Genomic DNA, 53796 nt, shown 5'->3' with positions numbered 1-53796 from the left:
CGACGCGCACCCGCGCTTCGGAGCGTGGGTGCCGTCTCGACACACTGCCGCGGCGCCGGCCCGCTCGCCGGGTGACCGCGAACCGCAAGGACCTCCCATGACCCGCCAGGACACCGCCGGAACCCCGGTGGTCACCGCCGTGACCGTGATCCCGGTCGCCGGCCGCGACTCGATGCTGCTCAATCTCAGCGGCGCGCACGGCCCGTTCTTCACCCGCAACCTGGTGCTCCTCACCGACTCGTCCGGCCACACCGGCATCGGCGAGGTGCCGGGCGGCGAGGCGATCCGCCGGACTCTGGAAGATGCGGCACCGCTCGTCACCGGCCAGCCGATCGGCGCCTACAATGCCATCCTGAACCGGGTGCGGAGCACCTTCGCGGCGCGCGACGCCGGCGGCCGCGGTGTCCAGACCTTCGACCTGCGCGTCACCATCCATGCCGTCACGGCGCTGGAGGCGGCGCTGCTCGATCTGCTCGGCCAGCATCTCGGCGTGCCGGTGGCGGCGCTCCTCGGCGAAGGCCAGCAGCGCGACGCCGTCGACGTGCTCGGCTATCTCTTCTACATCGGCGACCGCACCCGGACGCCGCTTCCCTACGAGGCGCCCCCCGAGAGAGGCGACGACTGGCAGCGGCTCCGCCACGCGGTGGCGCTGACACCCGCCGCTGTGGTGCGGCTCGCCGAGGCGGCGGAAGCCCGCTACGGCTTCCGCGACTTCAAGCTCAAGGGCGGCGTGCTGGCCGGCGACGAGGAGGTCGCCGCGGTGACGGCGCTCAAGCAGCGCTTCCCGGACGCCCGCATCACCCTCGATCCCAACGGGGCCTGGCCGCTCGACGAGGCGATCCGGCTGTGCCGCGGCCTGGGTGACGTGCTCGCCTATGCGGAGGACCCGTGCGGCGCCGAAGCCGGCTTCTCGGGCCGTGAGGTGATGGCCGAGTTCCGCCGAGCCACAGGGCTGCCGACCGCCACCAATATGATCGCCACCGACTGGCGCGAGATGGCGCATGCGCTGATGCTCCAGGCGGTCGACATCCCGCTCGCCGATCCCCATTTCTGGACGCTTCAGGGCTCGGTGCGTGTCGCCCAGACCTGCCGCGACTTCGGCCTCACCTGGGGCTCGCACTCCAACAATCACTTAGACGTGTCGCTCGCCATGTTCACCCATGCGGCGGCGGCGGCGCCCGGCCGGGTGACGGCGATCGACACCCATTGGATCTGGCAGGACGGCCAGTTCCTCACCCGCGAGCCGCTGCGCATCGTCGGCGGCCGCATTCGGGTCCCGGACGCGCCGGGCCTCGGCGTCTCGCTCGACATGGACGCGGTCGCGGCGGCCCATGAGCTGTACAAGACGCATGGCCTCGGCGCCCGCGACGATGCCGTCGCCATGCAGTTCCTCGTTCCCGGCTGGACCTTCGACCGCAAGAGGCCCTGCCTGGTCCGCTGATCCTCGCTCTCCCGCACGCCCCCACGGACACCTGTCATGACAACCGCTCCGTATCGTCCTTTCCCCAACCAGTTCCGCGCCGATGTCCGGGCCGAGAAGCGCCTGATCGGCTGCTGGGCGTCGCTCGCCAGCCCGATCACCACCGAGATCCTGGGGCTCGCCGGCTTCGACTGGATTCTGCTCGATGCCGAGCACTCGCCCAATGACGTGCTGAGCCTGGTGCCGCAGCTGATGGCGCTGAAGGACAGCGCCTCGGCCCCGGTGGTGCGGCCGCCGTGGAACGAGCCGGTGATCATCAAGCGGCTCCTCGACATCGGCTTCCACAATTTTCTCGTTCCGTATGTCGAGTCCGTCGAGGAGGCGGAGCGCGCCGTCGCCTCCACCCGCTATCCGCCGCGCGGCGTCCGCGGCGTCTCGATCGCCCAGCGCAGCAATCGCTACGGCACGCTCAATGCCGAGGGCTACTTCCCGGGCATCGACGACAACATCACGGTGCTGTTGCAGATCGAGACCCGCAAGGCGGTCGAGGCGGTGGACGCGATCGCGGCGGTCGATGGCGTCGACGGCCTGTTCGTCGGACCGAACGATCTCGCTGCCGCCTACGGGCATCTCGCCAACCCGGCGCATCCCGAGGTGCAGGAGGTGATCAGGTACATCTTCGATCGCACCCGGGCGGCCGGCAAGGCGGCCGGTATCCTCACCGGGGTGGAGGCGGAGGCGCGCCGCTATCTCGACTGGGGCGCCAGCTTCGTCGCGGTCGGCAGCGATCTCGGCCTGTTCCGCGGCGCCACCCAGGCGCTGCGCGACAAGTTCAAGGCCGGCTGAGCGCGACGCTCCGCTTGCATCTTCGGCGGTCGGAGCCGTGCCGGCGCCGGCCGCCGCGACCATCCGAAGGAGACACCACATGAGCAAGATCGGCTTCGTCGGCCTCGGCATCATGGGCACGCCGATGGCGGCCCACCTGATCGCCGGAGGCCATCAGCTCTTCCTCTACGACCTGCGGCCGCCGAAGCCCGAGCTGACCGACAAAGGCGGCATCGCCTGCGCGTCCGCCAAGGAGGTCGCGGAGAAGTCCGACATCGTCATCGTCATGGTGCCGGACACGCCGGACGTCGGCGCCGCCCTGTTTGCCGAGAGCGGCATCGCGGCCGGACTGTCCAAGGGCAAGATCGTCGTCGACATGAGCTCGATCTCGCCGATCGAGACCAAGGCGTATGCGGCGAAGATCGAGGCGCTCGGCTGCGATTATCTCGACGCGCCGGTGTCGGGCGGCGAGGTCGGCGCCAGGCAGGCGTCGCTCACCATCATGGTGGGCGGCAAGCCGGCCGTGTTCGAGACGGTGAAGCCGCTGTTCGAGCTGATGGGCAAGAACATCACGCTGGTCGGCGACATCGGGGCCGGGCAGACCTGCAAGGTGGCGAACCAGATCATCGTGGCGCTCACCATCGAGGCGGTGGGCGAGGCGCTGCTGTTCGCCTCCAAGGCGGGCGCCGATCCGGCCAAGGTGCGCCAGGCCCTGATGGGCGGCTTCGCCAACTCGCGCATCCTGGAGCTGCACGGCGACCGCATGGTCAAGCGCACCTTCGATCCGGGCTTCCGCATCGAGCTGCACCAGAAGGATCTCAACCTCGCGCTGTCGGCGGCGCGCGCCATGGGGATGAGCCTGCCCAACACGGCGACCGCGCAGGAGCTGTTCAACGCCTGCGCGGCGCGCGGCGGCTCCAAGTGGGATCACTCGGCGATGGTGCGGGCGCTGGAGCTGCTCGCCGACCACGAGATCGGCCAGACGCCGAAAGCCTGACGTCGCGTTGCATCGCCGTCGCGTCGATCATCCGTCGGCGCGGCGGAGCACCGCCGATCCGGCCCGATGCCGTCGAGGGTGATGATCACCACTCCAGGCTTTTGCCGTCGTGGTCGAAGAAGCCGCCGGTCTGGGCCATCGTCAGGCCGTCGATCACCGCGACGAGGCCGCGGGTGGACTGCTCGACCGTGAGGGCCGCGCCGGCGCCGCCCATGTCGGTCCTCACCCAGCCGGGATGCACGACCACGACGATGATGCCGGACGGGCGCAGCTCCGCCGCCAGCCCCTGCATCACCTTGTTGACCGCCGCCTTGGAGGCCCGGTAGGCGACGTCGCCGGGCGGCGCGGTGGAGAGCTGGCCCATGATGCTCGACACGGTGACGATGCGCGGCCGCTCGCCGGCCCGCAGGTTCGGCAGCAGCGCCTGGGCGACACGCAGCGGCGCCAGCGTGTTGACGGCGAGCGTCTGCGCGAAGCCGTCGAAATCCATGTCGAGGGCGCTCTGCCGGCGGGGGCCGCGCAGGCCCGCATTGTTGATCAGCACGTCGAGCGGCTGCCCGTCGAGAGCCGCCGCGAGAGCCGCCACCGAGGCGTCGTCGCCGACATCGAGACGATGCGCGCTGACGCGCCCGGCGTGACGCGCCGTGAGTTCGGCGAGCGCCGGTGTCGCCGGATCGCGGGCGCAGGCGAGCACACGGTCACCCCGGGCCGCGAGCCTGTCGACCAGGCCGAGGCCGATGCCGCGGCTGGCGCCGGTGACGAGGATCGTGGGCATCGGGCGGCTCCTGTGGTGTGAGACGTGGGCTCAGCCCGCCATCAGCGGCAGCGTCGCGCGCACCAGCCACTCGGCGGTGGAGGCTTCCACCAGCGGCGCGATCGTGTCGCGCACGCGGGCGTGGTAGGCGTCGAGCCAGGCGATCTCGTCGGCCGTCATCATGGCGGGCACGATCAGCCGGCGATCGATCGGCGCGAGCGTCAGCGTCTCGAAGGCGTTCAGCGCCTTCTCGGCTCCCTCCGGCGCCGCTGCCTCGACAACCAGCACCAGGTTCTCGATGCGGATGCCGAAGGCGCCGGCCTTGTAGTAGCCGGGCTCGTTGGAGAGGATCATGCCGCGGGCGAGCGGCGTGCCGCCATACTTGGAGATCCGCGCCGGGCCCTCGTGCACCGACAGGTAGCTGCCGACGCCATGCCCGGTGCCATGCTCGAAATCGAGCCCGGCTTGCCACAGGAAGGCGCGGGCGAAGCCGTCGAGCTGCGCCCCCGAGACGCCGTCCGGAAACACCGCGCGGGCGATGGCGATGTGGCCGCGCAGCACGCGGGTGAAGCGGTCGCACATCTCCGCCGTAGGGGTGCCGATCGCCACCGTGCGGGTCACGTCGGTGGTGCCGTCGAGATACTGGCCGCCGGAATCGACCAGGAACAGCTCGCCCGGCGCCAGCCTCCGGTTGGACCGCCGCGTCACCCGGTAGTGCACGATGGCGCCGTTCGGCCCGGCGCCCGCGATGGTCGGGAACGAGATGTCGCGCAGCTCGCCGGTGTCGGCGCGGAACTGCTCCAGCGCCTCCACCGCGTCGATCTCGCTCAGCGTGGCGGTCGCGGCCGCCTCGTCGAGCCAGGCGAGGAAGCGGACGAGCGCCGCTCCGTCGCGCTGGTGCGCCGCGCGGGTGCCGTCGATCTCCGTGGTGTTCTTGGTCGCCTTCATCAAGGCGATCGGATCGGCGCCGCGCACCGGCCGGCCGCCGGCCTCGCGCACCAGGCGAGAGACGGCGTCGGGGGCGGTCGCCTCGTCGAGCCGGATGGCGGCGCCGTCGGCGGCGAGCCGCGTGATGGTGGCCGCGAAGGTCTCGATCGGCGCCACCGTCGCGAGCCCCGCCAAAGCCTCGTGGACGGCGGGCTCGACCTTGCGCGGGTCGACGTGAAGGATCGCCTCGTCGTCGCGCGGCACCACGACGACCGCATGGGCGATCGGCGTGTGGGCGACGTCGTGGCCGCGGAGGTTGAGCAGCCAGGCGACGGCGTGCGGGTCGGAGACCACCAGGGCGTCGGCGCGCTCGGCGCGCAGCGTCTCGCGCAGGCGGGCGAGCTTCTCGGTCGCCGGCTCGCCGGCATAGCGCGGGTCGTGCACCACCACGGCCCCGAGCGGGGGCGCCGGGCGGTCGTGCCACACCGCATCGATCGGGTTGTCGTCGACCGGCACGAGGCGCGCCTCGGCCTTCTCGCAGGCGGCGGCGAGCGCCTTGGCATTGCCCTCGGTGTGCAGCCACGGATCGTAGCCGAGCCGCAATCCGGCCGGCAGGTTGGCTTCGATCCACGCGGTGGGGGCACCGTCGGCGAGATGCGCGACCTCGATCAGTGCGGGGTCGGTCTGCTCGGCCGCCTGGAGGGTGTAGCGGCCGTCGACGAACAGCACGGCGCGGTCGGCGAGCACGATCGCGGTGCCGGATGACCCGGTGAAGCCGGTGAGCCAGGCGAGGCGCTCGTCGGCGGGCGCCACATACTCGCCCTGGAAGCGATCGTGGCGCGGCACCACGAGGCCGTCGAGGCCGCGGCGGGCGAGCTCCTGGCGCAAGGCCGCGAAGCGAGGCGCGATCGCGGCCGGCGCGGCCGGATCGTCGAAGGTCTGGAATCGCGAGGGCATGACGCGAACCTAATGGCGCCCCGAGGGGGTCGCAATGCCGCCCGCGCTCGCATGGGGGCGCCGAGTGTCTCGGCCTGTCGGCATGGCCGCCATGTCGCCGTCGCGGAGCTGGACAGTAAACGCTGCCGCCGCTGGGCGCGGCGAAACGATGCTCCGCTGCAACGATGGCTTGCGAGCATTCGTGTCGTGCCGGCGCGCGCGCCGCCGGCCATCCGGGTTCGTCCGCATCGCGGGGGGCCGCCGCAGCCCTAATCTGAAAGAAAAAAGATGCCCCAGGGAGGTGTGTCGTTCGAAAGGAACGCGCGCCATGTCGATTCTGAGCCTCGACCATGTCGGCACCTTGGCCGATACCACGTCCGTTCCCCGCAAGGGTTTGCTCGACCGCTTCTTCACGGCGCTCTACCGGGCCCGGATGGCTCAGGCCGAGCGGGTGATCGCGCAGTACTGCCCGATCGCCGACGAGCGCGGCCGGCGTCTCGACCCGACCGACTACCGCTCCTTCACCATCGGCGATTGACGACGCGAGACCGCGCGGGTGATCCGGCCCGCCGTCGACGCTGCCGCGTCGATCGGCGCTCTGTTCGATCCGACCGGCTGGTGCCCCCAGAGCGGCGCCAGCGATCCGTGCCAGCAATCGGGTGCCTGCGATCCAGGGCCGCGGCCGCCTGCCGGCCTGCCGCCCTCCCGGCCGCCCGGGGGGGTGAGCCGCGAGCCGGGACGCCGCGCACCCTCACCTAAACGATCTGTTCTCATGCTGCATCGCAGCATCGCTGCCATGCAGCCGTGCGGTATCACGGCAAGGTCGTGAGCCGAGGGCCTCCCGGCGCGGTATTTCGCTTCGCTATTCACCAAATGCGCGAAACGGTGCGTTAGCTCTGCACGAAATGCGGGCGAGGCCTACGGTTTTCCCCGCTGGCGGCGCAACGCCGTCGTCGTTATCTTCGGCGGTGCAGCATAAAAACACTGCATCGCGACGAGCTGCGGTCGCTGTCGTCAGGAGGAGAGCCGAGGAGGCGCAACAACAAGGATAACTGCGCCATGTCCACTCTTGCCTACGACGACCTCCCCCAAAAGCCCGAGCCGACCGGGTCGGCCTTCGGGTCGCTCGCCCGCTTCTACGCCTCCTTCTACGAGGCGCAGATCGGCCAGGCGAAGCGCGTTCTGGACTACTATCGCAACCTGCTGAACGGTCTCGGCGGGCAGCGCGAGGCCGATTACCACTCGTTCGTGGTCGGCAGCGCCATCGAGGCTCCCGATGCCCAGGCGCGTGCCCGGGCGGTGCGCTACACGGCCGGCGGCTACGCTCCGACGGAATGAGAACGATATCCACGGGGGGCGGTGAGCCGGTCGAGGCTCGCCGCCCGTGTGGCGTCCGGCCGGCTCCGGCGGAGCTGGGCCGCGATGGCCGCGCGGGCCTTCAGCGTCTCGCGGGCCGCGCCAGGACGAGGCTGATCCAGCCGTCGAGGACGACCCGGCCGATCAGCCGGAAGCCGTGCGCCCGATAGGGCGCGAGCGCCGCATTGGCCTGGCTCGCCAGCAACCCCGACAGGATCACCCGGCCGCCCGGTGCCACCCGGCCGGCAATCGGACCGGCGAGCCGCTTGAGCGGCCCCAGCAGGATATTGGCGAACACCAGGCCGGCCCGGCCGCGCTCCCGAAACGCCGGCGCCGCGAGCCCGGCCGCCGTGATCACGCGGACGAGGCCGCCGGCCCGGTTGAGCCGGACGTTGTCGCGCGCCACCGCCACGGCGGCCGGATCGATGTCGCTCGCCAGCACGGGCCGGCGCAGCGCCCGGGCCGCCGCGATGGCGAGCACCCCGGTGCCGGTGCCGATGTCGAGAATGGCGCCGCCCGGCGGCGTGACGCGGTTCCGCGGCGTGGCGCGGCGCGGCCGGGGGGGCGACCGGAGCGGTCGCGGCGGAGCCGCCTTCAGAAGCCGGTCGAGCGCCAGCAGGCAGCCCCGGGTGGTGCCGTGGTGGCCGGTGCCGAAGGCCAGCGCCGCATCGATCTCCAGGGCGATCCGGTTGGCTGCGATCCGCTCGCGATCATGGGCGCCGTGCACCACGAAGCGGCCGGCCGGCACCGGCGCGAGCCCGGCCAGCGAGGCCGCCACCCAGTCCTTAGGATCGAGGCGGTCGAACGCGAGCGCATCGGCCGTCGTGTCGTCGGCGGCGAGCCGGACGAGGGCGCGCACCGCGTCCTGGTCCGGCTCATGCTCGAAATAGATCTCGACACCCCAGCTCCGCTCGTCCGGCATCTCGTAGGCGGCGACCGCGGTTTCTGCTGGATCGAAGCTCTCCCCGATCAGATCGGCGATGCGGCGCGCCAGCGGCTCGGTGGTGGTGAGCCGGGCCACGGTGGCGGGACGGGCGGGTTGCAGACCTTCGCGCATGCGGCGGTTAGAGCCCGGCGCGGGCGGGCGCGCAAGAGGCCCCGGAGGCTGATCGGGGGCCGCCCGGCATAGGCGCCGAGAAGGTTAACGAAACGTAGCACGTTGGCGGGGGCGGCTGAGTTCATTTGTTAACGGGAGGGCTGAGGGCCGGGCAATTCAACCGATCTTTCAGCAGTGGATTCTTAACAGCGATGGTTAACGCTTTGTGAAATATAGATTGATTGCGCTCGGGAGCAGGGGCTGCCGCGGCCGGCTCGGAGGCGACCCAACGGGGGCGCTTCACCGTGGGATCGGCTTCACCCGGTCCGCCGCAACGGAGAAGAAGCGCAAGAGCGACCGTGCCTTATGGCAAAGTCCCGAGATGCGCCGGGAGGCCGGCCGCAGCCTCTGGGACCTGCCGGCGGACGGCCGGAGCGGCGGCCCCGACCCGAGCGACGTCACGAGACCAAACCCGTCGCGGGCTCCAGGCCGGCCGCGGACTCCTATGCGGGTCGCGGGCTCTTATGCGGGTCGCGGGCTCCGGGCTGGTCGTGTTCCACACGCTTTCCCCAGGTCACACCTGGTCTGGTCCACAGCCTTGTCCACAGGATCGTCCACAGCCTGATCTATACGTTGCCCACAGGCTCGTCGGGATTTCTCCATAGGTAGTCCACAGGCTTGTCCCCCGGGCTTCCCACAGGGTTATCCATCGGGTTCTCACCGCGCCGGCGGCCGCGATCCACAGCCTTTCCAGAGGCGCGTCCACAGGCTCGTCCATAGGTCGGCCGCAGGCCTTGGGCCTCTTACGGCTGGGGCTCTTACGGCGGGGCCGCCGGGGCGCCGCGCTCGACCGGGGCTGCCGGAATGCCGCCGAAACGGGCGTGGACGCTCGCGCCGGCCCGCGGCAGCGGCCCGTTGGAGGTCTCCAGCATCTGCATGAGATGCGCCTCGGTCTCGGCCCAGCACAGCCGGTAGATGTCGCGGCACAGCGCCCGCGCCCGGTGGCCAGGCCAGTCGTCGGGCAGGAGCTGCCGCGGCAACGCCGGGTCGCGCAGCTGGACCCGGCGGAACTCGTGCATCAGCAGCGTGCGGACCAGGAAGCACTGCTCCGGATCGCGCTGCGCGGCGCTCTGCATGGCCCGCGCCACGCTGCGGAAGCGGGCGATGAAGCTCTGGTACTCGGCCGCGACGGCGCCCAGGTTCCAGCTCCGGTCGACCAGCTCCTTCAGGGGGCGGCCCGACAGCGTCCCGAGCGTTCGCGCCTGCATGATCACCACCTTGTCGCGCAGACCGGCGTTCTCGAGAATGTCGAGGAGCGCGTCGGATTGCTCGAACGGATGCGCCAGGATGCCGGGCGCGATGGCCGCGTAGCCCGCCCACAGCAGCTCCTTGCGCACCGCCGGCGTCAGCACGTCGCCGGGCGGCGCCACCACGATCTGCCAGTCGCCCGTCCAGGTGTCGCACGGCGCCTCGTAGATGCGGCGGAAGGCGACCTCGAAGCGCCGCCGCCCGGTGGCCGTGAGACCGTAATAGCTGCGCCGCCCGATCTGCTCGGATGCCAGCCACTTCTCGCGCGACAGGCGGAACACCGAGGTGCGCACCGCCCGAGCGTTGAGCCCGAGCGGCTCCACCAGCCGGATGAAGCCGCCCAGCCAGACCGTGCCGCCGAGCGGCGCGATCATGTCGCCGTAGATGGTGATGATCAGTGACTTGGCCCGCAACGGGCGATCGGCCAGCTGGGTCTTGATCCACTGGCTCAGCAGGCGACTCTTCATGGGGCCAGTGTAGAGCGAATTCCGATCCGGTCGAATCGGAATTCGCGCTCCCATCCGGTCCGGCCCTCGGTCGATCGGTCAGTCGATCAGCACCCAGTCGCCGTTACGCACCTCGAGCATCCGGAAGGCCGAGAGATCGAGCCCCATGTGGTCGGTCGGCGACATGGTGAAGCGGCCGCCGGCGCCGACATGATCCTTGGTCTGCTCGATGGCGTCGCGGACCTTGGCCTTGTCGGTGCTGCCGGCGCGCTCGATCGCCGACACCACGATGCTCAGCGCGTCGTGGGCATGGCCGCCGAAGGTCGAGACATCCTCCTTGAAGCGCTCCGTGTAGGCCTTGGTGTAGCCCAGCGCGACCGGCTTCTGCGGGTCCTCGTCCGGCAGCTTGGCGGCGACCAGCAGCGCCGCGGCCGGCAGGCGGACGCCCTCGGCGGCACCGTCGGACAGGCGGATGAACTCCTCCGACGCCACCCCGTGGGCATGATAGACCGGCAGGCCGAGGCCGAGCATCTTGGCGTTCTTATTGACGATCGCCGGCCCCTGGCCGAGCCCGAAGACGAACAGCGCCTGGACGTCGGCCTTGCCGCGAATGGTGGTGAGCTGCGGCGTCATGTCGGTGTCCTTGGGGCCGTAGGTCTCGTTCGCCACCAGCGTGATCCCGAGCCGGGTCGCCGCCGCCTCGCTCTCCTTGCGGCCGGACTGGCCGAAGCCGCTCGTCTCCGACAGGAGGGCGATGCGGGTGAGGCCACGCTTCTTCATGTCCTCGAACACGCGCTCGGCCGCCATGCGATCGGTGTGCGGTGTCTTGAACAGCCACTTCTTCACCGGCTCGACGATGACCACGCCACCCGCCAGCGAGACGAACGGAATGCCGGCACGCTCCACCGCCGGCACCATCGACATGGTCGAGCCCGTCGTCGTGCCGCCGATCAGCACGTCGATCTTGTCGTCCTCGATCAGTCGCTTGACGAAGCCGTTCGCCTTGCTGGCGTCGGACCCGTCGTCGTAATGCACGAGCTGGAGCGGCCGCCCGAGGACGCCGCCGCGCTGGTTGATCGTCTCGACATAGAGCTGGAGCGTCTTCAGCTCGGGGTCGCCGAGAAACGCCGCCGGCCCGGTGACCGAGAGGATCGACCCGATCCTGATCGGCTCGGCGGCGCCGCCCGGTGCCGACAGCCCGAAACACACCGCGGCCGCCGCGATGATCGTCTGCAATCGTCTCATGCGCAGTCCCTCCCTTGCCCCCACAGGGTCGTGCCCCGTGTTCTGATTCAGAGTCCGAGATAGGCTTCACGAACCCGCTCGTTGTAGAGCAGCTCCTTGCCGTTGCCCGACAGGACGATCTCGCCGGTCTCGATGACGTAGCCGCGGTCCGCGATGGCGAGCGCCGCGTGGGCGTTCTGCTCGACCAGCAGGATCGTCATCGCCTGCGCCCGCAGCGCCACGATAGCGGCGAACACCTCCTCGACGAGGCGCGGCGCCAGGCCCATGGAGGGCTCGTCGAGCAGCAGCAGGCGCGGGCGCCCCATCAGCGCCCTCGCGATCGCCAGCATCTGCTGCTGTCCGCCCGACAGGGTGCCGGCCGGCAGCCGCGCGCGCTGCCGCAGGATCGGGAACATCCGATACATGCGCTCGATGTCGTCGGCGACGACGTCGTGATCGCGGCGCCCATAGGCGCCGAGAACGAGGTTGTCGGCGACCGACAGCGGGCCGAACACCCGCCGGCCCTCCGGCACATGGCACAGCCCGAGACGCACGCGCCGGTCCGGCCGCAGCGTCGTGATGTCGTTGCCGTCGAACACGATGCTGCCGGATGTGGCCCGCTGCACGCCCGAGATGGTCCGCAGCAGGGTGGTCTTGCCGGCCCCGTTGGCGCCGACCAGGGCGACGAGCTGGCGCCGGCCGACCACCAGGTCGACGCCGCGCAGCGCCGCGATGCGGCCGTAGTGGCTGCCGAGCCCGCGGACCGACAGGAGCGGCGCCTCGACGGCCGCTGCGATGCCGTCGCCGGCCCCGTGCGGGCTCGCCGAGGACGTGGTGACCGCCATCGCGGCCGCCGTCGTGGTGCCTGTCGCGACCGTCGTGTCCCTGGCGGTGCTCATGCGGCGGTCCCGAGATAGGCGGCGATCACCTCCGGATCGGCGCGGATGTCGCGTGCCGTTCCTTCAGCCAGCCGCTTGCCGTAGTTGAGGACGAGAATGCGATCCGAGATGCTCATCACCATCTTCATGTCGTGCTCCACCAGCACCACGGTGATGCCGCTGTCGGCGATCTCGCGGACCAGAACGGCGATCTCCGCCGTCTCCTTGGGGTTGAACCCGGCGGCCGGCTCGTCGAGGAAGAGGATGCGCGGCGCCGCCGCCAGTGCCCGGGCGATCTCCAGCCGCTTCAGCCCGCCATACGACATGCTGGCGGCCGGCACATCGAGCTGATCGCCGAGACCGACCCGGGCCATCAGCGCCGCGGCCCGCTCGCGCAATGCCGCGTCGGCCCGGCGCACCGCGGGGAACCGCAGCATGCCCTTGATCAGGTTGCGATCGAGCGACAGATGGCCGCCCACCATGACGTTCTCGATCGCCGTCATGTTCATGCAGATCTGGAGGTTCTGGAACGTCCGCCCCATGCCCAGGCGGGCGAGCGCGTGGGGCGGCAGGCTGGTCACCGGCTGGCCGCCGAGCCGGATCTCGCCGACACAGGGCGTGTAGATGCCGGTGATCAGGTTGAACAGCGTCGTCTTGCCGGCGCCGTTCGGCCCGATCACCGCGTAGACGACGCCGGGCTCCACCGCGAAGCTGACATCCTGCACGGCGCGCACGCCGCCGAAGGTTTTCGACAGGCCGGACACTTCGAGAAGCGCCATCACCGCCCCCATCCGATCTTGGCCGCGAGGGTCGGCACCAAGCCCTTCGGCAGGAAGATCATCGACACGATGAGAATGACGCCGAACGCGACGGTCTCCCATCCCTCGATGGTCGCCAGGGCCTGAGGCAGGGCGGTGAGCAGCACGGCGCCGACCACCGACCCGAACACCGACGCCATGCCGCCGACGATCACCATGGTCAGCAGCTCGACCGAATGGAAGAACTCGGCACAGTTCGGCGTGACGAAGCCCACATAGTGGGCGCTGAGGCTGCCCACGATGCTGGCGAAGAACGCCGACAGTGCGAAGATGGTGACCTTGTAGCGGGTCACGTCGACGCCGACGACCTGAGACGCCACCTCGGAGCCGTGCAGCGCGCGCAGCGCACGGCCGAACGGCGAGTCGATCAGGTTCTGGCACGCCCACACGCTGAACAGCAGCAGGCCGGCCAACACCCAGTACCATTCCCGCTCGCCGTCGATCTCGAACCCGAAGGCGGCGAGCGGGGGCACCGGCATGCCGTCCGGACCGCCCGTGTAGGTCGCCTCGTTGCGGATCACGATGGAGATGACGATGCCGAGACCGAGGGTCGCCATCGCCAGGTAATGACCGCGCAGCCGGAAGATCGGCGGCGCGATGGCGAGCGCCAGCAGCGCCGCGGCGACTGCGCCGGCCACGAGCGCGGCCAGCGGCGACCAGCCGAAATGCGTGGTCAGCACCGCCGATGCGTAAGCCCCTATGCCGAAGAAGCCGGCATGGCCGAGGCTGATCTGGCCGGCGAAGCCGATCAGCAGGTTCAGCCCCAGCACGACGATCGCATTGATCGCCATGCGGTTGACCACGTCGAAGTAGAAGGCGTTCGGCAACACCAGCGGCAGGGCCAGCAGGATCGCCGCGAGGACGAGGAGACCGATGCGTGCGCGCCTCATACCCGCTCCGTCGTCTTGGGGCCGAGCAGACCGCGCGGCATGAAGAACAGGATGACGAAGATCAGCACGAACGGCACCGCATCCTTGTAGGCGGACGACACGTAGCCGGCGGTGAGCGCCTCGATCACGCCGACCAGAAGCCCGCCGATCACGGCACCCGGCCCGGACCCGAGGCCGCCCACCACGGCGGCGACGAAGCCCTTGAGGCCCAGCATGATGCCGACGTCGTAGGAGGTCATGGTGATGGGCGTGAGCAGGATGCCGCCGGCGGCCCCGATGGCGGCGGCCAGCGCGAAGCTGACCAGCAGCACGCGCTGCGTGTTGATGCCGACGAGCTGAGCCGCCAGCGGATCGACCGCGGTGGCGAGAATGCCCTTGCCGGCGACGGTGCGACTGAAGAACAGCCAGAGCGCCACCACGATCACCGCCATGGAGCCGAGCACCCACAGGCTCTGCGGGGCGAGTGCGGCGCCCGCGACCGCGATCGGGGTGGAGCCGGAGAACGCCGGGAAGGTGGCGGCCCCCTTGCCGAACCAGACCTGGACCAGCCCGCGCACCACCAGCGACGCCCCGATGGTGATGATGATCAGGCTCTCGACGCCGGCCCCCTTGGCCGGCTCGATGGTGAGCTTCTCGATCACGACGCCGGCGACGGCCGGGATCAGCAGGGCGAGCAGGATCGCCACCGGCAGCGGCAGGCCGCTGGCGAGAAACACCACCGTCAGGATGCCGCCCAGCATGATGAACTCGCCCTGGGCGAAGTTGATGACATGGCTGGCGTTGTAGATGAGGGTGAAGCCGAGCGCCGCCAGCGCGTAGGTGGCGCCGACGGTGAGGCCGGAGAAGATGAACTGGAGAAGCTGCGCGAGCATCGGAAATCCTCGGCACGAGTCGAGCCCGACGGCTCACTTCGGGCGCTTGTCGACGACGCGACGGGCCTTGCCGACCACCGTGCGCTCGATGGTGTCGGTCTCGACCACATGGACCGCGGCCGAGATACCGATCATCGACTTGATGTGGTGTGCCACGTCGCGGCCGATCGCCTCGCGGTCGTCGGCGGAGTAGCGCCGCGACAGCTCGGGCTGGAGCTCGACCAGCACGTCCAGCCTGTCGAGATGGCCGTCGCGCGAGATCTGGAGCTGATACTGGCCGCAGAGATTGGGGTTGCGCAGCAGGATCTCCTCGATCTGGGTCGGGAACAGGTTGACGCCGCGGATGATCAGCATGTCGTCGGAGCGGCCCGACACCTTGGCCATGCGGCGCATGCTGCGCACGCTGCCGGGCAGCAGCCGCGTCAGATCGCGCGTCCGATACCGGATGATCGGCAGCGCCTCCTTGGTCAGCGTGGTAAACACCAGCTCGCCTTCGGCGCCGTCGGGGCGCGGCTCTCCGGTCAGCGGGTCGATGATCTCGGGATAGAAATGATCCTCCCAGATATGCGGGCCGTCCTTGGTCTCGATGCATTCGCAGGCGACGCCGGGACCCATCACCTCGGACAGGCCGTAGACGTCGACCGCATCGATGCCGAGCCGCGTCTCGATCTCGCGGCGCATCTCGTTGGTCCACGGCTCGGCACCGAAGAGGCCGAGGCGCAGGCTGGTGTCGTCCGGCCGGAGATTGTTGCGGGCCAGCTCGTCGGCGAGCGTCAGCGCGTAGGAGGGCGTGCACAGGAGCACGGTCGGCCGCAGGTCGCGGATGAGCTGGACCTGCTTCTCGGTCTGGCCGCCGGACATCGGGATCACGGTGGCGCCCAGGCGCTCGGCCCCGTAGTGGGCGCCGAGCCCGCCGGTGAACAGCCCGTAGCCGTAGGAGTTGAGGATGATGTCGTCGGCAGTGGCGCCGGCCGCGCGCAGCGACCGCGCCATCAGGTTCGCCCACACCGCGATGTCGCGCTCGGTGTAGCCGACCACGGTCGGCTTGCCGGTGGTGCCCGACGAGGCGTGCAGGCGGACCACATCGCGCATCGGCACCGCGAACATGCCGTACGGATAGGTCTGGCGCAGATCGTCCTTGGTGGTGAACGGGAAGCGGGAGAGGTCGGCGAGAGACCTCAGGTCCTCGGGCGTGATCCCGATGCGGTCACACTTGGCTCGATAATGCGCGACATTGTCGTAGGCGTGCCGCAGCGTCCAACGCAGCCGGTCGAGCTGCAACGCCTGCAATTCGTCGCGGCTCGCCGTCTCGATCGGCTCGAGCCCGCTCGTTGTCACTGCCATGTCCATCGTATCCCCCCCTGTAGGCGAGCGCCTGCGGCCCGCGTCGCCGACGCGGCCGGCCTCGCCGGTCTTTGCCTGTTCTCGTCGTGTCGTCCGGCCGGGGCGCGCCTCAGCGCGCCGCGGCTCCTGCTGCAATCTGCGTGATGACGGCGCGGTTCTCCTCGACCTTCGCCTGAATGTGCCCGATCTGATCGTCCGTCAGATGCCTGAACCGGCCCATGGCCTTCAGATAATCGGCAACGGGACGCGGCGATTCGATCGGGTGGGTGAAATGCAATCCGTCGTGCGGCGTAAACTCCCAGAGCATCACGAAATTGGTCTCCACCGCCGTGCGGGCCACCGCGATGTTGCGCTCGGTCGGAAACCGCCAGCCGGTGGTGCAGGGCGAGTAGACGTGCAGATAGGCGAAGCCGTGCTTCGAAGCCGCGATCGCCTTGTCGAGCTTGTCGTAGAAGTCCTGCATGAAGGCGGTGGAGGCGGTCGCCACATAGGCGCAGCGGTGCCCCACCATCAGCAGCGGCAGGTTCTTGGCGTCCTGGCTCTTGCCCTTGGTTTCCCGCCCCACCGGGGTGGTCGAGGTCCAGGCGCCGTAGGGCGTGCAGCTCGATCGCTGCATGCCGGTGTTCATGTAACCCTCGTTGTCGATCACCAGGAACAGGATCTCCTCGCCGCGCTCGGCCGCGCCGGAGAGCGATTGGAAGCCGACATCGGAGGCGCCGCCGTCGCCGGCGATCGCCATGGCGGTGATGTCGCGCCCGACGCGCTTATACTGACGCTTGACGCCCGCCAGCATGGCGGCCGTGTTGGTCAGCAGCGGATGGAACACCGGCACCTTGGTGCCGGTGAGCCCGTTGTAGCCGACCGAGCCCATGCCGGGCACGCAGCCGGGCGGCGTCGCCAGCACGGTGTCGGGGCCGACGCGGCGCAGCGCGTGGCGCATCACCAGCTCGCTGTTGCAGCCCTGACAGCCGGCGAGGCCGGGCGCGAACAGATCCTCCCAGTCGCCGACCTCGTTATAGATGCGTGCGGTGGTGACATAACGTAGCGCGCCGGTCGGGCAGGCGGCCACGCAGGCCGGCGCGCCGTCGCACATGTCGCACTTGGCGACGCGGCCGTCGATCGGATCGGGCGCGATCCCCGCATAGGCGCAGCCGACCGTGCAGAGCAGGCAGTCGACGCAGGTGTCGGCGTTGCGCGTGATCACGCCGGTCTCGATGTCCTTGGCGAGCGCGCCGGCCGGGCACACGGCGACGCAGCGCGGATCGCCGCACTGACGGCACATCGCCAGCTCGAACGAGGCGGAGGCGCCGCCGTCGGCCGGCAGCCCGGCCGGAAGCACGGCCGGAAGCACTTGAAGCCGGGCGCGAGAAATGTCGTCGCTGCCGCACTTGGCGGTGGCGCAGGCGCGCATGCAGTCCTGGCAGCCGTCGCAGCGGGCGGCCTCGAAGGCGATCGTGGCGTAGGCGTGTCCCATGGTCATTTCCACAATCGCGACATGAGTTCACGTCCGGTCCGCAGCGGATCGGCGAGGAGCCGGTCGAGCACCGCCGACACGTCGGTCCGCCGCAGGATGAGCTGGCGCATCACGCCGCCGTCGAAGAACACGTCGACGCCGAACATGCCGTGCAGGCGGCCGTCGGCGACGGCGATCCGCAGGTAGCGGCCGTGCGCCGCGTCGTGATGCACATGCTCGGCGGCGCCGGCCGGCACCGCGCCGACCGCGATGGCGTGGTGGCCGAAGAACCGATAGGTGTTCAGCGGCACGCCGCCCGCGTAGCTGCGCCCGCCCGGATCGCCCGCCATCGCCATCCCGGCGAGGCGTCCTTGCTCGGCCGCTTCCGGCAGGATGGCATTCAGCATCAGCCGTCCGGTGAGGAAGTCGCGCGCCTGGGCGCAGTCACCGGCCGCCCACACATTGGCGACGCTGGTCCGCATGCCGTCGTCGACCAGGATGCCAGCCTCGTGCGCCACGCCGCTGTCGGCCAGGTAGGCGAGATCGGGCTTCACCCCGGTCGCCACCAGCAGCAGGTCGGTGTCGAGCGTGTCGCCATCGTCGAGATGCACACGGGTCGCCGCATCCTCGCGCGACACCGCGACCACGCGCCGGCCGGTGACGATGCGGGCGCCGTGCGCCACGAAGGCGCGTTCGATCAGGCCGGCGGCGATCGGATCGAAATAGGCGCCGAGCACCCGCGGCTGCATCTCGACGACGGTGACGGCGGCGCCCGCCTCGACGAGATTCTCGGCCGCGTGCATGCCGACGAGTCCGCCGCCCAGCACCACGGGCCGGCGCGCCGTGGCGATGGCGGAGCGCAGCGCCAATGCGTCGTCGAGGGTGCGCAGCACATGATAGGTGGCCCGGTCGAGGCCCGGGATCGGCGGGATCGCCGGCGTCGCCCCGGTCGCCAGCAGCAGCTTGTCGTAACCGATGGTGGCGCCGTCCGACAGCGTCGCGGTGCCGTGCTCGGGCCGCAGGCGGACGAGCGCGCGCCCCGGCAGATAGGTGACACGGTTGGCGGTGAAATACCGATCATCGCGCAGCCGCACCGCCTCCGGCACCGAGCGGCCCGACACCACATAGGGCAGGACGGTCGGCGAGTAGGGCGGATGGCGGTCGCGCGTCACCAGCGCGAGGCTGCCGTCGGGATCGTGCATGCGGATCGCCGCGACGGCTTCGAGCGCCGCATGGCTGCTGCCGACGACGAGATAGCGGGTGTCCATCACGACGCCTCAATCGTTCTCGTTGACCCAGATCGGCCCGTCGGGCACGTCGCCGCCGAGCAGCGCCGCGGTGCGCGCGATGACCGCGTGGAAGTGCTCCACCGTCAGGTCGGCGCCGGCGAGCCCGCCGATGAAGCTCGCCGCCGGCACCGGCCGGCCGAGCCGGTAGAGGACGCCGAGCAACTCCTGGAACACCGGCCCGCAGTTCCAGCGGAAGCCGACCGAGCGGTCGACGACGCCGATGGCGCCGACGCCGGCGAGCGCCTGCGCCAGCGCCTCCACCGGGAACGGGCTGAACGTCTTGATCTTGACGATGCCGACGCGCCGCCCGGCGGCGCGCGCCTCGTCGACGGCGTCCTTGGCGGCCCCCGTCATACTGCCGAGCGTCACCAGCGCGATCTCGGCGTCGTCCATGCGGTAGCGCTCGACCAGCGGCGCGAAGGCGCGGCCGAAGCGCGCCGCATACTCGTCGTGCACCTCGGTGATGACGCGGAGAGCGTTCTGCATGCCGCGGCACTGGCCCTTGCGGTAGCGCAGGAACGCCGCCGGTCCCTTGCCGCCCGAGCCGCCGGTGAGCGGATCGACCGCCATCGGGCGCAGCGGATCGAGCGCCGCATGCCAGTTGATGTTCCTCTCGCCCATGAAGGCGTCGACGCCGGCCTGATCCGGTAGGGTGACGCGGGCCGCCCCGTAGGACAGATAGTTGCCGTCGAGGCAGACATTGACCGGCAGCATCACGTCGCGATGCTCGGCGATGCGGAACGCCATGATGGTGGTGTCGAGCACCTCCTGGACGGTCTCGCAGTACATCTGGATCCAGCCCGCCTCGCGCACCGTCATGGCGTCCTGGTGGCCGCCCCACACGGATTGCGGCGTGATGCCGTCGCGGGTGACGAGCGCCATCACGATGGGCAGCCGCAGGCCGGGCGTGCGCCAATAGGGCTCGAACATGAAGGCGAGGCCGGGTCCGCAGGTGGCCGTGAAGGTGCGCCCGCCGGCGAGCGCGGCGCCCTGGAGCACCGACAGCACCGAGTGCTCGCCCTCGGCATCGACGATCTCGGCGTCCATGCGGCCGTCGGCGCAGAGCTTGGCCAGATGCTCGACCAGGCTCGACTGCGGCGTGATGGGATAGACCGACAGCATGTCGGGCCGCACCATGGCGACCGCGAGAGCGGCCGCCTCGTTGCCTTCGCAGACGATGTGGCGGGGCCGTGTGGCCGCCGCCGTGCCGGCTTCGCGGACCGCCATGGTCATCCCGCGACCTCCTCGATCATGGTGATGGCGCGGTGCGGGCACTCGGTGGCGCAGATGCCGCAGCCCTTGCAGGTGGCGAGATCGATGTCGAACCACGCCGGCCGCTCCACCACGCACTGCACCGGGCAGTAGAGCCAGCACACCGCGCACTTGACGCATTTGTCGCGGTCGACCACCGGCCGCAGGCTGCGCCAGTCGCCCGGCTGCATGGGGTTCAGCGCGGTGGCGATCGGGCACAGATCGGCCGGCACGCCGTCGGCGGCCGGATCGCGCATCGGGTAGGCGCGGCGTGCGCTCATGCGGCGACCTCGCGATCGAGGTGGTGGATCTGCGTCTCGCGATAGCCGCGGCCGAGCGCCGCGATGTTCTGATCGAGGCCGGCGTCGCGGAACTCGGACTGGGCCAGCGCCTGCTCCAGCGCCGCCAGCGACACGATGCCGGTGGTCCGGGCGAGCGCGCCGAGCATCAGCGTGTTGGTGATCGGCCGGCGGAAGATCTCCATGGCGATGCGCACCGCATCGATCAGCCCGACGGTGCGCAGACCCGCCGGCAGCGTCAGCTCGGCGAGCGCGCGCCCGCTGGTTTGCACCAGCGTGCCGCCCGGCCGCATGCCGGCGAAGATGTCGACCGAGCGGCCGACCGTCGGGTCGATGCACAGCACGCAGTCCGGGTGGGTGATGTTGGTCATGCGTCGGATCTCGCGCTCGTCGGCGCGCACGAAGGCCACCACCGGGGCGCCGCGCCGCTCGAAGCCGAACGACGGGATCGCCACGGCGTACTTGCCCTCGGCGACGAGCCCGGCGGCGAGCAGGCCGGCCGCCATCACGGCGCCCTGTCCTCCGCGTCCATGGAGACGAACCTCGTACATTCTTCCTCCACCCGCTTCCGGGTTTGCGCGTCGGGCGGCGTCGGCCGTCACGGTTCGGTCACTGCGCCTTGGCGCGGGACCAGCCGGGCTTGGCGCCGACGCCGGGGCGGCCGCTGCCGCGCGCCGGCGCCTGCGGCAGCGCGAAGCCTTGTGTCAGCGCGGCGCGGCAGATCAGCACGAACTTGAACCAGGCTCCGGCCACGACGGCGGCGGCACCGGCGAGCGTGACCGCGATCGGCCAGCCGAGCAGCGCGCCGGCGATGCCGAGGCCGATCGGCACCGCATGCCCGGCCCAGACGAACGGACCATCGATGGCATCGAACGCCTTGAGGGTGCCGACCGGCACGCCGACGCCGCGCAGGCTCTCGCGATAGCGCCGCCAGACGACCAGACGCGCCGCCGCCAGGATGGCGAGCAGCACCCCGAACGGCGTGAGCGCCGGCCAGATCAGCGCCGCCATGACGAGGAGGCCGGCCCCCTCGGTGATCCCGGTGGCGACCACGAGGGCGGCGCACAGCCCGTGGCGCCACGCCGGAATGCCCTTCTGGTTGCGCAGGATGCGGCCCTGGACATAGACGAGGCCGACGCCGGAGAGGCCGGCCAGCCACACCGCGGCCGGCCGATCGAGCACGACGGCGGCAGCGCCGGCCGCGAACAGCAGGGTGGCGACCAGCGCCTCGCGCGTCATCCACGAGGTCGCGACGTTGCGGTACACGTTGAGGGCGCGCAGCGGCCGACCGATCTCGAGCCACACCGCCAGCAGCCCGAGCCCGACGAGCGCGAGACCGAGCACGATCAGCGACCGCAGGTCGACGCCGAGCGGCGAGGCGAGGGCGGTGGCGGCCAGCAGGCCACCGCCGGCGCCGCCGCAGATGAAGTTCGTCGCCGCCCGCGCGTCCCAGCTCGTCTGGCGACGCGGCGACATTCGATCGAGCGCTCGGCCGGATCGCTTCATGTCTCGCTCCAGATGTAATAGATCGACGGTCCCGTCCCGAGATCCTCGTGGACGCGGAAATGCCGTGCACTCTCCAGCAGCCTCACCACGCCGCTGGTCGGATCGTTGATGTCGCCGAACTGCATCGCGCCCGAGATGCACGAATTCACGCAGGCCGGCGTCACCTCGGGGTCGACACCGGGCGTCTGCCCGGTGATGGCGGCGCGGTCGATGCGCTCCTTGCAGAAGGTGCACTTGGTGGCGACCGACAGGCGCCCCGGATCGGTTCGCGCCAGCTCGTGCGCCATCGGCACGCCGTAGGCATAGCGTGGCTCGTGCTGGATCGCGCGCGCATCGAACGGGCAGGCCATGATGCAGTTGGCGCAGCCGATGCAGACGTCGTAGTCGATGGTGACGAGGCCGTCCTCGCGCTTCTGCGTCGCCGTGGTCGGGCATACCTCGGCGCAGGGCGGCTCGGCGCAGTGCATGCAGGAGACCGGCAAGAAGGTGCGGCGGACATCCGGATACTCGCCCGACTCCTGATCGAGCACGCGGCGCCACTGGACACCGGGTGGCGTCGCGTTGGCGCTCTTGCAGGCGGCCGTGCAGGTCTGGCAGCCGACGCAGCGCCGCAGATCGATCACCATGACGTAACGCGGGCTCATGCGGCCGGCCTCTCCATGCGGCGCACCGCGACCCGGACGATGTCGGCCCCCGAGCCGGTCGCGTCGGTGAGCGCCAGCGTCATCGGCGCGATGGAGTTGAGGCTCGCCCGCTCGATGTCCTTGATGTAGGGGGTCGCCCAGTGGTCGAACTGGCCGACGATGACGAGGGTGTCGGGGCGCACGCCCTTGACCAGCGCGGCACGGCCGTAGGTCGCGCCGATATGCGAGCGCACCTCGACCGGATCGCCGTCACCGATGCCGAGCGTCGCCGCGGTGTCGACATGGATGATCACGCCGGTGTGGCCGCGCAGGTTCTCCGAGACCTCGTCCATCAGGGCGATGCCGGCATTGCCGCCGGAGTGGTACTGCATGCTCTTGGTGGTGAGGAGCCAGAACGGGAAGTCCTCGGTCCGCGCGCCCGCGGCGATCAGCGCCTGCTCCCAGCGGCCGGGCACGTCGTGCCAGTCGGGCAGTGCCGCATATTCGGCGAGCTGCTCGTCCCACCAGTGCATGTTCTGCTCGTGCAGGCGGTTGCGCAGCTCGCGCCCGATCCGCATGAGCCGCTCCTGATAGGGCAGCTCGTAGCGCAGGCCCTGTTCCTCCAGGGTCGGCGTCAGATACCAGCTTCGCCGCGACACCGGCACCTTGTAGAAGCCGTGCTGGCGGAACCAGTCGAGCCCGTGGGTATCGCGTCCGTCCGACAGCGTGAAGGTGGCGGCGCGGCAGATGGCATCCCAGATCCGTTCGGGCTCGGGCACCTCGGCCGGATCGAGGCGGACGTCGTAGCCCTCGCCCTTGAGCGGCGCGACACCGGCGACGCCGCGATTGAGCTGCTCCACATAGGCGGAGAGCAGCCCGGTGCGTCGCGCCAGCTCGGTGGCGATCCAGGTGAAGTCGCGCGCCTCGCCCTGCGGCTCCACCGCCTGCTGGCGAAGCACGACGCCGTGACAGTCCCAGAAGTGTTCCATATACTTGGTGGCGCCCATGCGGATCAGCTGCGTCGACTCGAGGTCGGTCGCCTCCGGCAGCAGCAAGTCCGCCATGTAATTGGTCTCGTCGACCGTGTAGGCGAACGCCACCATGAACGGGAAGCGGGCGATCGACTCCGCGAGCCGGCGCGTGTCCCAGAACGAGATCGCCGGGTTGGAGCGGTAGACGAACCACACGTCCGGATGGGTCGGCTCCGGCATCGGCCAGTCGGCCGGCCGCTCCTCCTGGAACATCCAGGCGAGCTGCGTCGGTCCCAGCGCCTGGCTCCAGCCGCCGTTGCGGCCGACGATCGGCACCAGGGTTCGATGCAGATTGCGCGTCGTCGGCGTCGCCTCCCAGCGCTCGCGGCTGGTGGGGTTGAAGTGCTGCACCATGAAGCCGTCGTCGCCCGGCTTCACCGAGAGGTGCCGGTTGTCGTGCGGGCGGTTGAGCCGCACCGTGGTGCCGAGAATGCCGCCGGGGTTCTCCAGGGCGCCGACCAGCATGGCAAGCACGGTGCGGGCCCAGCAGCATTCGTAGGCGCCCCAGCCGTTGTTGACCGACTTGCCGAGCGTCACCGCCACCGGGCGCAGCGGCATGGTGTGGCCGTCGATCTCGATGGTGGCGCCGATGCTGGCCGCCTCCAGATACTCGCCGGCGATGCGGCGGATGGTCTCCGCCGGCACGTCGCAGATCGCCGCCGCCCATTCGGGCGTGTAACGGGCGATGTGATCGCTGAGCGCCTGAAAGGCCGTCGTCCCCTCGACGGCGGCGTGGTTCACGCGCACCCCGTCGGCGTCGATCGTCACCGCGGTGGCGACGCGGAAGCGGCCCGCCACCGCCGGCACCGCGCGGGCCGTGTCGAACGCCACCGCGGCGCGGCGCGTCTCGTCCCACACCAGCGGCTTGCCGGTCGCGCGGTCGCGCAGATAGAGACCGTTCGGGCCGACGAGATACGCGGAGGCGGTGCGGTCGCGCAGGAAGGGCTGGTCGAGCGCGGCGAGCCCGTGCTCGTGAATCAGCACGTTGATCAGCGCGAACAGGAAGGCCGGATCGGTCTTCGGCCGGATCGGCACCCACTCGGCCGAGCAGGCGGCCGTGATGGTCAGGCTCGGCTCCACCTGCACCCGCTTGTAGCCGCGGATGCGCGCATCGGCGTGGCGGATGACGGCGGTCGGCCCGCCGGTGACCTCGACATTGGCGCCGCAGGCGATCACGTAGCGGGTGTTGGGCGTGTCGGCCGAGACCGTGAAGGCGCGGTGCCAGAACTCGCCGTAGAGATGCTCCGAGTGGGTGCATTTCACCCCCTGGCCGGAGCCGAAGCTGAAGTCGACCGGCCCCCACGCGGCGAGAAACGCCGGGAACGTGCCCATGTAGTTGGCGGGCGTGCCGCCGTGGCCGAAGCTGGCGGCGAGCCGCGGCAGTCCGGCCTGGTCGATCAGCCCGCCGGCGCGGACGGCCGTCAGGCGTTCGGCGATGGTGTCGAGCGCCTCGTCCCACGAGATCGGCGTGAAGCCCGGGTCCTCGTCGCGCCCCTTCTTCGGGTTTGTCCGCTTCATCGGGGTGCGGACGCGGTTGGGATTGTAGGTCTTCTGCACCAGGCCGTAGGCCTTGACGCAGGGGCGCCCGCGGCCCGGATGCACCGTCTCGGCGGCGAAGTTCGGCTCGATCTCGGTGGCGATTCCGTTCTCGACCTTGACGGTCAGGAAATCAGGACCGGAGACGCAATTGTAGCAGAAGGTCGGGACGCGCCTGACGGGCTCGTCTGCTGTCATCGCTTCCTCCCCTCCCGCCTCCGGGGCGGATTTTTTGTTGTGGACCTCGGCATCGGAGCTCCGAATCCGGAGCTTCGATGCGAGCCCGATATCGAGCACCGCGCTGCATCGAGCACCGCGCCGCGCCTGCGGCAGCGCTGCGCCCAGACACGACCGACCGCGCGCAATCGACAGGCGCAATCGACAGGCGCGATCGACCACACACGATCGGCCGCGTGCCTCGACCACGTACAATCGACCAACCGCGTCGTTCGATGCGCTGTGAGGCGCGCCGTCCGACGATGAGCCGACACGTGCTGCGCTCGCCCGATCACCGCTCGGGTGGCGTCCTGGTCCCTTGCAATCACGGTCGCCGGCCGTCTCCGGCGCGGCTGCAATGCAATTTCGGCAATTGCGTACCGGAAATCATGATACTTGTAGCGGAGGTCGTGTCAATCTATGTGTGTCAAGTCGTGCTCACAGCCGATGCTGCAATGCGATTGATCGTGCTGCATTGCGACGCGATGGAAGGCTCGGACTCGCCAGTCCGTCGCCCCCGCAGGCCGGACAGCGGGCTACGTCGTGTTTCATTATTTCGGTTCAGAACGACGAATTGTGTGTCACGCTAGACTGAGACCGACATCCGATCGAAACGGGGGACCTCATGACTTCGACCTTGACCATCGGCGCCACGGCGACGCGCCGGATCGTGATCGACACGCCGCGCACCATCGACTTCCTCGGCGAGGCGCTGCGCGTCTACGCCACACCCGAGCTGGTGCGTGATTTCGAGGTGGCCTGCCGGGAGCTGCTGCTCGAACACATCGAAGCCGGTGAGGATTCGGTCGGCACCGGCATCAGCGTGTCGCATGGCGGCGCCACCCTGCGCGGCATGCCGGTCGACATCACCGTCACCGTCGCCCGCATCGAAGGGCGTCTCGTCACCTTCGATCTGGTGGCGAGTGACACGGTCGAGGAGATCAGCCGCGGCACCCACAGCCGCTTCGTCGTCGCGGTGGAGAAGCTGCGCAAGAAGGTCGCCGACAAGGCCGCGCGGGCCGCCGTGGCGTGACGCGCCGGGCCGTCAGGATCGTGTCGGATCGAAGCGGGAGGGCAGGGCCATGCGGTCGGCGTCACCGGGCTTCGCGATGACCAACGCCATCCGCACCGGCCGTCCCGCGGTCTCGGTGACGTATGGCGAGGGCGGGCCGTGCGCGGGCGCCCGCATGGTGGCCGAGGAGACCGCCGTCGCCTTCGTGTATGACGGCGGCGGCCACGCCGTGATGATGGCGACGCCGGCCGATCTCGAGGATTTCGCGGTCGGCTTCACCCTCGCCGAAGGGATCGTCGAGGCCAGCGACGAGATCGAGCAGATCGACATCGTGGCGCGGGAGGCCGGGATCGAGCTGCGGCTGTGGCTGGCGGCGTCGCGGACGCGGGCGCTGCGCGAGCGGCGGCGTCGGCTCGCCGGGCCGACCGGCTGCGGCCTGTGCGGCATCGAGACGCTCGCCGAGGCGATGCGCCCGTCGCGGCCCGTCACCGCCGACCTGCGGGTCACGCCGGCCGCGATCCACGCGGCGCTGCGGGCGCTCGGTCCGGCTCAGGCGCTCGGCCGCGAGACCCGCGCCGCGCATGCCGCGGCGTTCTTCGGTGCGGACGGCGGCCTCGTCGCGATCCGGGAGGATGTCGGCCGCCACAATGCCCTCGACAAGCTGCATGGCGGGCTCGTTCGCGCCGGCTGCTCGGCCGCCTCGGGCTTCGTCGTGGTCACCAGCCGCGTCTCGGTCGAGATGGTGCAGAAGACCGCGACGCTCGGGGCGCCGCTGCTGGTGGCGGTGTCGGCACCGACCGCCTTGGCCATCCGCACCGCCGAGGCGGCCGGGCTGACGCTCGCCGCGGTGGCGCGGGCGGACGGCTTCGAGGTGTTCACCCGGCCGGAGCGCATCGGCGCCGATCCGTCGTCGCCGATGTGACGTGGCGTTCGCCATCCCGCCGCGTCGCCACCACGGCGACGCAAAAAGAAAGGGCGTGCTGGAGCACGCCCGTGGTCGATCGATGTCGTGAGCGAGGCGGCACCGCGCCGGAGCGCGGCGCCGCGCTGCGGCGTCAGAGCGCCGCGATCGCCGCATTCAGCGTGGCGCTCGGCCGCATCGCGGCCGAGGTCTTGGCGGCGTCCAGCAGATAGTAGCCGCCGGTGTCCACCGGCTTGCCCTGCGCGCCGATCAGCTCGGCATTGATCTTCGCCTCGTTCTTGGCGAGCGCCTCGGCCAGCGGCTTGAAGCGGGCTTGCAGCGCCGCGTCCTTGGTCTGGGCGGCCAGCGCCTCGGCCCAGTACAGGGCGAGGTAGAAGTGGCTGCCGCGGTTGTCGATCTGGCCGACCTTGCGGGCCGGCGAGCGGTTGAAGTCGAGGACCTTGCCGATCGCCGTGTCGAGCGTCTCGGCCAGCACCTGCGCCTTGGCGTTGTCGTAGGTCTGCGCCAAATGTTCGAGCGAGGCGCCGAGCGCCAGGAACTCGCCGAGCGAATCCCAGCGCAGATAGCCTTCCTCCTGGAACTGCTGGACGTGCTTGGGCGCCGAGCCGCCGGCGCCGGTCTCGAACAGGCCGCCGCCCGCCATCAGCGGCACGATGGACAGCATCTTGGCCGAGGTGCCGAGTTCCATGATCGGGAACAGGTCGGTCAGATAGTCGCGCAGCACGTTGCCGGTGACCGAGATGGTGTCCTCGCCCCTGCGGATGCGTTCGAGCGAGAACTTCATCGCCTCGACCGGCGCCAGAATGCGGATGTCGAGCCCCGCGGTGTTCTCGTTCTTCAGATACGTCTCGACCTTGGCGATGACCTGGGCGTCGTGGGCGCGCTGCGGGTCGAGCCAGAACACCGCCGGGGTGCCGGTGAGGCGGGCGCGGCGCACGGCGAGCTTGACCCAATCCTGGATCGGCGCGTCGCGGACCTCGCACATGCGGAAGATGTCGCCGGCCTCGACGGGGCGCTCGAGCAGCACCGTGCCATCCTCCGCGAGGACCCGGACCGTGCCGTCGCGAGGAATCTCGAACGTCTTGTCGTGCGAGCCGTACTCTTCGGCCTTCTGCGCCATCAGGCCGACATTCGGCACCGAGCCCATGGTCTTGGGGTCGAAGGCGCCGTGCGCCTTACAATCCTCGATGACCACCTGATAGATGCCGGCGTAGCAGCGATCCGGGATCGTCGCCTTGGTGTCGTGCAGCTTGCCGTCGGCCCCCCACATGCGGCCGGAGTCGCGGACCATCGCCGGCATCGAGGCGTCGACGATGACGTCCGAGGGCACATGCAGATTGGTGATGCCCTTGTCGGAGTTGACCATGGCGAGGCCGGGCCGCTTGGCGTAGGCGGCGGCGATGTCGGCCTCGATGGCCGCCTTCTCGGCTTCCGGCAGCGTCTCGATCTTGGCCAGCAGGTCGCCGAAGCCGTTGTTGAGGTTGACGCCGAGCTTCTTCAGCGTGGCGGCGTGCTTCTCGACGACGTCGGCGAAGAACACCGACACGGCGTGGCCGAAGATGATGGGATCGGAGATCTTCATCATGGTGGCCTTGACGTGCAGCGAGAACAGCACGCCCTTCGTCTTCGCGTCGTCGATCTGCGCGGCGAAGAAGGCGCGCAGCGCCTTGCGGCTCATCACGGCGGCGTCGATGATCTCGCCGGCCTGAAGCGGCGTCTTCGCCTTCAGCACCGTGACGGCGCCGTCGGCGCCGGCGAGCTCGATGCGGGCATTGGTGGCGGCTGCGACCGTGGTGGAGACTTCCGAGCCGTAGAAGTCACCGGCCGTCATATGCGCCACATGCGACTTGGAGTCGGCGCTCCAGGTGCCCATCTTGTGCGGATGCTTGCGGGCGAACTGCTTCACCGCCGCGGCGGCGCGGCGGTCGGAGTTGCCCTCGCGCAGCACCGGGTTGACGACGCTGCCGAACACCTTGGCGTAGCGCGCCTTGATCTCCTTCTCGGCGTCGGTCGTGGCGTTGTCCGGATAGTCCGGAATGTCGTAGCCCTTGTCCTGCAACTCCTTGATGGCGGCCTTGAGCTGCGGGATCGAGGCGGAGATGTTGGGCAGCTTGATGATGTTGGCCTCCGGCTTCGCCGCCAGGGTGCCGAGCTCGGCGAGCTCGTCGCCGATGCGCTGCGCCGGGGTGAGCCTCTCGGGGAAGGTGGCGATGATGCGGCCGGCCAGCGAGATGTCCTTGAGCGTCATGGCGACGCCGGCCGCGCCGACGAAGGCTTGGACGATCGGCAGCAGCGAATAGGTCGCGAGCGCCGGGGCCTCGTCGACCTTCGTCCACACGATTTCGAGATCGGGCATGCTTGCACCTCTGGTCGTCGTCCTGGGTCAGGCCGAGCGGAAGATCGGGCCGAGCGGAAGCGGAGTATCGACGGGCGCGGGGGTCGGGCGTCTCCCTCGCGTCCTCGCAGGAATCGTCGTCGTCGCCGCCGTGTCCCTGGGCGCCACGCCGCCGCAGAGACTCGGCAGGGGCCGTGAGGCCCGTCCAGCGGGCGCCGTATAACATCCGCGATCCGACTCTGAAAGCCGGCAATCGGAAATGTGAAGCAGGATTCGCGCAGCGGGTTTTGCGCTCCCAGAGTTCGGAGCCGGCACTACTTCACCGATAATTCCAGCATAATTTCAGTTATTTGCAGGTGAACCCCGGTTCGTATGTTGGGGCGTCGCCACCCTTGCGGAGGCATCAAAGTACCGTCGACGCGCCGAGGCGACGCCGCCATGGCCCGCCCCGGCGGGGCCGGCCCCGTGGGCTTGTGCGGCCGATCGCGGACGTCTATGGTGCCGCATCGACATTTGGCCGGACAATCGGGCCGTTTCGCCTTCGCTGTACACGCCGGGCGCACGATCAGACCCTCTCCAAAGATCGACCAGACCGAGCCGGGCCGTGCGCGCCACGCCCCGGCTTCCCGCACATGCAGTGAAAGGCACCCGAGATGACCAAGGGCACCGTGAAGTTCTACAACGATCAGAAGGGCTTCGGATTCATCGCCCCGGACGACGGCGGCAAGGACGTGTTCGTCCATGCGACCGCCCTGGAGCGCGCCGGAATGCGCAGCCTGAGCGAAGGCCAGAAGGTGGTCTTCGACACCCAGGAAGACCGCCGCACCGGCAAGATCGCGGTCGGCAACATCCAGGCCGCGTGATCGGCTCCGCGGCCCGGTCCCACGTGGCCGGAGACGCGACGACAGTTCGAGAAGCCGCCCTCCGGGGCGGCTTCTCTGTTTTTGCGATACGTGCCAAACCCGCCCGATGACCACCTTGGACCAGCACGACAGCGCGGCGACGGGCGAGACCTGGTCCTGCCAGACCTGCGGGGCGTGCTGCGCCTTCTCGGCCGAGTGGCCGCGCTTCTCGCTGGAGAGCGAGGCCGACATCGCCCGCATTCCGGCCGTCCATGTCGACGATGCCGCCGGGCGCATGCGCTGCGTCGGCGACCGCTGCTCGGCGCTCGTCGGCGAGGTTGGGAGCGACACCGCCTGCTCGGTCTATGCGGTCCGCCCGGAGGTGTGCCGCGCCTGCGAGCCCGGCGATCCGGAATGCCTGATGGCGCGGGCGCATTGGGGGCTGTGAAGCCGTTGCGCCGCGTCCGCGGCACGCGCGGGCGGGACGGCGGTCGACACCGCACGGCCGATCGGGTAGGGGAACGCGCCGCCGAACGGCCCTGCCGCAAGCCCCCTGTCGAGACACACGAAAACCATGCCCGGCGCCGGAACCGACAAGACCAAGAGCTGGGTGGCCGCTCCGGCCCCCGTCGTCGTGCTGGTGGAGCCCCAGCTCGGCGAGAACATCGGCGCGGCGGCGCGCGTGATGGCGAATTTCGGCCTGTCGCGGCTGCGTCTCGTAGCGCCCAAGCAGGCGTGGCCCAACTCGAAGGCGCGCATGATGGCGGCCGGCGCCGACCGCGTGCTCGACGCCGCCGTGCTCTATGACGATCTGACTTCGGCCATCGCCGACTGCACCTATGTGGCCGCCTGCACGGCGCGCGCCCACGATCAGGCCAAGCCGGTGCTGGCGCCCGAGGAGGTGGCGGCGACGCTGGCGCCGCGGGTCGCCGGCGGCGAGACGGTGGCGATCGTGTTCGGTCGCGAGCGCAACGGGCTCGAGAACGACGAGGTCGGCCTCGCCGACGCCATCTGCACGTTTCCGGTCAACCCGGCCTTCGCGTCGCTCAACCTCGCCCAGGCGGTGGCGCTGGTGTCCTACGAGTGGTTCAAGCGCGCCGGCACCGGCCTGCCGTTCACCATGCCGGTGAAATCGCAGCCGGCCCCCAAGGAGCAGATCCACGCCTTCTTCGCCGATCTGGAGCGTGAGCTTGAGCGCGTCGAGTTCTTCCGCCCGGCCGAGAAGCGCGAGACCATGACGATCAACCTGCGCAACATCTTCGCTCGGATGCAGCCGACCCGGCAGGACATCCAGACCCTGCACGGCGTCGTGATGGCGATCGCCGAGGGCCGCAAGGGGCCGGCGCGGGGCGGCGTGCTGGACGGCGAGGAAGCCTCGCTGCTGCGCAAGCTGCTCGCCGAGCACGGCGAGGGGCGGGTGCCGTCCGAGCGCGGCCCGGTGCGTGGTCTGTCGCGGCTGCTGCGCCGCAACCCGACCGAGGCCGAACGGGCGCTGTGGGCCGCGCTGATCGCCGACCGCCGCTTCGCGGTGCACGGCTTCAAGCGGCAGGTGCCGGTCGGTCCGCACATCGCCGATCTCGTCTCGTTCCCGCTGCGGACCGTCATCGATCTCGCACCGGCCGAAGAGAGCGCCGAGGCGGCGCAGGCGCGGGCCGTCAAGCGCGCCTGGCTGGCCGAGCGGGATTACCGGGTGGTGGCGCTCGCGGCTGCCGCGGTCGAGGCCGATCCGCGTGCCGCGCTCGACGCCATCGCGGCGACGCTGGCGCTGTAGGTCCGCCGGCGCGGTCATCCCGCAGGCGCCTTGCTCTCGGTCAAAGACGCCGCGCGCGGCGGACTTTTATCACGGCCTTATTCGAACACTGTCCGGATACGAGGTCTATTCCCATGGGGCTGCGCAATACTCGCGATTCCTACGGCGCAATGGCGCGCGCATTTCATTGGCTCACGGTGGTTCTGGTGCTGGTGGCCTGGTTGATCGGCCTGTTCCGCGGTGAGCTGCCGGAGGCGAACCGCGCCGCCGCGATGTTCGTCCATATCAGCCTGGGCCTGGCGGTCGTCGGGCTTCTGGTGCTGCGGCTGCTGTGGCGGATGGTCGATCCGGCGCCGCCGCCGGTGCAGACGCCCCTCGGCCGGCTCGGCGACATCGCGGCCGCCTCCATGCACGGCCTGAGCTATCTGCTGCTGCTCGCCGTGCCGGTGATCGGCATCGTGCTGGTGTTCGCCCGCGGGCGGCCGCTGCCGGTGTTCGGCCTGTTCGAGATCGCCTCGCCGTGGCCCGCCGATCGCGCCTTCGCGCGTTCCATCAAGCCGTATCACGAATGGCTGGCCCACGGCCTGATGGCGCTGGCCTTCATCCATGCGGCGGCCGCGCTGGTGCACCATTTCGTGTTCGGCGATCGCACTCTGCGGCGGATGGCCGGGCCGGCCTGACGCCCGCCACAGGGGTCTATCACCGGGGTGCTCCGAAACGCTTCCCCGAGACGGCCGCCGCGCCACGGCGCGGCGGTATCGGCTGCGGTCTCGCAGCGTCAGCCCGCGGTCTTGATGATCTCCTCCGCCTTCTCCATCAGCTCGTGCATGGTGCGGCGGATCTGGTGGTCGGACTGGTGCACGCCCTTGGCGTCGAAGTCCTTACGGATCTTCTGGAACACGTCGTCCTCGCCGGGACCCTCGAAGTCTGCGACGACCACCTCCTTGGCGTAGGCTTCCGCGTCCGCGCCGGCGAGGCCGAGCTTCTCGGCCGCCCACAGGCCGAGCATCTTGTTGCGGCGGGCCGTCGCCTTGAAGCGAAGCTCCTCGTCCTGCGCAAACTTCTTCTCTTGCGTGTCGCGTCTGTCCTGAAACGTGTTCATGGCGTTCCTCGTGCCTCCCGTACCGCCGTGGGACGGCCGCGCATCATGACGCGGCAAGGTTGCTGCCCGGCAGGATCGTCATTGCGACTTGCATATCGCACCGGAGCGGTCAATGGCGCGAAAACGCTCGCACAAGTCCTCATTGCACCGCCTGCGCGGGCGGTCTATGTCGATTGTGCTCGTCGCCCCCTTCGGATAGGGTCCGGGGGAATCGAGACGAGCGTGTCTCGCGTATGCACGACGTCGCCGCGGGCCTTGAACCCTCAATCGGAGCCACGGCAACCCTATGGATTTTCTCAAGCCACGGTACACCCCCATGAGCCGCCGCCGCCGCATCTACGAAGGCAAGGCGAAGGTCCTCTACGAGGGCCCGGAGCCGGGAACGTTGATCCAGCACTTCAAGGACGACGCCACCGCCTTCAATGCCAAGAAGCACCAGGTGATCGAAGGGAAGGGTGTACTCAACAACCGTATCTCCGAGTACCTGTTCCAGCATCTCAACGATATCGGCGTGCCGACGCACTTCATCCGCCGGCTCAACATGCGTGAGCAGCTGATCCGCGAGGTGGAGATCATCCCGCTGGAGGTGGTGGTGCGGAACGTGGCGGCGGGATCGCTGTCGCAGCGTCTCGGAATCGAGGAAGGCACCCAGTTGCCGCGCTCGATCATCGAATTCTACTACAAGAACGACGCTCTCGGTGACCCGATGGTGTCGGAGGAGCACATCACGGCGTTCGGCTGGGCGACCCCCCAGGAGATCGACGACATCATGGCGCTGGCCATCCGGGTCAACGACTTCCTGTGCGGCCTCTTCCTCGGCGTCGGCATCCGTCTGGTCGACTTCAAGATGGAATGCGGCCGGCTGTGGGAGAACGACATGATGCGGATCGTCGTCGCCGACGAGATCTCGCCCGACTCCTGCCGCCTGTGGGACATCAAGTCGAACGAGAAGCTCGACAAGGACCGCTTCCGCCGCGATCTCGGTGGTCTGCTCGAAGCCTATACCGAGGTCGCGCGCCGGCTCGGCATCATGAGCGAGAACGAGCGCCCGATCGGCAACGGCCCGGTCCTGGTCAAGGGCTGACGCGATCCCGGCCGGGCTGTGCGGCCGATCCGACCATCTCGAACGCCGCGCGGGACCACCCCGCGCGGCGTTCGCGTTTTGGGCGGCAGGTGACCACCCTGGGCGAGGGTGGGCCGTGTGCGGCCGGGTGGTTCTCCGCGCCATCGCTGTCAGCGGTGCTCCAGGCCGGCCCCTGCGCCGGGCCGGGTCGGCGCTGCGGTGGATGCGAGACCATCGCGTCTCGTGCTTCCTTGACGTGGCGATCCTTGGGGGCGACGTCGAGGTGGTATGATCAGCCCGCGACAACACGTCCCGGTGGGCAGCCCGTGGCTCCGCCGCTCCGCCCCCTGGCTGGAGCTTCCGCCGGCGGCGGCCTATCCTGGTCACGGGGGAGCGAGCCGGAGGACCGTCATGGGCGTGCCCAGGATCAGCACCGGACCGATGTCGATCGACGAGTTCTACGCCTTCACGGACACCCGCCCCGACGAGGAAAAGTGGGAGCTGATCGACGGGGAGCCGGTCATGCAGGCGTCGCCGGGGTATTCGCACCAGTTGATCGTGTCCAACATCATCATGGCTCTCGGGGCGGCGCAGCGAGCCCGCCCGGAGGCCGGATGGAGAGTCATTCCAGGGCTGGGGATTCGCTTGGGAACGAGCCGGCCCGAGCCCGACGCCATGGTGGTTCCGAGTCGCGGCGCCGCGGTCGACCTGCGGGTCCGTCACCGCGACGACGTCCTCGTCGTCTTCGAGGTCCTGTCGCCATCCACCGCCGACCGCGATCTCCGCTGGAAGCGCAACGCCTACACGTCGCTGCCTTCACTCACCCATTACGTCGTGATCGCCCAGGATGCGGTCGAGGTGGTGGTGTTCGCGCGTGACGACGGCTTTGCCGAGCAGCGGCTGACATCCCCGGACGATGTGGTCTCTTTCCCGGACCTCGGCGTCACCCTGCCGCTGACCGAGATTTTCCGCGATACCGGGCTGTGACGGGACATCGCCCGGGACGTCGGTGCCGGGCAAAGTGGTGGGCTGGTGACCTGTCGAGGCTACTGCGTGTTGACGCAGTGGTGGGGCGCCCGTATGGACCAGCATCGGAATTTTCGAGGCGACCCATGAAAGCCCGCGTCACCGTCACGTTGAAATCCGGGGTTCTCGATCCCCAGGGCAAGGCCATCGAGGGAGCGCTGAAGTCGCTCGGTGTCGACGGGATCGCCAGCGTCCGCCAGGGCAAGGTGTTCGACGTCGAGGTGCCGGGCAGCGACCGCAGCGCCGCCGAGGCGATCCTGCGCGAGGCCGCCGAGCGCCTGCTCGCCAACACGGTGATCGAGGATTATCGGGTGGAGATCGTCGGATGAGGCCGACCTCCGGCACGTTGCGGAGCCTGCCATGAAGTCCGCCGTCCTGGTCTTTCCAGGCATCAACCGCGAGGGCGACATGGCCCGGGCGCTGCGGCTGTGCGCCGGCAGCGATCCCGCGATGGTCTGGCACACCGAGACGGCGCTGCCGGCCGGCACCGATCTGGTGGTGCTGCCGGGCGGCTTCTCGTATGGCGACTATCTGCGCTGCGGGGCGATCGCGGCGCGCGCCCCGGTGATGGACGCGGTGCGGGCCCATGCGGAGCGGGGGGGCCTGGTGCTCGGCATCTGCAACGGCTTCCAGATCCTGTGCGAAGCTGGCCTGCTGCCGGGCGTGCTGATGCGCAATGCTGGCCTCAAGTTCATCTGCAAGGATGCCTATATCCGGGTCGAGCGGGCCGATACGCCCTTTACCGGCGGCTATCGGGCCGGACAGGTGATCCGGGTGCCGGTCGCCCATGGCGAAGGCAACTACATGGCCGATTCGGAAACCATCGCCCGCCTCGAGGGCGAGGGCCGGATCGTGTTCCGCTACACGGCGCCGGACGGGGCGCTGTCGCCCGACTGGAACATGAACGGCTCGATCTACGCCATCGCCGGCATTCTCAACGCGCGCGGCAACGTGCTCGGCATGATGCCGCACCCCGAGAACCACATCGAGGCGTCGATGGGCTGCACCGACGGGCGCGGCCTGTTCTCCGGGCTCGGCCGACACTTCGCCGCCTGAGCGGCGCTTCGTGGCCGGAGGCGCCGGCCCGGCGCCGGCGCGACAGCCCGTGCGCGGTCGCCGAATGCTCGATTACCGCTTGAACGGGTGCCCCGGCATCAGGTCGTAGGGGTGCGCCCAGCCGGGCAGGGCCTTCATCCGCTCCAGCCAGGCCGCGACATGCGGGTTCTGGGCCGCGATGTCGAAGCCGTACTCCTCGGCCGGATAGTAGAGGTAGGCGGTCATCGACACATCCGCGATGGTGGGCCGCTCGCCGAGCAGGAACGGCCGGTCGGCGAGGCGCTTGTCCACCACCGTCAGGGCGGCTTCGGCGCGGCCGCGCAGGAAGGCCAGCACGGCGGGATCGCCGGCCTTCGGGGCGAAGTTGCGCAGGAAGCGGTACGGGCCGAGCATCCCGTTCACCTTCTGGTTGTCGAACACCATCCAGCGCCACGCCTCCAGCTCCTCGTCTTCCCCTTGCGGTAGGTACTGGCCGGATCGGCGGGCCAACCAGGTCAGGCAGACGCTCGACTGGGTCAGCGTCCGGTCCCCGTGCCGAAGCACCGGAACCTCGCCCATCTCGTTGATCTCCGAGCGGTATTCCGGCGTTCGCGTTTCTCCTTTGGCGAAGAAGTCGACGAACACCGGCTCCCAGTCGGCGCCGATCAGCTCGAGCATCAGGGCGACCCGGTAGGCGTTCCCGGATTGGGCGAAGCAGTAGAGGCGGTATTCGGCCATCGGCTCTCTCGTCGGTGCGGTGGGTCGGATCGGTGCCCCGCGGGGACTGGCGCGAGGCTGGAGGCGAGGAGGTTTGAAACGGGTCTCGGTTGGCGGGACTCGGCTGGGGCGTGGCTCCGAAGGTGTCGGCGGCATCGCGGGGGCGGGCGGGTCGATCACGGGTCCGTGAGAGGGGAGCGGGGGCCGCCGCGCCGGTCGTTCGATACGGCCTACATCCCTACCCTTTTACGCTTTTTAGACGCCTTCCGCCTACAGTTCGTTGGGTGTTCCGGCGGCATGTGTGCCGCGTCAAGCGCGCGTGGCGTTGGAGTTGCGTATGGACATTTCGACCGCGCTCGGTCTGCTCGCGGGTCTCGCTGTGCTCGCCGCCCTCATCCTCATGGGTGGCGATCTCGGCATGTTCGTCGACAGCCACGCCTTCATCGTCATCTTCGGCGGCGCCTTCGCGGCGACGCTGATCCGCTTTCCGCTGTCGTCGATCTTCCATGGCCTGCCGCTCGGCATCAAGTTCGCCTTCACGCTGCGGCGGATGACCCAGCGCGAGCTGATCGACGAGATTTCCAACCTGGCCGAGATCGCCCGCAAGCAGGGGCCGATCGGCCTGGAGAAGGCGGAGACCGAGGACACCTTCCTGGCCAAGGGCATCCGGCTCGTCGCCGACGGCTACGACGTCGACTTCATCCGCGACAATCTCGAGCGCGACCGCGACAACTTCCTGACCCATCTGGACGAGGGGCAGAAGATCTACCGCGCCATCGGCGACTGCGCCCCGGCCTTCGGCATGATCGGCACCCTGATCGGCATGGTGCAGATGTTCGCCAACATGACCGATCCCTCCAAGCTCGGCCCGTTCATGGCGGTGGCCCTGCTGGCCACCTTCTACGGCGCCGCGGTCGCCAACCTGTTCTGCCTGCCGATCGCCGACAAGCTGCATGGCAAGCTGGTCGACGAGGAGATCAACCGCACCCTCATCATCGACGGCGTGCTGATGATCCGCGAGGCCAAGAGTCCCTCGGTGGTGCGCGAGATGCTGCTCGCCTACGTGCCGGAGAAGAACCGCGAGGAGATGGTCGAGGCGGCGGCCGCCTGATGCGGCCCCGCAGGGGAGTGCTGCGCGGTCCGATCCGGCCGGATCGGGCTTCGCTCTGCAAGTCTTGACATGAGCGCATCGTCGGGCGTGACGGGTCCACCTCGCCGCGCGATGCGCTCGTCGCGGAGACGATCGGGATGGCACGGCGCAAGGACGGCGGGCACGGTGGGGGGCACGGGTGGTTCGTCACCTTCGCCGACCTCATGGGGCTGCTCGTCGCCTTCTTCGTCATGCTGTGCGCCTTCTCGACCCAGGACCAGCAGAAGCTCCAGATCGTCGCCGGCTCGATGCGCGACGCCTTCGGGGTGCAGAACAACATCCGCTACTCGGGCATCATCGAGGTGCCCGGCCTGCCGACCCGGCCGAAGCTCAAGAACGCCGCCCACATCCCGCCCGAAGAGGCGTCCGCCACTCCGACGCCCGACCAGCACGACCGCAACCGCAGCGCGGGGGCCCGCCTGAAGCAGGACAAGGCGTTCGCGCTCGCGGCGGCCTCGCTGCGCCAGGCCCTCCAGGACATGCCGGAGCTGACCGAGGTCTCCAAGCACATCATGATCGAGGAGACCCGGGAGGGGCTGAACGTCGAGATCGTCGACCAGGATGGCCGCTCGATGTTCCCGGAAGGGTCGCGCGAACCCTACGAGCGCACCCGCCGATTGATCGAGAAGCTCAGCGTGCCGCTCAAAGCCACCCCGTTCCGCATCTCCATCACCGGCCATACCTCCGCCACCCGCACCCCGTTCCGCCCCGGATTCGGCCCCTGGGAGCTGTCGGCCGAGCGGGCCAATGCGGTGCGGCGAATCTTGGAGGAGGAGGGCGTGTCCACCGCCAACTTCTTCATGGTGGCCGGCAAGGCCGATACTCAGCCGTTGTTCCCGGACGATCCCTATATTGCGGCAAACCGCCGCGTGACCATCACGCTGATGCGGGAAGAGCCTCCAATTCCTCTCGATTTTGCTCCGTGACGGCATTGTCTGCGACTTGATGGTGGGGCCGGGGCCGACCATCTAGGCTCGACCGTCGGCCGATCGGCATGGCCCGTCCGACCTTGGCGGCGGTTGTGCGCGGCGTCGGGCGTGCTATTGGCGTGGCGTGCCGGCGGCAGCGGGGCGCCTTCCAGGGGCGTGCTCGGACGTTCGACGGCTCGATGGCGGGTTCGGATCGACGGCACCAATGAACGAAGCGACCCGCGATACCGCGTCGGCGGACCGACACGACACCTCCGCCCACGGCGACGCCTCCGCGCGCAGCGACACGACGGCGCGCAACGGGCGCCACGGCTCCGGCTTCTGGGGCCTCACGCTCGGCAGCATCGGCGTCGTCTATGGCGACATCGGCACCAGCCCCCTCTATGCGTTCCGCGAGGCGCTGCGGGCGGCGGTCGGCCACGGGCCGATCACGCAAGGTGCGGTGCTCGGGGTGCTGTCCCTGATCATCTGGGCGCTGATCATCGTGGTCACCGCCAAATACGTGCTGCTGCTGCTGCGGGCCGACAACCACGGCGAGGGCGGGACGCTGTCGCTCACGGCGCTCGCCTCGCGGGCCGTGGGGCGCCGCACCATGCCGATCGTCATGCTTGGTATCATCGGGGCCGCCATGTTCTACGGCGACTCGGTGATCACGCCGGCCATCTCGGTGCTGTCGGCCGTCGAGGGCCTCAAGATCGTCACCCCGGCCTTCGAGCATGCGGTGCTGCCGTTCACGGTGACCATCTTGGTCGCCCTGTTCGCGGTGCAGTCGCGCGGCACCGCCGGGGTCGCCACCTTCTTCGGTCCGGTGATGGTGGTGTGGTTCCTGGCGCTGGCCGGCCTCGGGCTCTTGCACATCGCCGACGATCCGCACGTCTTCGGTGCCATCAACCCGCTGCATGGCGCCCGCTTCGTGATCGAGCATCCGGTCACCGGCCTGGTCACCCTCGGGCTGGTGTTCCTGGCCGTCACGGGCGGTGAGGCGCTCTATGCCGATCTCGGCCATTTCGGCCGCAAGCCGATCCAGTCGGCGTGGTTCGGCCTCGTCTTCCCGGCCCTGGTGATCAACTATTTCGGCCAGGGCGCCATGGTGCTGGCGAACCCCGACGCCATCGAGAACCCGTTCTACCGGATGGTGCCGGAGCCGCTGCTGTTCCCCATGGTGCTGCTGGCGACCGCGGCCACCGTGATCGCCAGCCAGTCGGTGATCACCGGCGCCTACTCCATCACCCGCCAGGCCATCCAGCTCGGTCTGATTCCGCGGCTCGCGATCCGCCATACCTCGGAGACGCAGTCGGGTCAGATCTATGTTCCGCGCGTGAACACCGCGCTGCTGATCGGCGTGCTGTTCCTGGTGCTGATGTTCAAGACGTCGAGCAATCTCGCCTCCGCCTACGGCATCGCGGTGACCACCACCATGGTGGTGGACGGGCTGCTCGGCTTCGTGGTGATCTGGAAGCTGTGGCGCTGGAATCCGTGGGCCGCCGCCGCCATCATCACGCCGTTCGTGGCGATCGACGGCACCTTCTTCATGGCGAACCTGCTCAAGCTGCTCGAAGGCGCCTGGGTGCCGCTGCTGTTCGGCGGTGTCATCGTGTTGCTGATCGTCACCTGGCGGCGCGGCTCGCGCGTGCTGCTGGCCAAGACCCGCCATCTCGAGCTGCCGCTCGAAACCCTGGTGCAGACGCTCACCAAGAAGCCGCCCCACATCGTGCCGGGCACCGCGGTGTTCCTCACCGGCGATCCCGACTCGGCGCCCACCGCGCTCCTTCACAACCTCAAGCACAACAAGGTGCTGCACCAGCACAACGTGGTGCTCACCATCGAGAGTGCCGACACGCCGCGGGTGAGCGACGAGGAGCGGGTGCGAATGACCCAGCTTTCGCCGCTGTTCAGCAAGGTGGTGCTGCGCTTCGGCTTCATGGAGACGCCGAACGTGCCCAAGGCGCTGGTGATCGCCCGCAAGCAGGGCTGGCACTTCGACATCATGTCGACGTCGTTCTTCCTGTCGCGCCGCTCGCTCAAGCCGGCGGCCAAGTCGGCGATGCCGCGATGGCAGGACAAGCTCTTCATCCATCTCGCGAAATCCGCGAGCGACGCGACCGACTTCTTCCAGATCCCGACCGGCCGCGTGGTCGAGGTCGGCACCCAGGTGACGGTCTGAGCGGTCACTCTGCGGAGGCCGCCCTGCGGTGGGCGGCCGGAGCCGCGGTGCCGGCCGTCCGACTCGGGCGCCGGCCGTGGTCGGGCGACGATCGCATCGCTTGAAAGCGCCGGCCGGATGCCCAAATGTCTCGCCCGGGTGCGGGCCGCCATCGAGCGATTCGGTGTCGCGGGGCGGGTATCGCGGCATTGCCGGCAGGGAGACTGACGATGTTCGGACTGTTCGGCCGCAGCGAGGTGCGCAATCTCAGCGCCGAGGAGGTGGCGGCCGAGCTCGCCGCCGACCGGATCGTGCTGGTCGACGTCCGCGAGCCGAACGAGACCGCCGTCGCGCGCATCCCCGGCGCCCTGCTGATGCCGATGTCGGTGTTCGCGCCGGCCGACATCCCCGATCCGGCCGGGCGCGAGGTGGTGTTCTCCTGTGCGTCCGGCGTCCGCTCCCGCAAGGCGGCCGAGATGGCGCAGGCCGCCGGGCTGCCCTACCGTTCGCACCTGGCCGGCGGCATCAAGGCATGGAAGGCCGCCGGGTTGCCGACCGAGACCTGACCATCCTCCGGCAGCCGGTGCCGCCCAGCAGGTGGGCCGCGCCGGCGATGCGCGGAAGCCGTGAAGGAGACGACATGCGTAGCTTGCTCGTGGGGGCCGTCACGGCCATGGCGCTCGTGGTGGCGACACCACCCGCGAAGGCCGATCCGTTCGGCATCTGGTCGCCGCCGTCGTGGGCGACCTGGTATCCGTGGTGCGCTCACCTCAACATCGGCTTCGAGCAGGTGAGCTGCGCCTATACGTCGTTTCCGCAATGCATGGCGACGGTGCGCGGGGTCGGGGGCTACTGCGCCGAGAACCTGTATCCGCCGCCGCCCCAGTACGTCCGCGCCGCCCGCAAGGCGAAGAAGAAGCGCACCCGCTGACGGGCCGCGACGTCCCGAGGAGATCGCTCATGCGTGCTGTCACCTCTCGTGCCGTGACACGTCGTGCCGTGACGCGCCGCCTCGTCGCCGCGGTGGTGCTCGGCGCGTCCGCGCTCGCCGCCGTGCCGATGCCGGTCGGTGCCCAGGAGCGGGTCGTCAATATCTACAACTGGTCGGACTACATCGCGCCGACCGTGATCGACGACTTCACCCGCGAGACCGGCATCAAGGTCCGCTACGACACCTTCGACTCCAACGACACCCTGGAGACCAAGCTGCTCGCCGGCCGCACCGGCTACGACGTGGTGGTGCCGAGCGCCTACTTCCTGGAGCGCCAGATCAAGGCCGGCGTCTTCCTGCCGCTCGACAAGTCGAAGCTGCCCAACCTGAAGAATGCCTGGCCGGAGATCGAGCGCCGCGTCGCCAGCCACGATCCCGACAACCGCTACTCGGTCAACTATCTCTGGGGCACGGTGGGCATCGGCTACAATGTCGCCAAGGTGCGCGACATCCTGGGGCCGGAGGGCCGGATCGAGTCGTGGAAGACGGTGTTCGAGCCCGAGAGCCTCGCGCGCTTCAAGGACTGCGGCGTCCATGTGCTCGACTCGGCCGACGACATCATGCCGGCGGCGCTGCACCATCTCGGGCTGCCGCCGAGCTCGGAGGACCCCAAGGATCTCGAGCGCGCCGCCGAGCTGCTCGGCAAGATCCGGCCCTTCGTGCGCAAGTTTCACTCGTCCGAATACCTGAACGCGCTGGCGAGCGGCGAGATCTGCCTGGTGGTCGGCTTCTCGGGCGACATCATGCAGGCCAAGAAGCGCGCCGCCGAGGCGAAGAACGGCGTCGAGATCGGCTACACGATCCCGCAGGAAGGCGCCCAGATGTTCTTCGACAATCTCGCCATTCCCAAGGACGCCGCCCATGTCGCCGAGGCGCATGCCTTCATCGACTATCTGATGCGGCCCGACGTGGCGGCCAAGAACACCAGCGTCCTGTCCTATGCCAACGGCAACCTGGCCAGCCAGGCCCTGGTCGACAAGGCCGTGCTCGACGACCGCAGCATCTATCCCGAGCCGGCCGTGATGGCGCGGCTCTACACCAACAAGGCGCGTGACGCCAAGACGACGCGGCTGATGAACCGGCTGTGGACCCGGGTGAAGACCGGCCGGTGACCGACGCGCCGAACGCTGCGTGGCGCCGGCACGACCCGGCGCCGAACCGTTAAATTGCCAACGATCGGAAGAGGCCGATCTTAGCCCCTTTGGGCCAGGGTGGTGACGTCGCGTCCGCGTCGCCGCGCAACGTCCATCGGGGGAACCGCCATGCCGGGCCGCACGCTCGTCTCGCCGCTCCGTGTCGTCGAGATTCTGGTGATCGCCGCCGCCGTGACGGCGGTGTCGACGCCCGCCTTCAGCGCCAAGTTTCGCGTCTCGTCCGGACGCGCGGCCGCCGTGACGGCGCGCCCGGCCGTCGTCGTGACGACCGGGCCACGGACGAGCGCACCCGCAACCACGACCGTGACAGCGACCACCGCACCGTCCCGCCTGGCCTCGGCCGAGCCGCCACCGGCGCGTGCCGCCGCCAGCGATCCGGCCGCCGACCGTGCCCGCGACGACGACCCGGCGGCGCGCCGCAAGGCGTGGCTCGACTTCTGCCAGCCCAAGCTCGCGCCGCCCGATCGCTTCGGCATCGAGCGATGGACCTACGCCCACGACGGCTGCCAGTTCGGCCGCGTGCGCTGATCGGGAGGGCCGGGCGAGGGGAGGCGCGACCTTACCGCCAGCGGCGGTGCAGCCACAGCCACTGCTCGGGTCGATCGCGCACCCAGGTCTCCACCACGTCGGTGATCGCCTGCATGGTGCCGCGGACGTCGATCCGGCCGTCGGCGTCGCGCACCGGCGGCACCGCCTCGGTGATCTCGCCGGTGAAGCGGCCGTCGGGCAGGCGGATCATCCGCACACCGTGGATCGGGCACTCGTACTCGCGCGCCAGCATGGCGATCAGCGGGCTCACCCGGCAGGGGCGGCCGAAGAACGTCACCGCGACGCCCTTGTGGTCGTGCTGGTCGACCAGCATGCCGACGTGATGGCCCTGCTCGATGCCGCGGGCGAGCCGTATCGGGGCATCAAAGCCGGAGGCGACCAGCGCCCCCATCAAGGGCTCGCGCATCTCGATCAGCACGTCGGCGACCGATGCCATGTTGGGCCGCCGGTACAGCGCCATGGAGCGCAGCCCCTCCTGGGCCGCCACCACGGCGGGCAGCTCCCAGTTGGCGAGATGGGCCGTGAAAATCACCGCCGGCCTGTCGCTCGCCCGCAGCGCCTCGAAGCGGTCCAGCTCGCGCTGGCCGTAGGTCACATAGGCGCCGTCGCCGCGGGTGCCAGTGGCGGCGATGCGATCGAGATGGATCACCTCGATGGCGACGCGGCCGAGATTGTCCCACACGCCCGTCAGAATGCGCTCGATCTCCTCCGGCGTCTTCTCCGGGAAGGCCGCCTTCAGGTTGGCCCGGCCGATGCGGTGCTCGCGCAGGAGCGGCCCGAGGGTGCGCATCACGGCGGCCGCGGTGTCGCTCGCCCACCGCCTGTCGAGCCGGCGCAGCAGGCCGATCAGCGGCCGCACCACATGGCCGCCGGCGCGGTCGAGGCCGCGCTTGAGCGCGTAGAGCATGCGCCAGCGCCAGTGGCGCCAGGTCTGGGAGCGGATCGCCATCGCGCGGCTTCTAGAAGGTGACCACGACCTTGCCGAACACCTGGCGGCCGGCAAGGCGGTCCAGCCCGCGCTCGAATTCGGCGAGCGGCACCGCGGTGTCGACCACCGGCGTCAGGCCGGCCGCCATCTTGTCGAGCGACTGGGCGATGTTCTTCATCGTGGCGCCGAACGAGCCGATGATGCGGTACTGCTGCTGAAACAGCTGCATCAGGTTCAAAGTCGTGGTCGGCCCCGAGGTGGCCCCGCAGGTGACCAGACGGCCGCCGCGCTTGAGGCAGAGCAGCGAGCCGTTGAAGGTCTCGGCGCCGACATGCTCGAACACGACGTCAACGCCCTTCTTCTGGGTCAGCTTGCGGGTGACGCCCTCGAAGCGGTCGGTCCTGTAGTTGATGACGTGGTCGGCGCGGAGCGCCTTGGCCTTCTCGGCCTTGGCGTCGTCGCCCACCGTGGTGATCACGGTGCAACCGATCTGCTTGGCCATCAGGATCGCGGCGGTGCCGATGCCGGAGCCGCCGGCATGCACCAGCACGGTTTCGCCGGGCTCGAGCTTGGCGTTGTCGAACAGCATGTGCTGCACGGTGGCGAAGCCGATCGGCGCGCAGGCGGCGTCGCGCAGCGCGACGCCCGCCGGCACCGGGATCACCAGCCGGGCCGGCAGGTTGATCAGGTCGCGGGCGAAGCCGTCGACATGGAAGCCCATGATGCCGCCGACGTTCTCGCACAGATTGTCGCGACCCTCGCGGCAGGCCCGGCAGGTGCCGCAGGTGAGCGCCCCGTACATGACGACCGGCTGGCCGGGCGTGAACGCCGCGACGCCCTCGCCGATCGCCGCGATGGTGCCGGACGCCTCGACGCCGACCACCAGCGGCAGCTTGCGCTTGGCGAAGGCCATGCCGCGGAAGCCCCAGACGTCGAGATAGTTGAGGGCGACGGCGGCGACCTGCACCTGCACCTCGCCGGGACCCGGCGGCGGCGGTGGCGCGGTGTCGATGAGGGCGAGCTGGCGGTCGCCGACCAGCGTCAGGGCACGCATGGAAAAACCTCGAAACGATGATCGCGCCGGACGGCGCGGAGACAATCAGCGATGAACCCCGATGGCGGCCGAGAGGCCACCGTCGACCGGAAGCACTGCGCCGGTGACGTAGGAGGCGGCGGGCGACAGCAGGAAGGCGACGAGGCCGGCGATCTCGTCGGGCCTTGCGAAGCGGCGGGCCGGGATCTGGCTCTCCATCTGGGCGCGGTACTTCTCGTAGGGCGCCAGCATGGCGGTGTCGATGAAGCCCGGGGCGACGTAGTTGACGGTGACGCCGGTGCGCGCCGTCTCGATCGCCAGCGTGCGCACATAAGCGAGGAGGGCGGCCTTGGAGGCCGCATAGGCGGCGTTGCCCTGGTTGGCCTGCAAGGCGGTGATCGACCCGATGGCGACGATGCGGCCGTGCCGCGCCCGCATCATCGGCCGCGCCAGCGCCGAGGCGAGGCGGGTGAACGACCAGAAGTTCACCTGCATGGCGGCCTCGGCCTTGGCCTGGTCGAGCATCATGGCGAGGCTGTCGGCGCTCTGCCCGGCATTGTGGACGAAGCCCGCGAAGGCCGGCGCCGTCTCCAGCCGCGCCGCGAAAGCCGCGACGGCGTCACGGTCCGAGAGATCGAGGCGCTCGGCCGTGACGGTGCGGCCCGGCGCCCGGGTGGCGAGGTCGGCGATCAGCGCGTCGGCCTCGGCGGTCGCCGAGCGCACCGTGAAGGTGACGTCGAAGCCGGCATCGACCAGCGTCGTCACGATCGCGGCGCCGAGGCCGCGGCCGCCGCCGGTCACCAGGACGTGGCGGCGCGGAGCCGTGTCGGTGCTCATGCGGGCTCCAGCCCCATCACCAGCGTGACGTTCTGGCCGCCGAAGCCGAACGAGTTGGAGAGCGCGTGCGTCACCTTGGCGTCGCGCGCCACGTTCGGCACCACGTCGAGCGGGATCGCCGGGTCGGGAATCTGATGGTTGATGGTCGGCGGAATGCGCTGGTGCGCGAGGGTGAGTAGCGTAAACACCGCCTCGACGGCGCCTGCGGCCGACAGGGTATGGCCCACCATCGACTTGTTGGACGAGATCGGCACCTGCGCGGCGCGCTCGCCCAGCACCGCGGTGACGCCGAGGCACTCCATCTTGTCGTTCTCGGGCGTCGAGGTGCCGTGCGCGTTGATGTAGTCGATGTCCTCGACGGCGAGCCCGGCATCGGCGATCGCCTGGCGCATGCAGCCGATGATCGGCTTGCCGTCCGGGCTGGTGCGGGTGCGGTGGAACGAGTCGGCGAGCTCGCCACAGCCCTCGACGACGCCCAGGATGGTGGCGCCGCGCGCCTTGGCGTGCTCGTAGCTCTCCAGCACCAGGGCGCCGGCGCCCTCCGCCATCACGAAGCCGTCGCGGTTCTTGGAGAACGGCTTGGCGGCCTCCTCGGGCGGGTCGTTGGCGGTGGTCAGCGCCGACAGCAGCGAGAAGCGCACCAGGCTTTCGGTGTTGACCGAGCCGTCGGAGGCGACGCACAGCGCCGCGTCCACCTCGCCGCGGCGGATCGCCTCGACGCCGAGCTGGATGGCGCTGGCGCCCGACGCGCAGGCGGTCGACAGCGAGATCGGCAGGCCGCGGGTGCCGAAGCGGGCCGCCAGGTTGTCGGCCACCGAAGCGAACTGGAAGCGCGCGTGGTGGGCGCGGAAGCGGCCGGTGGCGGCGGCGCGCAGCATGTCGTCGTAGGTGGCGTTGCCGTTGGCGCCTGCCGCGGCGGCCAGCTCCAGGCGCTGCGGCCACTCGATCTCGACCGGCGGCACCGCCACGAACAGCGGCCCCGGGAACTGCCCCGGCGCGCCGATGCCGGCCTGGACCACCGCCTCGTCGGCGGCGAGCTCGGCCAGCCGCTCGGACAGCTCGGGGGCGCTGAACGGCTCGGCCGCCACGAAATCGACGGTGCCGGCGATGCGGGTCTTCAGCCCGTCGGTCGGGAAGCGGGTGATGGCGCGGATGCCGGAGCGGCCGGCCACCAGCTTCGACCAGTTCTCGGTCTTGCCGGCGCCGAGCGAGGTCACGACCCCCATGCCGGTGACCACCACGACGGGACGGCCGGCCTTGTCGCGCACTGCCATGTCGGGACTCCTTCTCGGACCTTCACTCCGGCGCCGCGGACGGGTCGCGACGGGGGAGATTGCCGACGGTCTTGACGTCTCCTCGCCGGCGTCGTTGCCGCGCCGCCTGCTCTCGTCCCACGGGCGGGAAGAACCCGCGAGAAAGGAGAGGGAGCAGACCTAGCGCACTGCTTCGACGAGCGCGAGGCCCTCGCCGCGCCAGTGGCCGACGCCGGTGACCACCACCCGGTCGAGCGGGCCGTCATGCGGCTGCTCGAAGCCGGTCGGATCGCAAGGCGCGAACAGCCGGCCATGGCCGAGCGCCAGGGCCGCGAGCGCGATGTTGTAGACGAATTGCGGCTCGATCGAGTGGCCCACCAGGCTGCCGGTGGCCCGCACCGGCAGGCCGCGGGCCACGATGACGTCGCGCTCCTCGGCGGTCGCCGGAGCCACCCCGGTGGCGCCGGACAGCACCGCGGTGCGGGTGTCGTCGCCGGCCGGCAGGGTACCCCACAGGCGGTCGAGGGAGGCCGTGACCGAGCCCGGCTGCCGCGCCGTGCGGTCACTGACGACGGTCGTGAGGCGGGCGAGCGGCCGGGCGCCGCGCGCCTGCGCATGGTCGCGGGCCTCGATCACCAGGAAGGCGCCGAGCGACGCGGTGGCGAAGCCGCCCGGCGTGCCGCGGTCCCACACGGGGTGGAACGGTGCCTGGAGCGCGTAGCCGCCGAACGCGAACAGCATCAGGAGGTCCTTGCGCTCGCCATTCTGCGAGCCGCCGACCAGCGCCACGTCGCTCTGGCCGGCCGCGATGCGGGCGTGCGCGATACGGACCGCCTCGATGCCCGAGCCCTCCTCGCCCATGAAGGTGCGGGAGGAGCCGGTGACGCCGTGGACGATCGAGATGTTGCCGGCCAGCAGGTTGGAGAGCTGGGCCAGGAACAGGGTGGGGCGCAGGTCGCTGGTCAGGCGTTCGTTGAGATAGGCGCCGGGGTTCTCGGCGGTGGCGAGGCCCGACACGATGGCGCTGTCGACCGCGTAGTCGCGCTCGCCGCCGCCGGCCGCGACGATCATGTCCATGCGGCCGAGAATGTCGGCCTGGCCCTTCAGGCCGGCGCTGTCGAGCGCCAGGCCCGCCGCATAGGTGCCGGTGCGCTGCCACTGCTCCATCTGGCGCTGATCGCCCTTCTTGGGGATCTGCGCGTCGAAGGAGGGCAGGGCGAGCGGATGCACCACATAGGGCGCGAAGGTGGTGTCGTCGTGGATCGGGGCCGCGGCGTCGTGCTTCTGCCAGTGGGTTTCGGCGCCTTCGCCGAGGCAGGAGACGAGCCCCACGCCGGTGATCCAGGCTTCGCGCGAGGCGTCAGCCATCGATCCTGACCTCCAGAGGGAAGCCGATCGCTCGCGCCACCTCGGCCATGCTGGCGCGGAAGCGCGGATCGGGGAACGGGACGATGCGGAACGTGATGTCGGCCTCGCACACGGTCTTGCCGTCGCTGCGCACGGTGGCGCGCGTCATGGCGAAGCCGGAGCCGTCGTGGACGAGGCTGGCGGTGATCGACAGCGCCGTGCCGGGAGCCACGAAGCTGCGCAGCTTCGCCTCCTTGACGGCGGCCAGGAATGGCATGCGGGAGAAGCCGTTGAGCCCGATCAGCAGCCAGCCGCAGGTCTGCGCCATCGATTCGATCAGCAGCACCCCGGGCATCAGCGGATGGCCGGGGAAATGCCCCTCGAAGATGGTGCTGGTCTGCGGGACCTGGGCATGCACCTCGATCGTCCGCGCGTCGAGATCGAGAGCGACGATGCGATCGATGAGCTGGAAGTACTCGAGTCGCATGAAGGAGCGTCACGCCCCCTTGGCAGCGACGAGCGAGTCGATCCGGGTGCAGAGATTGCCGAGAACGAAATACTGCTCGGTGGTCGCCTTGCCGTCGTTGACCTCCTGGGTCCACTGCTCCAGCGGCAGCTTGATCCCGAACGCCTTGTCGATCGCGAAGGCGATGTCGAGGAAGTCGAGGCTGTCGATGCCCAGATCGTCGATGGCGTGGCTTTCCGGCGTGATCTTCTCACGCGGAATGTCGCAGGTTTCCGAGATGATATTGGCGACGGTGTCGAACGTCGAGGACATCGATGACTCTCTGAATGCCGTGAACCCTGCCGGCACGCGCGCCTGCGCATGCCCCCCATACGGCGGCGAGTTGGTCGCCCTTCGTTCCGGTCCGTATAGCCAAGAGACCGGGGGAGCGCAATGCGCGCGGCCCGGAGATGGCCGGCCGTCCACCGCCGGACCTGTGGCGCCATGTGGGGGTCGGCGGATGCCGCGGCGGCGCCGTCACGGGCTGGGCGGCGTTCCAGGCGGGGCCGCCGGCAGGCCGGCGCAGTTGCGCCGCCCGCTGAGGACGCAATCCTGGTCCTTGCGCAGATCCGCCATGGTGGAAGCGATCCACAGGCCGGCCGCCGTGAGGGCGGCCAGCAGCGCGGCGGCGAGCAGGTTGGCGACCAGGCGTCGGCGTTCGTCGTCGGGCTCGTCGCGATGCCCATAGCGGCCGAGGTCGGGGACCGGGGGCTCAGCGGGCATCGACCGCTCCGCACGCGGCACTGGCCGCGCGCGCGGCACGAAGGGAACGACGCGGCCGCCGGCATCGCTCCGAGGATCGCCGTCCCGCCGGTCGCCGTCTTGCCGGTCGCCCTCTCGCTCGCGGCTGCTGGCCACTCGTCTCGTCCTCGGCGCCTCTGCCGGCCCACGGTCTCGCGCCACGGTCTCAAGTCCCCGGCGCGGCGCCAGTGTAGCGGTCCGGGGCGGCATCGAACACCCGCGGGGCTTGCATCAACCGGGCATCAACCTCTGGGACTGCATAAGGGTTGCGGATGCTCCGGTGCGCGCGTGATGAGGTCCTTCGCCGTCGTGCTTTGGGTGTGTGTCGGCGTCGTCGCGACGGCCGCGGCCGAGACCTATCGGGTCGGCCCCATCGAGGTTGCCGAGACGTGGGCCCGGGCGACACCGTCGGGCGCCAGCGTGACGGCCGGCTACATGCGGATCACCAATCACGGGCCGGCGCCCGATCGCCTCCTGGCCATCCGCATGGACGCCGCGCTGGCCGTCGATCTGCTGGAGCTGTCGCTCGCCGACAACGTGATGCGACTGCGCAGCCTCGGCCGCGGTGTCGAGATCGCCGCGGGCCGCACCGTCGAGTTCCGCCCCGGGGCCCCCTGGCAGGCGGTGGTCTCCGGCCTGTCGGCGCCGCTCCGTCCTGGCGACCGCCTGCCGGCGACGCTGGTGTTCGAGCAGGCCGGGGACGTCACCGTGGACCTCGTCGTGCAGCCCATCGGCACCGGCCTGCGGTGGTCGTCGGGCGGTTGAGCAGTCGCACCGTGCACACCCTGTGGGGCTGTCCCGAACCACGCGCATGGGTCCGCCGATCGCAAAAAAAGCGCTCGATCCGCCTCATCGTTGCTTAAGGGCCCACGACTATCCCGGGACCGGGCAGGGGGTGAAATCCGAGGGTTGCCATGCGGAGCCAGCCGACCGGAACGGGCATCGAGCCGGGGGCGGGCGGGCCGCGGCCGGGCGCCGCCGGTAAGGTCGGGGTGGCCGAAGCGCTGCGCGAGACCTGGCTCGAGCTCTGGTACCAGCCAATCATCGACCTGCGGCGCAAGTGCCTGGCCGGGGCCGAGGCGCTGGCGCGCATCCGCCATCCGCAGCTCGGGGTGCTGCTGCCGGGCCGCTTCCTGCCGGGTCTCGACGACGACGGCCACGTCGATCTCGCCGTCTACGCGATCGCCTCGGCCCTCGAAGACTGGGCGGTGTTCCGGGCCGCGGGCTTCAACCTGCGGCTCGCCGTCAACATTCCGGTGCATGTGCTCGGGCGGGTGCCGATCGCCGATCTCATGGCTGAGCACCGCCCGGACGGGGCTGACTGGCCCGGCCTGACCGTCGAGATCCCCGAGGATCAGATCGTCCGCGACATCGCCCAAGCCCAGGCGGTCGCTGCCGCGCTCCAGGCGACCGGCATCGCCCTGTCGATCGATGATTTCGGCGCCGGCTACGTCTCGCCGTCGACCTTGCGCGACCTGTCCTTCGCGGCGCTCAAGCTCAACCACAGCTTCGTCAAGGACTGCGCCACCGACGCCACCAACGCGGCGATCTGCCAGACCGCCGTCGATCTCGCCCATCGGTTCGGCAGCGTCGCGGTGGCCGAAGGGATCGAGAGTCTCGCCGATCTCCAGGCGCTCCAGATCATGGGCTGCGACTTCGGGCAGGGTGTCCTGCTGGCGCCGCCGATGCCCAAGGACCGCTTCCTCGCCCTGCTCCGGCAGCGCGTCGCCCGATCGCCGTCATCTGCGGCGCCATCATCCGCGGCGCCGTCACGGCCCGCCGCCGGGGCGGGCTGATCCTCACGCCTTCGGCTCGGGGAAGAAGGGCGCGACGCCCGCCGGCAGCGGCACCCGGAACACGTCGAGCGTCATCGCCACCAGGGCGTAATAGCCGAGGATGCCGACGAACTCGACCATGCCGGCATCGCCCAGCAGGCTGTGCAGCCGCGCATAGGTACGGTCGGAGACGCGGCGGCGGGTATACAGCTCGGTCACGAAGGCGTGGACGGCGCGCTCGTCGGCCGGCGCCCGTGCCGGCACCCGGCCGGCCCGCAGAGCCGCGAGGGTCGAGGGCTTCACGCCGGCCTTCTCGGCGATCGGGGCGTGCACATGCCATTCGTACTGGGCGCGCCACAGCCGCGCCGTGACCAGGATGGCGAACTCCGACAGGCGGGCCGGCACCACGGTGCCGTAGCGGCAATGGGCGCCGAGCGCCTGGGCGTGCGCCCCGTAGGCGGGCGCGTGCAGGAACACGCCGAACGGGCCGCCGAGCCCGATGCCGCCGCCGCGCGGCCCGCTCCGCATGGCATCCAGGAGGGCGCGCTGGGCCGGGGCCAGCGTCGCCTCGGCGAGCGCCGGCAGCCGATAGGCGGGCGGCTTCGCCGCCGCCGTCCTCGCAGGTGCTTTCCTGGCCGGTGCCTTCTTGGCCGCAGGCTTCTCGGCCCCGGCGGCCGGGCGGGTGCGGGGGGCGGCGGGGCGGGCCATGGCGGTGTCTCCGGATGCGGCGGCCGGGCGGCGGCCGGCGAGGCTTGTCCGATTCCGCCGCGACCGACAACGCCGCCGGCGCGTCACCGCGCGCCGCGCCGGAGCGCCGAGCCGACACGATCGTTCCAATTTTACCGATCGGCTGAACCGCGGTGCAAAGCCCATGTGCAAATGTCGGCGGCGGGACGACGGGACGGAGGCAGCCGGATGTGGGCCACGCTGGTGCCGGTGATCATGCTGGCGATGACCATGCTTCAGGGCGGCGGCGAGCCGAGCGAGACCGCCATGCGGGCCGCGGTGGAGCGCAGCCTGGCCGACCAGGTGCGCGCCGTCGTCGACCACGTCGCCGAGACCGAAGGCAGCGTCGGGGTGGCGCGCATTCGGCGTGCCGGCACGGCGCTGTTCGAGATCCGCCGCTTCAGCAAGCAAAGCTGCACCCGGACGGCGGATGGTGACCACCTGTGCGGCTTCACGGTCGAGGTCGGCACCGTGGCGGGGCCGCTGGAGCGGACCGTGCTCGGGCGCTTCCGCAGCGGGCCGGGCGGCCTGCTCTCCATGCGGGCCGCCTGACCGGGCGGCCGCCACGCCGCGGCGGGCGCACATCTGCCATGCCGACCCGCCGCATGGTATAGGCTCGGCCGCAGGCGCGGCGCACCGCTCGGCGATTCGCGCCTCGCCCACCCGATCGATCCAATCCCATCCGCCCGCCGGACA

The 53796-nt window shown here is 70.1% G+C and carries 55 protein-coding genes; 25 read left to right on the top strand and 30 right to left on the bottom strand.

The window, feature by feature from the left end:
- Positions 1-97 precede the first annotated feature (97 nt).
- The 3 genes from gudD to glxR all read left to right on the top strand — a co-directional run bounded on the left by gudD (position 98) and on the right by glxR (position 3242).
- Positions 98-1441 carry a glucarate dehydratase gene (gene gudD, locus ACFQUV_RS25530; RefSeq protein ID WP_129610740.1) on the top strand — a complete coding sequence of 448 codons (1344 nt, stop codon included), beginning with the start codon at positions 98-100 and terminating at the stop codon, positions 1439-1441.
- Between the two features lie 36 nt (positions 1442-1477).
- A complete protein-coding gene (gene garL, locus ACFQUV_RS25525) occupies positions 1478-2266 on the top strand; it encodes a 2-dehydro-3-deoxyglucarate aldolase (RefSeq protein ID WP_129610739.1) in 789 nt (262 codons plus the stop codon).
- A gap of 79 nt (positions 2267-2345) precedes the next feature.
- Positions 2346-3242, top strand: coding sequence for a 2-hydroxy-3-oxopropionate reductase (glxR, locus tag ACFQUV_RS25520; protein WP_129610738.1), 897 nt, complete (start codon positions 2346-2348; stop codon positions 3240-3242).
- Between the two features lie 85 nt (positions 3243-3327).
- Here the strand turns inward: glxR and ACFQUV_RS25515 are convergent, their stop codons facing one another.
- Together ACFQUV_RS25515 and ACFQUV_RS25510 are read right to left on the bottom strand one after the other, a co-directional pair.
- Positions 3328-4017, bottom strand: coding sequence for an SDR family oxidoreductase (locus ACFQUV_RS25515; RefSeq protein WP_129610737.1), 690 nt, complete (start codon positions 4015-4017; stop codon positions 3328-3330).
- A gap of 30 nt (positions 4018-4047) precedes the next feature.
- A complete protein-coding gene (locus ACFQUV_RS25510; protein WP_129610736.1) occupies positions 4048-5880 on the bottom strand; it encodes an aminopeptidase P family protein in 1833 nt (610 codons plus the stop codon).
- A gap of 307 nt (positions 5881-6187) precedes the next feature.
- On the opposite strand from ACFQUV_RS25510, the gene ACFQUV_RS25505 reads away from it, so the two are divergent.
- Together ACFQUV_RS25505 and ACFQUV_RS25500 are read left to right on the top strand one after the other, a co-directional pair.
- Complete coding sequence (locus ACFQUV_RS25505) at positions 6188-6397, top strand: hypothetical protein (RefSeq protein WP_129610735.1); 210 nt, start codon at positions 6188-6190, stop codon at positions 6395-6397.
- A gap of 521 nt (positions 6398-6918) precedes the next feature.
- A complete protein-coding gene (locus ACFQUV_RS25500; RefSeq protein WP_111384479.1) occupies positions 6919-7197 on the top strand; it encodes a hypothetical protein in 279 nt (92 codons plus the stop codon).
- Between the two features lie 100 nt (positions 7198-7297).
- Here ACFQUV_RS25500 and ACFQUV_RS25495 read toward each other — a convergent pair whose 3' ends face one another.
- The 16 genes from ACFQUV_RS25495 to ACFQUV_RS25420 form a co-directional block, all read right to left on the bottom strand.
- A complete protein-coding gene (locus tag ACFQUV_RS25495; protein WP_378396004.1) occupies positions 7298-8272 on the bottom strand; it encodes a 50S ribosomal protein L11 methyltransferase in 975 nt (324 codons plus the stop codon).
- A gap of 797 nt (positions 8273-9069) precedes the next feature.
- The gene (paaX, locus tag ACFQUV_RS25490; RefSeq protein WP_129611024.1) at positions 9070-10026 is read right to left on the bottom strand and encodes a phenylacetic acid degradation operon negative regulatory protein PaaX; all 957 of its coding nucleotides are present in this window, start codon (positions 10024-10026) and stop codon (positions 9070-9072) included.
- 78 nt (positions 10027-10104) lie between these two features.
- Positions 10105-11250 carry an ABC transporter substrate-binding protein gene (locus ACFQUV_RS25485; protein WP_129611025.1) on the bottom strand — a complete coding sequence of 382 codons (1146 nt, stop codon included), beginning with the start codon at positions 11248-11250 and terminating at the stop codon, positions 10105-10107.
- 47 nt (positions 11251-11297) lie between these two features.
- Complete coding sequence (locus tag ACFQUV_RS25480) at positions 11298-12128, bottom strand: ABC transporter ATP-binding protein (RefSeq protein ID WP_244601719.1); 831 nt, start codon at positions 12126-12128, stop codon at positions 11298-11300.
- Positions 12125-12886 carry an ABC transporter ATP-binding protein gene (locus ACFQUV_RS25475; protein ID WP_207211580.1) on the bottom strand — a complete coding sequence of 254 codons (762 nt, stop codon included), beginning with the start codon at positions 12884-12886 and terminating at the stop codon, positions 12125-12127. Before ACFQUV_RS25475 ends, ACFQUV_RS25480 begins: the two co-directional genes overlap by 4 nt.
- A complete protein-coding gene (locus ACFQUV_RS25470) occupies positions 12886-13815 on the bottom strand; it encodes a branched-chain amino acid ABC transporter permease (protein WP_129611027.1) in 930 nt (309 codons plus the stop codon). Before ACFQUV_RS25470 ends, ACFQUV_RS25475 begins: the two co-directional genes overlap by 1 nt.
- Positions 13812-14687: a branched-chain amino acid ABC transporter permease gene (locus ACFQUV_RS25465; RefSeq protein WP_129611028.1), complete on the bottom strand. Its 876-nt coding sequence runs from the start codon at positions 14685-14687 to the stop codon at positions 13812-13814. The genes ACFQUV_RS25470 and ACFQUV_RS25465 overlap by 4 nt, the downstream gene beginning before the upstream one ends.
- A gap of 33 nt (positions 14688-14720) precedes the next feature.
- A complete protein-coding gene (gene paaK, locus ACFQUV_RS25460) occupies positions 14721-16037 on the bottom strand; it encodes a phenylacetate--CoA ligase PaaK (protein ID WP_129611029.1) in 1317 nt (438 codons plus the stop codon).
- A gap of 103 nt (positions 16038-16140) precedes the next feature.
- The gene (padI, locus tag ACFQUV_RS25455; protein WP_129611030.1) at positions 16141-17505 is read right to left on the bottom strand and encodes an NADH-dependent phenylglyoxylate dehydrogenase subunit beta; all 1365 of its coding nucleotides are present in this window, start codon (positions 17503-17505) and stop codon (positions 16141-16143) included.
- A 2-nt stretch (positions 17506-17507) separates the two neighbouring features.
- A complete protein-coding gene (gene padH / locus ACFQUV_RS25450) occupies positions 17508-18752 on the bottom strand; it encodes an NADH-dependent phenylglyoxylate dehydrogenase subunit epsilon (protein ID WP_244601720.1) in 1245 nt (414 codons plus the stop codon).
- Positions 18753-18761: 9 nt separating this feature from the next.
- Positions 18762-20006, bottom strand: coding sequence for an NADH-dependent phenylglyoxylate dehydrogenase subunit alpha (padG, locus tag ACFQUV_RS25445; RefSeq protein WP_129611032.1), 1245 nt, complete (start codon positions 20004-20006; stop codon positions 18762-18764).
- The gene (gene padF / locus ACFQUV_RS25440; RefSeq protein WP_129611033.1) at positions 20003-20305 is read right to left on the bottom strand and encodes an NADH-dependent phenylglyoxylate dehydrogenase subunit delta; all 303 of its coding nucleotides are present in this window, start codon (positions 20303-20305) and stop codon (positions 20003-20005) included. The genes padG and padF overlap by 4 nt, the downstream gene beginning before the upstream one ends.
- A complete protein-coding gene (gene padE, locus ACFQUV_RS25435) occupies positions 20302-20874 on the bottom strand; it encodes an NADH-dependent phenylglyoxylate dehydrogenase subunit gamma (protein WP_129611034.1) in 573 nt (190 codons plus the stop codon). The genes padF and padE overlap by 4 nt, the downstream gene beginning before the upstream one ends.
- A 58-nt stretch (positions 20875-20932) precedes the next feature.
- Complete coding sequence (locus ACFQUV_RS25430) at positions 20933-21829, bottom strand: DmsC/YnfH family molybdoenzyme membrane anchor subunit (protein WP_129611035.1); 897 nt, start codon at positions 21827-21829, stop codon at positions 20933-20935.
- Complete coding sequence (locus ACFQUV_RS25425) at positions 21826-22473, bottom strand: 4Fe-4S dicluster domain-containing protein (RefSeq protein ID WP_129611036.1); 648 nt, start codon at positions 22471-22473, stop codon at positions 21826-21828. Before ACFQUV_RS25425 ends, ACFQUV_RS25430 begins: the two co-directional genes overlap by 4 nt.
- Complete coding sequence (locus tag ACFQUV_RS25420; protein WP_129611037.1) at positions 22470-25217, bottom strand: molybdopterin-dependent oxidoreductase; 2748 nt, start codon at positions 25215-25217, stop codon at positions 22470-22472. Before ACFQUV_RS25420 ends, ACFQUV_RS25425 begins: the two co-directional genes overlap by 4 nt.
- 643 nt (positions 25218-25860) lie before the next feature.
- On the opposite strand from ACFQUV_RS25420, the gene ACFQUV_RS25415 reads away from it, so the two are divergent.
- Positions 25861-26268 (top strand): thioesterase family protein, encoded by a 408-nt coding sequence (locus ACFQUV_RS25415; protein ID WP_129611038.1) that lies wholly within the window; start codon positions 25861-25863, stop codon positions 26266-26268.
- 154 nt (positions 26269-26422) lie between these two features.
- On the top strand, positions 26423-27169 hold the full coding sequence (fdhD, locus tag ACFQUV_RS25410; RefSeq protein ID WP_244601721.1) for a formate dehydrogenase accessory sulfurtransferase FdhD: 747 nt from the start codon (positions 26423-26425) through the stop codon (positions 27167-27169).
- A gap of 133 nt (positions 27170-27302) precedes the next feature.
- Here the strand turns inward: fdhD and ACFQUV_RS25405 are convergent, their stop codons facing one another.
- Positions 27303-29525 (bottom strand): NADP-dependent isocitrate dehydrogenase, encoded by a 2223-nt coding sequence (locus ACFQUV_RS25405; RefSeq protein ID WP_129611039.1) that lies wholly within the window; start codon positions 29523-29525, stop codon positions 27303-27305.
- Between the two features lie 632 nt (positions 29526-30157).
- Between ACFQUV_RS25405 and ACFQUV_RS25400 the strand changes: the two genes are divergently transcribed.
- From ACFQUV_RS25400 to ACFQUV_RS25385, 4 genes are all read left to right on the top strand, one after another.
- The gene (locus ACFQUV_RS25400) at positions 30158-30367 is read left to right on the top strand and encodes a cold-shock protein (RefSeq protein WP_111383851.1); all 210 of its coding nucleotides are present in this window, start codon (positions 30158-30160) and stop codon (positions 30365-30367) included.
- 106 nt (positions 30368-30473) lie between these two features.
- Positions 30474-30794, top strand: coding sequence for a YkgJ family cysteine cluster protein (locus ACFQUV_RS25395; protein ID WP_129611040.1), 321 nt, complete (start codon positions 30474-30476; stop codon positions 30792-30794).
- A 126-nt stretch (positions 30795-30920) separates the two neighbouring features.
- Entirely contained in the window at positions 30921-32117 is a 1197-nt protein-coding gene (locus tag ACFQUV_RS25390; RefSeq protein WP_129611041.1) for a TrmJ/YjtD family RNA methyltransferase, read from the top strand.
- Between the two features lie 113 nt (positions 32118-32230).
- Positions 32231-32776: a cytochrome b gene (locus tag ACFQUV_RS25385; RefSeq protein WP_111383854.1), complete on the top strand. Its 546-nt coding sequence runs from the start codon at positions 32231-32233 to the stop codon at positions 32774-32776.
- A gap of 98 nt (positions 32777-32874) precedes the next feature.
- On the opposite strand, the gene ACFQUV_RS25380 is transcribed toward ACFQUV_RS25385, so the two are convergent.
- Entirely contained in the window at positions 32875-33198 is a 324-nt protein-coding gene (locus ACFQUV_RS25380; RefSeq protein ID WP_111383855.1) for a DUF1476 domain-containing protein, read from the bottom strand.
- A 316-nt stretch (positions 33199-33514) separates the two neighbouring features.
- Here ACFQUV_RS25380 and purC point away from each other — a divergent pair, with 316 nt between their 5' ends.
- The 4 genes from purC to purQ all read left to right on the top strand — a co-directional run bounded on the left by purC (position 33515) and on the right by purQ (position 36343).
- Positions 33515-34282, top strand: coding sequence for a phosphoribosylaminoimidazolesuccinocarboxamide synthase (gene purC, locus ACFQUV_RS25375; RefSeq protein ID WP_201160186.1), 768 nt, complete (start codon positions 33515-33517; stop codon positions 34280-34282).
- A gap of 420 nt (positions 34283-34702) precedes the next feature.
- Positions 34703-35248 carry a Uma2 family endonuclease gene (locus ACFQUV_RS25370; protein WP_378395994.1) on the top strand — a complete coding sequence of 182 codons (546 nt, stop codon included), beginning with the start codon at positions 34703-34705 and terminating at the stop codon, positions 35246-35248.
- 125 nt (positions 35249-35373) lie between these two features.
- A complete protein-coding gene (gene purS, locus ACFQUV_RS25365; protein WP_129611043.1) occupies positions 35374-35616 on the top strand; it encodes a phosphoribosylformylglycinamidine synthase subunit PurS in 243 nt (80 codons plus the stop codon).
- Positions 35617-35647: 31 nt separating this feature from the next.
- The gene (purQ, locus tag ACFQUV_RS25360; protein WP_111383858.1) at positions 35648-36343 is read left to right on the top strand and encodes a phosphoribosylformylglycinamidine synthase subunit PurQ; all 696 of its coding nucleotides are present in this window, start codon (positions 35648-35650) and stop codon (positions 36341-36343) included.
- 72 nt (positions 36344-36415) lie between these two features.
- On the opposite strand, the gene ACFQUV_RS25355 is transcribed toward purQ, so the two are convergent.
- Positions 36416-37060: a glutathione S-transferase family protein gene (locus ACFQUV_RS25355; protein WP_129611044.1), complete on the bottom strand. Its 645-nt coding sequence runs from the start codon at positions 37058-37060 to the stop codon at positions 36416-36418.
- Positions 37061-37376: 316 nt separating this feature from the next.
- On the opposite strand from ACFQUV_RS25355, the gene ACFQUV_RS25350 reads away from it, so the two are divergent.
- The 7 genes from ACFQUV_RS25350 to ACFQUV_RS25320 all read left to right on the top strand — a co-directional run bounded on the left by ACFQUV_RS25350 (position 37377) and on the right by ACFQUV_RS25320 (position 43934).
- On the top strand, positions 37377-38150 hold the full coding sequence (locus ACFQUV_RS25350; RefSeq protein ID WP_111383860.1) for a motility protein A: 774 nt from the start codon (positions 37377-37379) through the stop codon (positions 38148-38150).
- Between the two features lie 137 nt (positions 38151-38287).
- The gene (locus ACFQUV_RS25345) at positions 38288-39115 is read left to right on the top strand and encodes a flagellar motor protein MotB (protein ID WP_129607193.1); all 828 of its coding nucleotides are present in this window, start codon (positions 38288-38290) and stop codon (positions 39113-39115) included.
- Positions 39116-39323: 208 nt separating this feature from the next.
- Positions 39324-41282: a potassium transporter Kup gene (locus ACFQUV_RS25340; protein WP_111383862.1), complete on the top strand. Its 1959-nt coding sequence runs from the start codon at positions 39324-39326 to the stop codon at positions 41280-41282.
- A gap of 209 nt (positions 41283-41491) precedes the next feature.
- A complete protein-coding gene (locus ACFQUV_RS25335; protein WP_129607194.1) occupies positions 41492-41827 on the top strand; it encodes a rhodanese-like domain-containing protein in 336 nt (111 codons plus the stop codon).
- Positions 41828-41901: 74 nt separating this feature from the next.
- Positions 41902-42192 carry a DUF3551 domain-containing protein gene (locus tag ACFQUV_RS25330; RefSeq protein WP_111383864.1) on the top strand — a complete coding sequence of 97 codons (291 nt, stop codon included), beginning with the start codon at positions 41902-41904 and terminating at the stop codon, positions 42190-42192.
- A gap of 128 nt (positions 42193-42320) precedes the next feature.
- On the top strand, positions 42321-43364 hold the full coding sequence (locus ACFQUV_RS25325) for a polyamine ABC transporter substrate-binding protein (RefSeq protein ID WP_244601408.1): 1044 nt from the start codon (positions 42321-42323) through the stop codon (positions 43362-43364).
- 150 nt (positions 43365-43514) lie between these two features.
- Entirely contained in the window at positions 43515-43934 is a 420-nt protein-coding gene (locus ACFQUV_RS25320) for a hypothetical protein (protein WP_129607196.1), read from the top strand.
- Positions 43935-43965: 31 nt separating this feature from the next.
- Here the strand turns inward: ACFQUV_RS25320 and ACFQUV_RS25315 are convergent, their stop codons facing one another.
- From ACFQUV_RS25315 to ACFQUV_RS25280, 8 genes are all read right to left on the bottom strand, one after another.
- On the bottom strand, positions 43966-44862 hold the full coding sequence (locus ACFQUV_RS25315) for a lipid A biosynthesis lauroyl acyltransferase (protein WP_207211328.1): 897 nt from the start codon (positions 44860-44862) through the stop codon (positions 43966-43968).
- A 52-nt stretch (positions 44863-44914) separates the two neighbouring features.
- Positions 44915-45937, bottom strand: coding sequence for a zinc-binding dehydrogenase (locus tag ACFQUV_RS25310; RefSeq protein WP_129607198.1), 1023 nt, complete (start codon positions 45935-45937; stop codon positions 44915-44917).
- A gap of 45 nt (positions 45938-45982) precedes the next feature.
- Entirely contained in the window at positions 45983-46753 is a 771-nt protein-coding gene (locus tag ACFQUV_RS25305; protein ID WP_129607199.1) for an SDR family oxidoreductase, read from the bottom strand.
- Complete coding sequence (locus ACFQUV_RS25300; protein WP_129607200.1) at positions 46750-48027, bottom strand: beta-ketoacyl-ACP synthase; 1278 nt, start codon at positions 48025-48027, stop codon at positions 46750-46752. Before ACFQUV_RS25300 ends, ACFQUV_RS25305 begins: the two co-directional genes overlap by 4 nt.
- A 159-nt stretch (positions 48028-48186) precedes the next feature.
- Entirely contained in the window at positions 48187-49374 is a 1188-nt protein-coding gene (locus ACFQUV_RS25295; protein ID WP_129607201.1) for a beta-ketoacyl-ACP synthase, read from the bottom strand.
- The gene (locus tag ACFQUV_RS25290; protein ID WP_111383872.1) at positions 49367-49840 is read right to left on the bottom strand and encodes a 3-hydroxyacyl-ACP dehydratase FabZ family protein; all 474 of its coding nucleotides are present in this window, start codon (positions 49838-49840) and stop codon (positions 49367-49369) included. Before ACFQUV_RS25290 ends, ACFQUV_RS25295 begins: the two co-directional genes overlap by 8 nt.
- A gap of 9 nt (positions 49841-49849) precedes the next feature.
- Complete coding sequence (locus ACFQUV_RS25285) at positions 49850-50131, bottom strand: acyl carrier protein (RefSeq protein WP_111383873.1); 282 nt, start codon at positions 50129-50131, stop codon at positions 49850-49852.
- Positions 50132-50335: 204 nt separating this feature from the next.
- A complete protein-coding gene (locus ACFQUV_RS25280; RefSeq protein WP_244601407.1) occupies positions 50336-50581 on the bottom strand; it encodes a hypothetical protein in 246 nt (81 codons plus the stop codon).
- Positions 50582-50890: 309 nt separating this feature from the next.
- On the opposite strand from ACFQUV_RS25280, the gene ACFQUV_RS25275 reads away from it, so the two are divergent.
- Entirely contained in the window at positions 50891-51364 is a 474-nt protein-coding gene (locus ACFQUV_RS25275) for a copper chaperone PCu(A)C (protein WP_165363729.1), read from the top strand.
- Between the two features lie 149 nt (positions 51365-51513).
- Positions 51514-52395, top strand: coding sequence for an EAL domain-containing protein (locus ACFQUV_RS25270; protein ID WP_129607204.1), 882 nt, complete (start codon positions 51514-51516; stop codon positions 52393-52395).
- Positions 52396-52398: 3 nt separating this feature from the next.
- On the opposite strand, the gene ACFQUV_RS25265 is transcribed toward ACFQUV_RS25270, so the two are convergent.
- Positions 52399-53082 carry a carboxymuconolactone decarboxylase family protein gene (locus tag ACFQUV_RS25265; protein ID WP_378395985.1) on the bottom strand — a complete coding sequence of 228 codons (684 nt, stop codon included), beginning with the start codon at positions 53080-53082 and terminating at the stop codon, positions 52399-52401.
- Between the two features lie 207 nt (positions 53083-53289).
- On the opposite strand from ACFQUV_RS25265, the gene ACFQUV_RS25260 reads away from it, so the two are divergent.
- Complete coding sequence (locus tag ACFQUV_RS25260) at positions 53290-53652, top strand: hypothetical protein (protein WP_165363958.1); 363 nt, start codon at positions 53290-53292, stop codon at positions 53650-53652.
- The last annotated feature ends 144 nt before the right edge of the window (positions 53653-53796 follow it).

Origin of the sequence: Rhodoplanes sp. P11 (genome assembly GCF_964266735.1) — a bacterium.
In the GTDB taxonomy this organism is placed as follows: Bacteria; Pseudomonadota; Alphaproteobacteria; order Rhizobiales; family Xanthobacteraceae; genus Rhodoplanes; species Rhodoplanes serenus.
Note: the sequence above shows the minus strand (reverse complement) of the source record. Positions and strands in the feature narration are given on the sequence as shown.

Excerpts from the sequence above, each read along its gene's own strand:
- ACFQUV_RS25505 (WP_129610735.1), top strand. The coding sequence starts at position 6,188 with ATGTCGATTCTGAGCCTCGACCATGTCGGCACCTTGGCCGATACCACG.
- ACFQUV_RS25485 (WP_129611025.1), bottom strand. The coding sequence starts at position 11,250 with ATGAGACGATTGCAGACGATCATCGCGGCGGCCGCGGTGTGTTTCGGG.
- ACFQUV_RS25480 (WP_244601719.1), bottom strand. The coding sequence starts at position 12,128 with ATGAGCACCGCCAGGGACACGACGGTCGCGACAGGCACCACGACGGCG.
- ACFQUV_RS25260 (WP_165363958.1), top strand. The coding sequence starts at position 53,290 with ATGTGGGCCACGCTGGTGCCGGTGATCATGCTGGCGATGACCATGCTT.
- ACFQUV_RS25310 (WP_129607198.1), bottom strand. The coding sequence starts at position 45,937 with ATGCGTGCCCTGACGCTGGTCGGCGACCGCCAGCTCGCCCTCATCGAC.
- ACFQUV_RS25515 (WP_129610737.1), bottom strand. The coding sequence starts at position 4,017 with ATGCCCACGATCCTCGTCACCGGCGCCAGCCGCGGCATCGGCCTCGGC.
- ACFQUV_RS25295 (WP_129607201.1), bottom strand. The coding sequence starts at position 49,374 with ATGGCTGACGCCTCGCGCGAAGCCTGGATCACCGGCGTGGGGCTCGTC.
- ACFQUV_RS25380 (WP_111383855.1), bottom strand. The coding sequence starts at position 33,198 with ATGAACACGTTTCAGGACAGACGCGACACGCAAGAGAAGAAGTTTGCG.
- purQ (WP_111383858.1), top strand. The coding sequence starts at position 35,648 with ATGAAGTCCGCCGTCCTGGTCTTTCCAGGCATCAACCGCGAGGGCGAC.
- ACFQUV_RS25390 (WP_129611041.1), top strand. The coding sequence starts at position 30,921 with ATGCCCGGCGCCGGAACCGACAAGACCAAGAGCTGGGTGGCCGCTCCG.
- ACFQUV_RS25470 (WP_129611027.1), bottom strand. The coding sequence starts at position 13,815 with ATGAGGCGCGCACGCATCGGTCTCCTCGTCCTCGCGGCGATCCTGCTG.
- ACFQUV_RS25415 (WP_129611038.1), top strand. The coding sequence starts at position 25,861 with ATGACTTCGACCTTGACCATCGGCGCCACGGCGACGCGCCGGATCGTG.
- padF (WP_129611033.1), bottom strand. The coding sequence starts at position 20,305 with ATGAGCGCACGCCGCGCCTACCCGATGCGCGATCCGGCCGCCGACGGC.
- ACFQUV_RS25420 (WP_129611037.1), bottom strand. The coding sequence starts at position 25,217 with ATGACAGCAGACGAGCCCGTCAGGCGCGTCCCGACCTTCTGCTACAAT.
- ACFQUV_RS25350 (WP_111383860.1), top strand. The coding sequence starts at position 37,377 with ATGGACATTTCGACCGCGCTCGGTCTGCTCGCGGGTCTCGCTGTGCTC.
- ACFQUV_RS25335 (WP_129607194.1), top strand. The coding sequence starts at position 41,492 with ATGTTCGGACTGTTCGGCCGCAGCGAGGTGCGCAATCTCAGCGCCGAG.
- paaX (WP_129611024.1), bottom strand. The coding sequence starts at position 10,026 with ATGAAGAGTCGCCTGCTGAGCCAGTGGATCAAGACCCAGCTGGCCGAT.
- ACFQUV_RS25370 (WP_378395994.1), top strand. The coding sequence starts at position 34,703 with ATGTCGATCGACGAGTTCTACGCCTTCACGGACACCCGCCCCGACGAG.
- ACFQUV_RS25430 (WP_129611035.1), bottom strand. The coding sequence starts at position 21,829 with ATGAAGCGATCCGGCCGAGCGCTCGATCGAATGTCGCCGCGTCGCCAG.
- ACFQUV_RS25325 (WP_244601408.1), top strand. The coding sequence starts at position 42,321 with ATGCCGGTCGGTGCCCAGGAGCGGGTCGTCAATATCTACAACTGGTCG.
- ACFQUV_RS25495 (WP_378396004.1), bottom strand. The coding sequence starts at position 8,272 with ATGCGCGAAGGTCTGCAACCCGCCCGTCCCGCCACCGTGGCCCGGCTC.
- ACFQUV_RS25510 (WP_129610736.1), bottom strand. The coding sequence starts at position 5,880 with ATGCCCTCGCGATTCCAGACCTTCGACGATCCGGCCGCGCCGGCCGCG.
- padH (WP_244601720.1), bottom strand. The coding sequence starts at position 18,752 with ATGGACACCCGCTATCTCGTCGTCGGCAGCAGCCATGCGGCGCTCGAA.
- ACFQUV_RS25425 (WP_129611036.1), bottom strand. The coding sequence starts at position 22,473 with ATGAGCCCGCGTTACGTCATGGTGATCGATCTGCGGCGCTGCGTCGGC.
- ACFQUV_RS25290 (WP_111383872.1), bottom strand. The coding sequence starts at position 49,840 with ATGCGACTCGAGTACTTCCAGCTCATCGATCGCATCGTCGCTCTCGAT.
- purC (WP_201160186.1), top strand. The coding sequence starts at position 33,515 with ATGAGCCGCCGCCGCCGCATCTACGAAGGCAAGGCGAAGGTCCTCTAC.
- ACFQUV_RS25285 (WP_111383873.1), bottom strand. The coding sequence starts at position 50,131 with ATGTCCTCGACGTTCGACACCGTCGCCAATATCATCTCGGAAACCTGC.
- ACFQUV_RS25400 (WP_111383851.1), top strand. The coding sequence starts at position 30,158 with ATGACCAAGGGCACCGTGAAGTTCTACAACGATCAGAAGGGCTTCGGA.
- padG (WP_129611032.1), bottom strand. The coding sequence starts at position 20,006 with ATGACCATGGCGGTCCGCGAAGCCGGCACGGCGGCGGCCACACGGCCC.
- purS (WP_129611043.1), top strand. The coding sequence starts at position 35,374 with ATGAAAGCCCGCGTCACCGTCACGTTGAAATCCGGGGTTCTCGATCCC.
- ACFQUV_RS25265 (WP_378395985.1), bottom strand. The coding sequence starts at position 53,082 with ATGGCCCGCCCCGCCGCCCCCCGCACCCGCCCGGCCGCCGGGGCCGAG.
- ACFQUV_RS25395 (WP_129611040.1), top strand. The coding sequence starts at position 30,474 with ATGACCACCTTGGACCAGCACGACAGCGCGGCGACGGGCGAGACCTGG.
- ACFQUV_RS25340 (WP_111383862.1), top strand. The coding sequence starts at position 39,324 with ATGAACGAAGCGACCCGCGATACCGCGTCGGCGGACCGACACGACACC.
- ACFQUV_RS25270 (WP_129607204.1), top strand. The coding sequence starts at position 51,514 with ATGCGGAGCCAGCCGACCGGAACGGGCATCGAGCCGGGGGCGGGCGGG.
- ACFQUV_RS25475 (WP_207211580.1), bottom strand. The coding sequence starts at position 12,886 with ATGGCGCTTCTCGAAGTGTCCGGCCTGTCGAAAACCTTCGGCGGCGTG.
- paaK (WP_129611029.1), bottom strand. The coding sequence starts at position 16,037 with ATGGACATGGCAGTGACAACGAGCGGGCTCGAGCCGATCGAGACGGCG.
- ACFQUV_RS25355 (WP_129611044.1), bottom strand. The coding sequence starts at position 37,060 with ATGGCCGAATACCGCCTCTACTGCTTCGCCCAATCCGGGAACGCCTAC.
- ACFQUV_RS25320 (WP_129607196.1), top strand. The coding sequence starts at position 43,515 with ATGCCGGGCCGCACGCTCGTCTCGCCGCTCCGTGTCGTCGAGATTCTG.
- ACFQUV_RS25405 (WP_129611039.1), bottom strand. The coding sequence starts at position 29,525 with ATGCCCGATCTCGAAATCGTGTGGACGAAGGTCGACGAGGCCCCGGCG.
- gudD (WP_129610740.1), top strand. The coding sequence starts at position 98 with ATGACCCGCCAGGACACCGCCGGAACCCCGGTGGTCACCGCCGTGACC.
- ACFQUV_RS25275 (WP_165363729.1), top strand. The coding sequence starts at position 50,891 with ATGAGGTCCTTCGCCGTCGTGCTTTGGGTGTGTGTCGGCGTCGTCGCG.
- glxR (WP_129610738.1), top strand. The coding sequence starts at position 2,346 with ATGAGCAAGATCGGCTTCGTCGGCCTCGGCATCATGGGCACGCCGATG.
- ACFQUV_RS25280 (WP_244601407.1), bottom strand. The coding sequence starts at position 50,581 with ATGCCCGCTGAGCCCCCGGTCCCCGACCTCGGCCGCTATGGGCATCGC.
- fdhD (WP_244601721.1), top strand. The coding sequence starts at position 26,423 with ATGGTGGCCGAGGAGACCGCCGTCGCCTTCGTGTATGACGGCGGCGGC.
- ACFQUV_RS25305 (WP_129607199.1), bottom strand. The coding sequence starts at position 46,753 with ATGAGCACCGACACGGCTCCGCGCCGCCACGTCCTGGTGACCGGCGGC.
- ACFQUV_RS25300 (WP_129607200.1), bottom strand. The coding sequence starts at position 48,027 with ATGGCAGTGCGCGACAAGGCCGGCCGTCCCGTCGTGGTGGTCACCGGC.
- padI (WP_129611030.1), bottom strand. The coding sequence starts at position 17,505 with ATGGGACACGCCTACGCCACGATCGCCTTCGAGGCCGCCCGCTGCGAC.
- ACFQUV_RS25500 (WP_111384479.1), top strand. The coding sequence starts at position 6,919 with ATGTCCACTCTTGCCTACGACGACCTCCCCCAAAAGCCCGAGCCGACC.
- ACFQUV_RS25330 (WP_111383864.1), top strand. The coding sequence starts at position 41,902 with ATGCGTAGCTTGCTCGTGGGGGCCGTCACGGCCATGGCGCTCGTGGTG.
- ACFQUV_RS25315 (WP_207211328.1), bottom strand. The coding sequence starts at position 44,862 with ATGCTCTACGCGCTCAAGCGCGGCCTCGACCGCGCCGGCGGCCATGTG.
- ACFQUV_RS25465 (WP_129611028.1), bottom strand. The coding sequence starts at position 14,687 with ATGCTCGCGCAGCTTCTCCAGTTCATCTTCTCCGGCCTCACCGTCGGC.
- ACFQUV_RS25345 (WP_129607193.1), top strand. The coding sequence starts at position 38,288 with ATGGCACGGCGCAAGGACGGCGGGCACGGTGGGGGGCACGGGTGGTTC.
- padE (WP_129611034.1), bottom strand. The coding sequence starts at position 20,874 with ATGTACGAGGTTCGTCTCCATGGACGCGGAGGACAGGGCGCCGTGATG.
- ACFQUV_RS25385 (WP_111383854.1), top strand. The coding sequence starts at position 32,231 with ATGGGGCTGCGCAATACTCGCGATTCCTACGGCGCAATGGCGCGCGCA.
- garL (WP_129610739.1), top strand. The coding sequence starts at position 1,478 with ATGACAACCGCTCCGTATCGTCCTTTCCCCAACCAGTTCCGCGCCGAT.